56 protein-coding genes (1 of these 56 running past the window's edge) are annotated in these 57671 nt (G+C 38.4%); 26 read left to right on the forward strand and 30 right to left on the reverse strand.

Annotated elements, in window-relative coordinates; all coding sequences use genetic code 11:
• Positions 1-215: 215 nt before the first annotated feature.
• The gene (locus HNP38_RS16745; RefSeq protein ID WP_184191675.1) at positions 216-1844 is read right to left on the reverse strand and encodes an acyl-CoA carboxylase subunit beta; all 1629 of its coding nucleotides are present in this window, start codon (positions 1842-1844) and stop codon (positions 216-218) included.
• A 379-nt stretch (positions 1845-2223) separates the two neighbouring features.
• Here HNP38_RS16745 and HNP38_RS16750 point away from each other — a divergent pair, with 379 nt between their 5' ends.
• Genes HNP38_RS16750 through HNP38_RS16760 form a run of 3 tightly spaced genes read left to right on the forward strand, consistent with a single transcriptional unit; the run spans position 2224 to position 4989 of the window.
• Complete coding sequence (locus HNP38_RS16750) at positions 2224-3102, forward strand: DMT family transporter (RefSeq protein WP_184191678.1); 879 nt, start codon at positions 2224-2226, stop codon at positions 3100-3102.
• Between the two features lie 13 nt (positions 3103-3115).
• On the forward strand, positions 3116-4198 hold the full coding sequence (locus tag HNP38_RS16755; protein WP_184191681.1) for a PorV/PorQ family protein: 1083 nt from the start codon (positions 3116-3118) through the stop codon (positions 4196-4198).
• A 32-nt stretch (positions 4199-4230) separates the two neighbouring features.
• Complete coding sequence (locus HNP38_RS16760; protein WP_184191684.1) at positions 4231-4989, forward strand: hypothetical protein; 759 nt, start codon at positions 4231-4233, stop codon at positions 4987-4989.
• 338 nt (positions 4990-5327) lie between these two features.
• Here HNP38_RS16760 and uvrC read toward each other — a convergent pair whose 3' ends face one another.
• On the reverse strand, positions 5328-7124 hold the full coding sequence (gene uvrC, locus HNP38_RS16765; protein ID WP_184191687.1) for an excinuclease ABC subunit UvrC: 1797 nt from the start codon (positions 7122-7124) through the stop codon (positions 5328-5330).
• A 91-nt stretch (positions 7125-7215) separates the two neighbouring features.
• Positions 7216-7980 carry a hypothetical protein gene (locus HNP38_RS16770; RefSeq protein ID WP_184191690.1) on the reverse strand — a complete coding sequence of 255 codons (765 nt, stop codon included), beginning with the start codon at positions 7978-7980 and terminating at the stop codon, positions 7216-7218.
• Between the two features lie 131 nt (positions 7981-8111).
• On the opposite strand from HNP38_RS16770, the gene hutH reads away from it, so the two are divergent.
• Complete coding sequence (gene hutH / locus HNP38_RS16775; protein ID WP_184191693.1) at positions 8112-9599, forward strand: histidine ammonia-lyase; 1488 nt, start codon at positions 8112-8114, stop codon at positions 9597-9599.
• A 285-nt stretch (positions 9600-9884) separates the two neighbouring features.
• A complete protein-coding gene (locus HNP38_RS16780) occupies positions 9885-10331 on the forward strand; it encodes a GNAT family N-acetyltransferase (protein WP_184191696.1) in 447 nt (148 codons plus the stop codon).
• Here the strand turns inward: HNP38_RS16780 and HNP38_RS16785 are convergent, their stop codons facing one another.
• Positions 10332-10946, reverse strand: coding sequence for a hypothetical protein (locus tag HNP38_RS16785; protein WP_184191699.1), 615 nt, complete (start codon positions 10944-10946; stop codon positions 10332-10334).
• Entirely contained in the window at positions 10946-11500 is a 555-nt protein-coding gene (locus HNP38_RS16790) for a carboxypeptidase-like regulatory domain-containing protein (protein WP_184191702.1), read from the reverse strand. The genes HNP38_RS16785 and HNP38_RS16790 overlap by 1 nt, the downstream gene beginning before the upstream one ends.
• A gap of 136 nt (positions 11501-11636) precedes the next feature.
• Between HNP38_RS16790 and HNP38_RS16795 the strand changes: the two genes are divergently transcribed.
• Positions 11637-13142: a S8 family serine peptidase gene (locus tag HNP38_RS16795; RefSeq protein WP_184191705.1), complete on the forward strand. Its 1506-nt coding sequence runs from the start codon at positions 11637-11639 to the stop codon at positions 13140-13142.
• Positions 13143-13335: 193 nt separating this feature from the next.
• Here the strand turns inward: HNP38_RS16795 and ygiD are convergent, their stop codons facing one another.
• Positions 13336-14163, reverse strand: a complete 828-nt coding sequence (ygiD, locus tag HNP38_RS16800; RefSeq protein ID WP_184191708.1) for a 4,5-DOPA dioxygenase extradiol — start codon at positions 14161-14163, stop codon at positions 13336-13338.
• Positions 14164-14243: 80 nt separating this feature from the next.
• A complete protein-coding gene (locus HNP38_RS16805; protein ID WP_184191711.1) occupies positions 14244-14756 on the reverse strand; it encodes a YceI family protein in 513 nt (170 codons plus the stop codon).
• 276 nt (positions 14757-15032) lie between these two features.
• Here HNP38_RS16805 and HNP38_RS16810 point away from each other — a divergent pair, with 276 nt between their 5' ends.
• From HNP38_RS16810 to HNP38_RS16825, 4 genes are all read left to right on the forward strand, one after another.
• Positions 15033-17174: a S9 family peptidase gene (locus HNP38_RS16810; RefSeq protein WP_184191714.1), complete on the forward strand. Its 2142-nt coding sequence runs from the start codon at positions 15033-15035 to the stop codon at positions 17172-17174.
• A gap of 128 nt (positions 17175-17302) precedes the next feature.
• Positions 17303-17509, forward strand: coding sequence for a hypothetical protein (locus tag HNP38_RS16815; RefSeq protein WP_184191717.1), 207 nt, complete (start codon positions 17303-17305; stop codon positions 17507-17509).
• Positions 17510-17636: 127 nt separating this feature from the next.
• Positions 17637-18662: an LLM class flavin-dependent oxidoreductase gene (locus HNP38_RS16820; protein ID WP_184191720.1), complete on the forward strand. Its 1026-nt coding sequence runs from the start codon at positions 17637-17639 to the stop codon at positions 18660-18662.
• Between the two features lie 317 nt (positions 18663-18979).
• On the forward strand, positions 18980-19228 hold the full coding sequence (locus HNP38_RS16825) for a VF530 family DNA-binding protein (RefSeq protein WP_184191723.1): 249 nt from the start codon (positions 18980-18982) through the stop codon (positions 19226-19228).
• A 15-nt stretch (positions 19229-19243) separates the two neighbouring features.
• Here HNP38_RS16825 and HNP38_RS16830 read toward each other — a convergent pair whose 3' ends face one another.
• A complete protein-coding gene (locus HNP38_RS16830; RefSeq protein ID WP_184191726.1) occupies positions 19244-19621 on the reverse strand; it encodes a YchJ family protein in 378 nt (125 codons plus the stop codon).
• Positions 19622-19861: 240 nt separating this feature from the next.
• A complete protein-coding gene (locus HNP38_RS16835; RefSeq protein ID WP_184191729.1) occupies positions 19862-22003 on the reverse strand; it encodes a M3 family metallopeptidase in 2142 nt (713 codons plus the stop codon).
• A gap of 58 nt (positions 22004-22061) precedes the next feature.
• Between HNP38_RS16835 and HNP38_RS16840 the strand changes: the two genes are divergently transcribed.
• On the forward strand, positions 22062-22877 hold the full coding sequence (locus HNP38_RS16840) for a head GIN domain-containing protein (RefSeq protein WP_184191732.1): 816 nt from the start codon (positions 22062-22064) through the stop codon (positions 22875-22877).
• 3 nt (positions 22878-22880) lie between these two features.
• Here the strand turns inward: HNP38_RS16840 and HNP38_RS16845 are convergent, their stop codons facing one another.
• From HNP38_RS16845 to HNP38_RS16865, 5 genes are all read right to left on the reverse strand, one after another.
• Positions 22881-24770 carry a monovalent cation:proton antiporter-2 (CPA2) family protein gene (locus tag HNP38_RS16845; RefSeq protein WP_184191735.1) on the reverse strand — a complete coding sequence of 630 codons (1890 nt, stop codon included), beginning with the start codon at positions 24768-24770 and terminating at the stop codon, positions 22881-22883.
• Between the two features lies 1 nt (position 24771).
• Positions 24772-25293 (reverse strand): NAD(P)H-dependent oxidoreductase, encoded by a 522-nt coding sequence (locus tag HNP38_RS16850; protein ID WP_184191738.1) that lies wholly within the window; start codon positions 25291-25293, stop codon positions 24772-24774.
• 180 nt (positions 25294-25473) lie between these two features.
• Positions 25474-26292, reverse strand: a complete 819-nt coding sequence (locus HNP38_RS16855) for a TPM domain-containing protein (RefSeq protein ID WP_184191742.1) — start codon at positions 26290-26292, stop codon at positions 25474-25476.
• The gene (locus tag HNP38_RS16860; protein WP_184191744.1) at positions 26273-26701 is read right to left on the reverse strand and encodes a TPM domain-containing protein; all 429 of its coding nucleotides are present in this window, start codon (positions 26699-26701) and stop codon (positions 26273-26275) included. The genes HNP38_RS16855 and HNP38_RS16860 overlap by 20 nt, the downstream gene beginning before the upstream one ends.
• Positions 26701-27309 (reverse strand): LemA family protein, encoded by a 609-nt coding sequence (locus HNP38_RS16865; RefSeq protein ID WP_184191748.1) that lies wholly within the window; start codon positions 27307-27309, stop codon positions 26701-26703. The genes HNP38_RS16860 and HNP38_RS16865 overlap by 1 nt, the downstream gene beginning before the upstream one ends.
• A gap of 73 nt (positions 27310-27382) precedes the next feature.
• Here HNP38_RS16865 and HNP38_RS16870 point away from each other — a divergent pair, with 73 nt between their 5' ends.
• Positions 27383-27883 (forward strand): dihydrofolate reductase, encoded by a 501-nt coding sequence (locus tag HNP38_RS16870; protein WP_184191750.1) that lies wholly within the window; start codon positions 27383-27385, stop codon positions 27881-27883.
• A 113-nt stretch (positions 27884-27996) separates the two neighbouring features.
• Positions 27997-28566, forward strand: a complete 570-nt coding sequence (locus HNP38_RS16875; RefSeq protein ID WP_184191752.1) for a DUF2892 domain-containing protein — start codon at positions 27997-27999, stop codon at positions 28564-28566.
• 66 nt (positions 28567-28632) lie between these two features.
• Here HNP38_RS16875 and HNP38_RS16880 read toward each other — a convergent pair whose 3' ends face one another.
• The 4 genes from HNP38_RS16880 to HNP38_RS16895 all read right to left on the reverse strand — a co-directional run bounded on the left by HNP38_RS16880 (position 28633) and on the right by HNP38_RS16895 (position 31227).
• Entirely contained in the window at positions 28633-29265 is a 633-nt protein-coding gene (locus tag HNP38_RS16880) for a trimeric intracellular cation channel family protein (RefSeq protein WP_184191755.1), read from the reverse strand.
• 49 nt (positions 29266-29314) lie between these two features.
• A complete protein-coding gene (locus HNP38_RS16885) occupies positions 29315-29668 on the reverse strand; it encodes a four helix bundle protein (RefSeq protein WP_184191757.1) in 354 nt (117 codons plus the stop codon).
• Positions 29669-29694: 26 nt separating this feature from the next.
• A complete protein-coding gene (gene coaD, locus HNP38_RS16890; RefSeq protein WP_184191759.1) occupies positions 29695-30159 on the reverse strand; it encodes a pantetheine-phosphate adenylyltransferase in 465 nt (154 codons plus the stop codon).
• A gap of 75 nt (positions 30160-30234) precedes the next feature.
• Entirely contained in the window at positions 30235-31227 is a 993-nt protein-coding gene (locus HNP38_RS16895) for a D-alanine--D-alanine ligase (RefSeq protein ID WP_184191761.1), read from the reverse strand.
• 155 nt (positions 31228-31382) lie between these two features.
• Here HNP38_RS16895 and HNP38_RS16900 point away from each other — a divergent pair, with 155 nt between their 5' ends.
• From HNP38_RS16900 to murI, 5 genes are all read left to right on the forward strand, one after another.
• Positions 31383-32489 carry a PASTA domain-containing protein gene (locus HNP38_RS16900; protein ID WP_184191763.1) on the forward strand — a complete coding sequence of 369 codons (1107 nt, stop codon included), beginning with the start codon at positions 31383-31385 and terminating at the stop codon, positions 32487-32489.
• Positions 32490-32562: 73 nt separating this feature from the next.
• Positions 32563-33636 carry an RluA family pseudouridine synthase gene (locus HNP38_RS16905; RefSeq protein ID WP_184191765.1) on the forward strand — a complete coding sequence of 358 codons (1074 nt, stop codon included), beginning with the start codon at positions 32563-32565 and terminating at the stop codon, positions 33634-33636.
• Positions 33637-33687: 51 nt separating this feature from the next.
• The gene (locus HNP38_RS16910) at positions 33688-34638 is read left to right on the forward strand and encodes a PorP/SprF family type IX secretion system membrane protein (RefSeq protein ID WP_184191767.1); all 951 of its coding nucleotides are present in this window, start codon (positions 33688-33690) and stop codon (positions 34636-34638) included.
• 50 nt (positions 34639-34688) lie between these two features.
• Positions 34689-35813 carry a radical SAM family heme chaperone HemW gene (gene hemW / locus HNP38_RS16915; protein WP_184191769.1) on the forward strand — a complete coding sequence of 375 codons (1125 nt, stop codon included), beginning with the start codon at positions 34689-34691 and terminating at the stop codon, positions 35811-35813.
• A gap of 214 nt (positions 35814-36027) precedes the next feature.
• Entirely contained in the window at positions 36028-36858 is an 831-nt protein-coding gene (murI, locus tag HNP38_RS16920; RefSeq protein ID WP_184191772.1) for a glutamate racemase, read from the forward strand.
• Positions 36859-36982: 124 nt separating this feature from the next.
• Here murI and HNP38_RS16925 read toward each other — a convergent pair whose 3' ends face one another.
• The 5 genes from HNP38_RS16925 to HNP38_RS16945 all read right to left on the reverse strand — a co-directional run bounded on the left by HNP38_RS16925 (position 36983) and on the right by HNP38_RS16945 (position 39934).
• Positions 36983-37549 (reverse strand): RsmD family RNA methyltransferase, encoded by a 567-nt coding sequence (locus HNP38_RS16925; protein ID WP_184191774.1) that lies wholly within the window; start codon positions 37547-37549, stop codon positions 36983-36985.
• 76 nt (positions 37550-37625) lie between these two features.
• The gene (locus HNP38_RS16930) at positions 37626-38357 is read right to left on the reverse strand and encodes a DUF3822 family protein (RefSeq protein ID WP_262888936.1); all 732 of its coding nucleotides are present in this window, start codon (positions 38355-38357) and stop codon (positions 37626-37628) included.
• Between the two features lie 2 nt (positions 38358-38359).
• Positions 38360-38854, reverse strand: coding sequence for a Smr/MutS family protein (locus tag HNP38_RS16935; protein ID WP_184191778.1), 495 nt, complete (start codon positions 38852-38854; stop codon positions 38360-38362).
• Between the two features lie 67 nt (positions 38855-38921).
• The gene (locus HNP38_RS16940; RefSeq protein ID WP_184191780.1) at positions 38922-39419 is read right to left on the reverse strand and encodes a metallophosphoesterase family protein; all 498 of its coding nucleotides are present in this window, start codon (positions 39417-39419) and stop codon (positions 38922-38924) included.
• Positions 39416-39934, reverse strand: coding sequence for a HEAT repeat domain-containing protein (locus HNP38_RS16945; protein ID WP_184191783.1), 519 nt, complete (start codon positions 39932-39934; stop codon positions 39416-39418). Before HNP38_RS16945 ends, HNP38_RS16940 begins: the two co-directional genes overlap by 4 nt.
• A gap of 80 nt (positions 39935-40014) precedes the next feature.
• On the opposite strand from HNP38_RS16945, the gene HNP38_RS16950 reads away from it, so the two are divergent.
• The gene (locus tag HNP38_RS16950; RefSeq protein ID WP_184191785.1) at positions 40015-41556 is read left to right on the forward strand and encodes a serine hydrolase; all 1542 of its coding nucleotides are present in this window, start codon (positions 40015-40017) and stop codon (positions 41554-41556) included.
• A gap of 127 nt (positions 41557-41683) precedes the next feature.
• Here HNP38_RS16950 and HNP38_RS16955 read toward each other — a convergent pair whose 3' ends face one another.
• The 3 genes from HNP38_RS16955 to HNP38_RS16965 all read right to left on the reverse strand — a co-directional run bounded on the left by HNP38_RS16955 (position 41684) and on the right by HNP38_RS16965 (position 43322).
• Positions 41684-41959, reverse strand: a complete 276-nt coding sequence (locus tag HNP38_RS16955) for a hypothetical protein (protein ID WP_184191787.1) — start codon at positions 41957-41959, stop codon at positions 41684-41686.
• Positions 41960-41974: 15 nt separating this feature from the next.
• Entirely contained in the window at positions 41975-42745 is a 771-nt protein-coding gene (locus HNP38_RS16960) for an archaemetzincin (protein WP_317166744.1), read from the reverse strand.
• A 100-nt stretch (positions 42746-42845) separates the two neighbouring features.
• Positions 42846-43322 carry a SixA phosphatase family protein gene (locus HNP38_RS16965; protein ID WP_184191791.1) on the reverse strand — a complete coding sequence of 159 codons (477 nt, stop codon included), beginning with the start codon at positions 43320-43322 and terminating at the stop codon, positions 42846-42848.
• 113 nt (positions 43323-43435) lie between these two features.
• Between HNP38_RS16965 and ruvX the strand changes: the two genes are divergently transcribed.
• From ruvX to HNP38_RS16995, 6 genes are all read left to right on the forward strand, one after another.
• Entirely contained in the window at positions 43436-43852 is a 417-nt protein-coding gene (ruvX, locus tag HNP38_RS16970) for a Holliday junction resolvase RuvX (RefSeq protein ID WP_184191793.1), read from the forward strand.
• Entirely contained in the window at positions 43849-44421 is a 573-nt protein-coding gene (def, locus tag HNP38_RS16975) for a peptide deformylase (RefSeq protein WP_184191795.1), read from the forward strand. The genes ruvX and def overlap by 4 nt, the downstream gene beginning before the upstream one ends.
• A 76-nt stretch (positions 44422-44497) precedes the next feature.
• Positions 44498-45055 (forward strand): DUF5606 domain-containing protein, encoded by a 558-nt coding sequence (locus HNP38_RS16980; protein ID WP_184191797.1) that lies wholly within the window; start codon positions 44498-44500, stop codon positions 45053-45055.
• Positions 45056-45415: 360 nt separating this feature from the next.
• A complete protein-coding gene (gene mazG / locus HNP38_RS16985) occupies positions 45416-46189 on the forward strand; it encodes a nucleoside triphosphate pyrophosphohydrolase (protein WP_184191799.1) in 774 nt (257 codons plus the stop codon).
• The gene (locus tag HNP38_RS16990; RefSeq protein WP_317166745.1) at positions 46189-47073 is read left to right on the forward strand and encodes a hypothetical protein; all 885 of its coding nucleotides are present in this window, start codon (positions 46189-46191) and stop codon (positions 47071-47073) included. The genes mazG and HNP38_RS16990 overlap by 1 nt, the downstream gene beginning before the upstream one ends.
• The gene (locus HNP38_RS16995; protein WP_184191801.1) at positions 47070-47579 is read left to right on the forward strand and encodes a hypothetical protein; all 510 of its coding nucleotides are present in this window, start codon (positions 47070-47072) and stop codon (positions 47577-47579) included. Before HNP38_RS16990 ends, HNP38_RS16995 begins: the two co-directional genes overlap by 4 nt.
• A gap of 278 nt (positions 47580-47857) precedes the next feature.
• Here the strand turns inward: HNP38_RS16995 and HNP38_RS17000 are convergent, their stop codons facing one another.
• On the reverse strand, positions 47858-51514 hold the full coding sequence (locus HNP38_RS17000; protein ID WP_228461087.1) for a metallophosphoesterase: 3657 nt from the start codon (positions 51512-51514) through the stop codon (positions 47858-47860).
• An 86-nt stretch (positions 51515-51600) separates the two neighbouring features.
• On the opposite strand from HNP38_RS17000, the gene HNP38_RS17005 reads away from it, so the two are divergent.
• On the forward strand, positions 51601-52773 hold the full coding sequence (locus tag HNP38_RS17005) for a Pycsar system effector family protein (protein WP_184191805.1): 1173 nt from the start codon (positions 51601-51603) through the stop codon (positions 52771-52773).
• A gap of 207 nt (positions 52774-52980) precedes the next feature.
• Here HNP38_RS17005 and HNP38_RS17010 read toward each other — a convergent pair whose 3' ends face one another.
• From HNP38_RS17010 to HNP38_RS17020, 3 genes are all read right to left on the reverse strand, one after another.
• On the reverse strand, positions 52981-55281 hold the full coding sequence (locus HNP38_RS17010) for a GAF domain-containing protein (protein WP_184191807.1): 2301 nt from the start codon (positions 55279-55281) through the stop codon (positions 52981-52983).
• A gap of 191 nt (positions 55282-55472) precedes the next feature.
• Complete coding sequence (locus tag HNP38_RS17015) at positions 55473-56858, reverse strand: NADH-quinone oxidoreductase subunit N (protein ID WP_184191809.1); 1386 nt, start codon at positions 56856-56858, stop codon at positions 55473-55475.
• Between the two features lie 90 nt (positions 56859-56948).
• Positions 56949-57671: the final stretch of a NuoM family protein gene (locus HNP38_RS17020; protein WP_184191811.1), read on the reverse strand. It continues 771 nt past the right edge of the window; the window shows 723 of its 1494 coding nt (coding positions 772-1494); its start codon lies off the right edge, out of view; the stop codon is at positions 56949-56951.

Below are 57671 nucleotides of genomic sequence, written 5' to 3' on the forward strand. Positions count from 1 at the left end.
AGTTGATGATCGAAATTGATGAAAAGAAAATTTAAAAATTGAACAAAAATCCTAAACGCTAAATATGAGATGCTTTCTGTTTGTCATTCTGAAAGAATCCAGGCATAGACATAGTATTAAGCTGATGATGCAGTTTGCTTATTCTTAAATTGAAATAGTAAAAAAGCCTTACTGTTTCAGTAAGGCGATGTTATAGTGAAAAGAACTTTATACTATCATACCTGAATTACCCCCAGATTAAATTTTTCCGTAATTGGTGAGTGATTAGCTGCTTCAATACCCATTGAGATCCATTTTCGTGTATCAATAGGATTAATAATAGCATCTGTCCATAATCTGGCAGCAGCATAGGTAGCTTCGGTTTGTTTTTGATATCTTTTAGAGATAGTATCCAATATCTCGTTATGTTCTTCTTCAGAGATCTCTTTACCTTGTTTTTTTAATGTAGATTCTTGAATTTGTGCCAGAACCTTAGCTGCCTGTGCACCTCCCATTACCGCCAGGTCAGCCCAAGGCCAGGCTACGATTAATCTCGGATCGTAGGCTTTTCCACACATGGCATAGTTTCCGGCTCCATAAGAGTTTCCTGTAATGATCGTAAACTTTGGAACAACAGAATTGGAGACAGCATTTACCATTTTTGCACCGTCTTTAATGATCCCTCCATGTTCGGATTTTGAACCTACCATAAATCCGGTAACATCCTGTAAAAAGATCAAAGGGATCTTCCTCTGATTACAGTTCGCAATAAACCTTGTTGCTTTATCTGCAGAATCTGAGTATATTACTCCACCAAACTGCATTTCTCCTTTTCCGCTTTTCACCAGTTTTCTCTGATTGGCTACGATCCCTACAGACCATCCGTCAATTCTGGCGGTGGCACAAATAATGCTTTTACCATAATCCGGCTTATATTCATCATATTCGGAGTGATCAACCAGGCATTTTATGATCTCATACGTATCATATTGTTCTGCTCTGGAAGCAGGCATTATTCCAAATATATGATCGGGATTTTCTTTGGGCGGGAAGCTTTCAATTCTGTCAAAACCCGCTTTTTCAGTACTTCCGATAGATTTCATGATATTTTTAATTCTATCCAGAGCGTCTTTATCATCCTTGGCTTTATAATCCGTAACACCTGAAATGGAGCAATGTGTTGTTGCTCCCCCCAATGTTTCATTATCTATGCTTTCTCCTATTGCGGCTTTTACCAGATAACTTCCTGCCAGGAAAATGGAACCTGTTTTGTCTACGATCATTGCTTCATCGCTCATAATGGGCAGATAGGCACCTCCTGCCACGCAGCTTCCCATCACAGCAGAGATCTGGACAATTCCCATGGAACTCATTTTAGCATTATTCCTGAAAATTCTTCCGAAATGTTCTTTATCAGGAAAAATTTCATCCTGCATAGGAAGGTAAACACCGGCGGAATCTACTAAATAAATAATAGGAAGTTTGTTTTCCATGGCAATCTCCTGGGCTCTCAGGTTTTTCTTTCCTGTGATCGGAAACCAGGCTCCGGCTTTTACCGAAGCATCATTGGCCACTACAATACATTGTCTTCCGGAAACATAGCCTATAACTATCACAACCCCTCCGCTTGGGCAGCCACCATGTTCCTGGTACATTTCATAGCCTGCAAATGCACCAATTTCTATGGAATCTGAATCCTTGTCGAGAAGATATTCGATTCTTTCTCTTGCTGTCATCTTTCCCTCTTCACGGAGCTTCTGAAGTCTTTTTTCTCCACCTCCTTTTTTGATATCGGCAAGCAATCGATTGAGTTCGGATAGTTTTAATCTGTTTTGATCTTCTCTTTTGTTGAATTCAATGTCCATAAAATTTCAATTTTTTACGCCTAAAGATACTATTTTTAAAAGGAATTTAAATTGAAATAAAACAATTGTTTAATTTATTGGTTCTCAGAAATTTGTGAAATATTTAACAAAAAAATATTTTCAAATAATTGATATTTTTTCTAACTTTACACTAGAGTAATAGGGAACATATTCTCTATGGAAGATACTCTAAGTTCCTAGTTTATTTTTTTAATAGTTTATTATTTGAAGGCCCTGAACGTTGAATAAACTTTCAGGGTTTTTTATTTCTTTGAAAGCCTCATCATGTTGAATATTGATGACATCTTTTATATATTTTTATAAGGTTTTGTAAAAGCTATTTGTAAATTTGCGTCTTACCATTCAAAGAGTAGGGAGTATGCATAAATTGGCACTTTTCAGGCTGCATTTAATTGTTTTTTTGTGGGGATTTACTGCAATTTTGGGAAAACTGATCCATGCTAATGCCCATATCCTTGTATTTTACAGAATGCTGTTTGCTGCTGTCTTTTTATTCATATTCATCAGGATTTATAAAAAGGATAGTATAAAGGTTTCCAAAAAGCTCTTTTTTCAGTTGGCAGCGATTGGACTGGCTATGACGCTTCACTGGTTCTGTTTTTTCTACTCTATTAAAGTTTCCAATGTTTCCATAGCCTTAAGCTGTTTATCATTATCTACGCTCTTTGCTTCCATACTGGAGCCTGTTATTTTTAAAAGGAAGATAGATATTTCTGAGGTTATCATGGGAGTGGTTATTGTAGCATGCATCCTTTTGATCTTTAAAACAGAGTTTCAATATAAGGAAGGGATCTTTTACGGAATATTATGCGCTGTGTTCGGAACCTTATTTTCTGTTTTCAATGGAAAAATATATGGGAAGACCAGCTCCGGAAACATTATTTTTTATGAAATTTTCTGTGGTTGGGGTATTTTATTACTGTTTTATTTGCTGACGGGGCAAATTTTTCAGATGAATGAAATAAACTATAGGGATTTGGCGTTAATATGTGTATTGGCGAGCATTTTCACCGCTTTTCCCATGTTGGAATCCGTGAAATTAATGAAATATATTTCGCCTTTTACACTAATTTTAACAGTTAATTTAGAACCGGTTTACGGAATTATACTAGCTTTTTTTATCTTTGGGGAATCAGAACATATGAGCCCTATATTTTATATAGCATCAGCCGTTATGATATTGGCCATTATTGTCAATGGACTGATAAAAGCTAAAAAACAAAAAAACTTGAATTAAGCATCAATATGATATGATGAAAAAATATTTTTTACTTGTATTTTCCTTTCTGTTTGGATTGTCACAATCCCAGATCATCAGAAAATATTCCAATGAATTTTTAAATATAGGAGCCGGAGCCAGAGGTTTGGGTATGGGCGGTGCTGTCATTTCCAATCAGGACGATGTGTATTCTCCTATGTGGAATCCGGCGGGTTTAATGTCCATTGAAAGGGACTGGCAGGGTGCAGCCATGCACGCCGAATATTTTGAGTCTATTGCCAAATATGATTATCTGGCCTATGCCAAAACACTGGAAACAGGAGTATTCGGGATTTCTGTGGTAAGGCTGGGAGTTGATAATATTTTGAATACCACACAGATGATCGACTCTGAAGGGAATATCGATTATGATAAGATTACCAAATTTTCCCAGTCGGATTATGCCGCTATACTTTCCTATGCCTTCAATCCGGGAGGAAATCCTAAGCTGGATGTAGGGGTGAATGCAAAAATTGTTTATAGAAATGTGGGGAAATTTGCAAGCGGATATGGATTCGGTTTTGATGTGGGAGCTATTTATAAAGCAGATAACGGATGGAAATTCGGGGGAATGCTTCGTGATGCGACCACTACGGTCAACTTCTGGAGTATCAATGAGGATGAGCTTTCTACAGTGGTAAATGGTGAAGAATTTAACCCTGCCCCGAAAGACAAAATGGAGCTTACTATGCCTAAGCTGAATGTAGGTGCAAGTAAGCTATTTGAAATCAATAACAGTATGTATCTATTGCCTGAAGCGGGTTTGAATGTAGATTTTGCAAAAACAGCGGCATTGATCTCAACAGATTTTGCCAGTATTACCCCTTATGCCGGAGCTGAATTCGGATATCAGAAAATGATCTTTGTGAGATTGGGGGTTAACAGGTTCCAGTCCATTACCGATATAGAAGACCTGAAAAGAAAAGTTTCGTTTCAGCCCAGTGCGGGTATCGGGATAAGATACAGAGGACTTACTTTAGACTATGCCATTACCAATTCGGGGATAGGCGGTTCTAATTTCTATTCCAATTTCTTCTCCCTGAAACTGGATATGGGAATGTTTAGAAATGATTAATCTATATTTATAAAGGTTTAATGAATACTTCCATGAAAAAGCTACTGACCCTTATTTCTGTTATTGGCCTGGTAATGGTTTCCGGACAAAAGATCTCCGATTATAAATATGTATCGGTTCCTGATTATTTCCCGACATTTAAAGCAGATTATGATTTAAAAAATGCTCTTACAAAGCTTTTGAAAGGGAAAAAATATGCCATACTTCCTGGGGATAGGCAGCAATGGTCTTCTGAAGCAAAACAAAACCCGTGCAATGTCCTTCATGCAGATATCATCAATGACAGCGGATTTTTAAGGAATAAAGTCACATTACAGTTGAAGGATTGTAATAATAAAGTTGTACTTACTTCCAAAGGAAGTTCCAGTATTAAAGAATATATAGAAGGATACCAGGATGCTCTGAAGCAGTCTTTAGTTGCCGTTCCTGTTTCCAATCCAGTTGAGATCACTAATACGACGGTAACGCAAACAGAAACGATAGAGACGGAAACAGTGAATGAAGTGAAAGAAACATCTTCAGTTTCTTCCGTTGAGAAAAAAGCTGAAAGATATACTAACGGTAAGCTTAATCTGCAAAAAATACAGATAGATAACAGCCAGTTTATCCTTGCAGACTCTAATAGCTCTGTTCCGTATGCGACTTTTAAGGCCACTACAAAGAAAGATGTTTTCAGGGTGAAATTGGCCAATGGTGATTCAACTATCGGATATTATGAAAAAGGAAATATAGTGGTTGAGATCCCGCAATCCAATGGAGAATATGCCAAAGAAGTTTTTTCCGGAAAATAAAACTGTTTATTCAGTATAAAATATAAAATAGGCTTTCCTCGGAGAGCATATTTTGTTTAACAAAACTTTATATTTTAGGTTTCTTTTTTTTGCAAATCAAAATTATGCACTGAGTTTGTCATTCCGGCAGGAATCTAAACAGTATTGAGATCTTTGAATGTGTTGAACTTATACCATTTTATCTTTGAAATTACTTTTATGAAAAATTTGCTTGTTGAGGATTTCGGCGCGGCGGCAAAGCCGCCGCGCCGAAATCCTTTATAGTATTTTCAAAGGCAAAATGGTATTAAAAGTTTAATGGATGATTATCAATAGATAAACAAAATTTAAGAAGAATCTTAGTTGGCATTATTAAAAAAATCATGAATAATTTTTGCCCTGCTTTTCCCGATAATCTCCTCTAAGGTCTCTAAATTAGCTTCTTTTATCCTTTTTACAGACTTTAATTTAGATAAAAGCAGCTCAATGGTCTTTTCGCCTACTCCGGCAATATCATCTAATTCAGATTTTATGGTAGAATTGGTTCTTCTCGTTCTGTGATGCTTTACCCCAAAACGGTGCGCTTCATCGCGGACCCTCTGCAATACTTTTAAAGTTTCGGATTTCTTATCCAGATATAATGGGATAGAGTCTTCCGGAAAATAAATTTCTTCCAGTCTTTTGGCAATACCGATCACGGTGATCTTACCATACAGACCCAATAGTTTTAGGCTCTTAACGGCGGATGATAACTGCCCTTTTCCACCATCTATTAAGATAAGCTGCGGAAGACTTTCACCTTCATCTATCATTCTCTTATAACGGCGGAAGATCGCTTCTTCCATAGTGGCAAAATCATTAGGCCCGTCTACCGTTTTCGGGTGAAAGATCCTGTAGTCCGCTTTGCTTGGCTTTCCGTCTTTGAAGACAACACAGGCGGAAACCGGATTCGTTCCCTGGATATTGGAGTTGTCAAAACCTTCAATATGTCTTGGTTCAACGGGCATTCTCAGCAATTTCTGCATTTCGGCCATGATCCTGGTGGTGTGCCTTTCCGGATCCACGATCTGTACCTGCTTTAATTTTTCAAGACGGTATTCTTTGGCATTTTTTTCGGAAAGCTCTACAATCCTTTTTTTATCGCCTACTTTGGGAACTATAAGCTTTACATTAGGGATCTCTACGGATAAATGGAAAGGTAGTAGTACTTCTTTTGAGTCGGACCCGAACTTCTGGCGGATCTCGATAAGGGCTTCTTCCAGAATGTCTTCATCTGTTTCCTCAAGGATCTTTTTGATCTCCGTGGTGAAGCTCTGAATAATGTTTCCATTCCTGATCTTAAAGAAGTTGATATAGGCTGCTGTTTCATCACTCGTCATTCCAAAGACATCCACATCATCTATATTGGGGTTAACGACTGTATTTTTAGCCTGATAATCTTCAAGGATATCCAGCCTTTCCTTAACCGTCTGGGCATCTTCAAACTGAAGATTGGAAGCATATTTCATCATCTGCCCCACCAGGTAATCTTTTGCTTTCCGGAAGTCCCCTTTGATGATCCCGCGGATAGCATCTATCTTTTCATTATATTCCTCTTTGCTTTCAAGCCCTTCACATGGCCCGCCGCAGTTTTTAATATGATATTCCAGGCAGACTTTGTATTTTCCTTCCGCAATTTTATTGGGCGAAAGGTTTAAATTACAGGTCCTGAGCTTATAAATATGTTTGATGGTATCTAATAAGACCTTTGCAGGACGCACTTTTGCATACGGTCCGTAATATTCCGAGCCGTCTTTGATCACCGTTCTGGTAAGGAAAATCCTCGGAAACTCTTCATTTTTTATACAGATCCAGGGATACGTTTTGTCGTCCTTCAGCATAACGTTATAAAACGGCTGATGCTCTTTTATCAGGTTGTTTTCCAGTAAAAGCGCATCATATTCACTGTTGACGATAGTAGTTTCCAGCCGCTGGATCTTACCCACCATTATTCTGATCCTGTATCCGGAAAGATTTTTATTGAAATAGGACAGAACCCTTTTCTTCAGGTTTTTGGCTTTCCCGACATACAAAAGCTGCTCATTCTTATCATAATAACGATAAACGCCCGGTTCTGAAGGTAAAGTTTTAAGTTGTAATTCTAAAGAAGGATTCATATAACAAAACTACGGAATCCTGTTGTGATTTAAAAGAACAAAAAAGGCCGTAGAATTTTTCCACAGCCCTGAAAGTTTATATTTCGATATCTTATCCGTTGTTCATTATTGTGTATTCACTGATAAGAAAACTAAGGTAATCCCATTTTACAGAATTTTTAGGATATTTTTTCACGAATTCAGCATTGTCCCCGAAAAGGAAATCGTAGTTGTCTTCAAAATCATCTTTGTGAAGCCAAATGATCTTATCTCCTTTTTTTACATAATAAGATTTAATGACACCACCGCCCAGCTGGGGAGAGCCCATTACGGAAAACCCTGTCGTTTCCTTGGCAAAAGGATCATAATACACAGATATAAGATCACTGAACTCCGGGTTGATGAGCTGCATCAGGAATTCCTTATCCTCTTTCTTATTTTTTAAAGAAACCGTCTGATTAATAAAATGGATGCGGTCGCTGGTTGTATTCTTGTTCAGTTTTTTGGTTCCGAAGTTTCGGATATTTCCCATGTACTTGGCTACTTTTGCAATTTTTTCGGCATTACTCGGGAAAACGTACATTTCATTTATCTGGTCAGCATTGAAAGTCGTGCTTTTTTTGGTTATGGTATCCTTGATGGATATGGCGTAGATCTGCCCTTTCTTGGTATCGATATCACTGCAGAAACCTTTATGAGTAGTTCCGTCTTTCAAAAGGATGGTTGAAGTTTTCTTGGGTGAAGGAGTGGAAAAACCTTCATTGAAAAGATAGGTTTCCATTTTTTTGATCTCGTCTTTGGAATATTTTACCTTATCCTGTGCAAAAGAAAATGTGCCTGCAAGGCAAAAGGCAAGCAATAAAGCTTTAAGTTTCATGATTAATTGATTTTTATTTATTAGCGGATAAAAATAGTAAATTAAATAACTTACCGGGAAAATAAATTCTGCATGGAAATTTGACTTTTACAATTATGGCTAAATGTGTAATTTTAAGCAAAATTTTAGAAATGATATACGGTGTAGATGTTTTCAGCTTTCATGATGTGCTAGAAATCTGTAAAAATCCTGATAAAGCAAAACTTAATAAAGCGGCAAAAGATCAGATTTTAAAATCTCAGAAGAACGTTAAGAAAATAGTAGAGTCCGATCAGTGTGTATATGGAATCAATACGGGATTCGGTCCACTTTGTGATACTAAGATCTCTGCTGATGAAACGGCTCAGCTTCAGTATAATTTGATCATTTCCCATGCAGTAGGTGTGGGGAAGCCTATTGATAAAGAGCTTTCAAAGATTATGATGATCGCTAAAGTACATGCGTTGTCAAAAGGTTTTTCCGGGGTTTCTCTGGAAGTTATTGAAAGAATGATCCTGATGCTGGAGAAAGATATCATTCCTGTAGTTCCGGAGCAGGGCTCTGTAGGTGCTTCAGGAGATTTGGCTCCTTTGGCACATCTGGTTTTACCGTTGTTGGGATTAGGACAGGTTTGGGATGGAGATAAAGTGGTGGAAACATTAAAAGTTTTAAAGAAAAATAAATTAGAGCCTCTTACACTGGGCCCAAAAGAAGGACTTGGGCTGATCAACGGAACTCAATTCATTTTAGCCCATGCCATAAAAGGGCTGGAAAAATTTGAATACCTGCTGGACCTTGCCGATATGACAGCGGCCATGAGCCTTGAAGCCTACAGAGGTTCTGCAAGCCCGTTCAAAAAAGAGCTTCATGAGATCAGGCCATTTGAAGGAAGTAAAAAAGTGGCAGCAAGAATGGTGAAGTTTTTAAGGAACTCTGAAAACATGAAAGCCCATGAAGGCTGTGAAAGAGTTCAGGATCCTTATTCCATGAGATGTGTGCCGCAGGTTCACGGGGCGAGCAGAAATGCTTTTGAACACCTTAAAAATATGGCAATAACAGAATTGAATTCTGTGACGGATAACCCGATCGTTTTAAGTGCTGAAGAATCCATTTCTGGAGGGAACTTTCACGGGCAGCTAATGGCTCTGCCATTGGATTATGCTACTTTGGCTGCTGCTGAGCTGGGAAATATTTCAGACAGGAGAAGCTATTTGCTATTGGAAGGAAAATACGGACTGCCAAGACTGCTAACGGAAAGCTCAGGACTGAACTCAGGATTTATGATCCCGCAGTACACTTCAGCGGCATTGGTAACAGAAAACAAAACATTATGTTTCCCGGCTTCTGCAGACTCTATTCCTACAAGCTTAGGGCAGGAGGATCATGTTTCTATGGGGAGCATTTCAGGGAGAAAGTTCAATCAGGTTTTAGGAAATCTGATCAATATTTTAGCGGTTGAACTAATGTTTGCCGCACAGGGGCTGGAGTTCAGAAGACCGGCTAAATGCTCAAAAATTATAGAAGAAAACTTTGCCATTATCCGCTCTAAAGTTAAAAAACTGGAAGATGACAGGCTGATCGGACAAGATATGCTTGCCATTGCAGAGCTGATCAATGAAAGAAAGTTTATAGTGAACTGATATAAAAAGCAAACCACAAAAGGCACAAAAGCTTCCGGGACATTTAAGTTTATCTAAGCAGAAGATTTGAATGCACATTAGTTTTGAAAATCTAATATTGAGCTAAATCGAAGTATTCAGCTTATGTGAACTTTAAAACAATATCATCTTAAACTATAAATTACTAAAGTGTTTCCAAGATCTGCACATCCTAAAAAACTTTTGTGCCTTTTGTGGTTAAAATAAAAGTTTATAAATAAAGCTTCCATCGGGGAAGCTTTTTATATTTGCAGAAACAAAGAACGCATGAAGATAAAGAGAACAGACTCTTCAGATAAGGATTTTCAGGATCTTGTAAAACTGTTAGATGCCGATCTTGCCATCCGGGATGGTGAAGACCATGCCTTTTACCATCAGTTCAATAAGATCGATATGCTGAAAAATTGTGTTGTGGTTTATTTAGAAGATAATGCGATAGCCTGTGGAGCTTTCAAGCCGTTCTCTGAAGAAAGTGTAGAGATCAAACGGATGTATACAAACCCCGAAAAAAGGAAACTCGGTCTGGCTTCCGGGATTTTGTATGAACTGGAAATCTGGGCCAGAGAATCCGGATATAAAAAGTGTATCCTGGAAACCGGTTTGAAACAGCCCGAAGCCATTGCACTCTATGAGAAAAGCGGTTACCACAAGATCCCGAATTACGGGCAATATGCCGGAGTTGAGAACAGCGTCTGCTTTGAAAAAGAGATATGATCAATCACCCGGCTGATAATCCAGCGGAAGCATAAACTCGATCTTGTTTCTTGAAAAATCCCCCTGCTTGAGCAGGAGTTCAGGATCAGAAGTATTGCCGGTGTCATAAACTTCAAAGGTCTGCCCTTCAATATACAGGAATGACTGATGGCTGACAGGAATTTTATCTTTGACCAGTTTTTTGTTTTCCAGATTATAATAATATTTGCTGTAGTTGACCTGTAGTACATCCGGAAAATCCAAGATCACTTTTCCATCGGTTCTTTTAATGTAGTCAGTATCCGGGATCTTCATTTTAGTAATAGCCATGCTGTAAGGCTTTTCACTATTCTTTCTGTGAGCAATATCATTGATGTTGTCAGAGATTTTCAATGTTCCGGATGTTATAAAGTTTTTCCGAAAATCATTCAGAAGTTCCAGTTCTTCTTCCGTTGGGTATTTCGGATTGGGAATCATAGTAATATGATTGACGATAAAGCCGTCCTCAGCCGTTTTATTTTGGTAAACACTCCGGAAAAAATGCAGCATGCTACCTTCGTAGGCGTTTATTCTGTTTAGCTTTACCTTATCTGTATTTTTAGTTTCTTTAAAGAAGCTTGTCCCGGTATAGTTCACTATATTTTTTTAAGGTCAAGAGTAAAGCCGAGAAGATCGTAGACAATCTCATAACCCAGATTTTTATTCTCAATGATCAGAGGTTGTGGCGCCTTTACTGTAAGGAAATTATTCTTCCTGTCATAGGCAAATTTTAAACTCCTTTGGTTCCTGATCTTCACATTCTGCTGGTCCGATCCTATAAAATTTTTAAGAAAATTGTAAATATGGTTTTTATAAGCTTCCTCTGTAAAAGGAATAAGCTGTACTTCCTCTATGTCAGCTGCTTTAACGAGAACAATCTTTAATGTTTTGCCATAAACCTTGGAAACATCGGTCATGAAGGTCTCATAGCTTTCTTTCTGGAAAACCAGATTGCCCTTATTCTTTGAGGATAATTCAATACTGAAGCTTCCGTCTTCTCCAGAGGTTGTACTTATTTTAGTGCCGTCTAAATAAACATTTACATTCGGAATAGCATGTTCGGCATCATTGACAACGGTTCCCCTGATCGTCTGTGACAAGAAAATATAAAGCGGAAATAATATGAAATACAGTACTATTGATTTTTTCATGGTAAACAATATTACTAAATTTTTAGTGATAAAAAAATAAAGCCGAAAAAAATAATACGGAGATAAAATACTTTGTAAACTACTGTAATTCAAAATAAAGTGATATCTTGTGTTATCAAAATCAAAATTAATTACTATGAAAAAAAATGTATTCTATCTTTTAGTAATGCTTCTGGTGATGGTTTCCTGTAACAGGGAAGAAGTACAGGCTGAAGTAGAGGGGATCGAAATAAGCCAGAAAGATCCTCTGACCGAAAAACAAATTAACGACCGGATTAATGAATCCATCCGAAATACCGGTTCTTTCAGCTGGAGCAAGTCTTCCGACCATTTTGTATGGAGTGCTATTTTCCGCGGAAATAAAGTGGCTTCGATAGGATTCGGAGCTTCACAGAAGGATTTCGACCGCAGCCTTTCACCCGATAATGAAAGGATACAGAATGAAATTTTAGAAGTTATTAAAAAATATGAAGGAAAGCAGGACAGGGTTTTATTAGGTTCCGATCAGTATCTCAACCAAATGGATGTGTATATTGAAAAGCAGGAAACGGTGATTGCTTTACGCCGCCTGAAAACGATCCGTTATCTGGAGCCGGCCGATTATCGTTATTTTGAAAACGAAAAGAAGCTTAGCGGTGCTGCCAAGTCCAGCGGAAGTTCATCAGGATGCGGATTGGAGTCGACCTCTTTAAATTCTGCGGATTATACTACGATTACACCCAATGCAAAGGCCTCATGGTCCTTCTATAAGCATAATATTACAAGTGCCTGGAGCTACAGTACCGGCGCCGGGATCACTATCGGTTTAATTGACAGCGGAGTTTCGACTGAACAGGGCTTATTGAGTGGTAGCTTTAATAACGGAGCATCTTCCGGGAGAACCATCAGCAAATATGGAGTATATGTAGATTCCATCTGGCCTTGGAGTTCCGGCTATGATGGGGCAAATGATAAATGCGGGCATGGGACCAGTATGGCTTCAGCCATGGCTGCTCCCAGAAATAACCAGGGGCAGCCTGTAGGGGTAGCCTACAATGCCAATCTGATAGCATACAGAGCAGCTTCCAATGTAGTATTGGATGGTTATCATGAACAAAACGGGGTGAAAATTGCGTTTACCGAACTGGCTAACAATACAAATGTAAAAATCATCTCCATGTCAATGGGGCATATATTTTCCGTGGGTAAAATAGAAGACGGAGTAAAATATGCCTATTCCAAAGGAAAACTGATCTTCTGTGCAGGCGGAACTTCTACCAGCTTTACTACTTTTGTAGGCGTTATTTTCCCTGCATGGATGCCGGAAACACAAGCTGTAACGGGAGTAAAGGAAAATACTTCCAATCAGAAATGTGATGTATGCCATTCCGGAGCTGAAATAGATTTTACCTATCAGATGGAAAGAGCTTCATCCAATAATATCCCGGTACTGAGCTATTACAATGCCCAGACAGATTATGTAGGAGGTTCTTCGGTAGCTACTGCATCCACTGCAGGAATTGCAGCGCTGGTATGGGCTAAAAATCCATCGTGGACGAGAGATCAGGTACTGAATAAGATGAGGCAGTCGGCAACTTATTATCCAAATAAGGATGCTAATTTTGGCTACGGAAATATCAATGTTCTGCAGGCTGTTCAGTAAGCATAAATAGTAAGAAATATCTAAATAGCAATATTATTTATCATAAATAGTATTACTATTTTTTATGCTGAAAAATCTTTATACCATTTTACCTTTGAAATTACTTTTATGAAGAATTTGCTTGCTGAGGTTTCGGCGCGGCGGCAAAGCCGCCGCGCCGAAACTTTATAATATTTTCAATACAAAAATGGTATCATCCTATTCTTACGCTCGTCATACTCAGAGAACCTCCGATTAATTCATCATTGAACAAAGTCAGGTTTTCCGATCTGTCTTTTAAGCCCAAAGTATAGATCAGTGGTAAAAAATGATCGGGAGAAGGAACAGCATATTGTAAAAAAGTTCCCTGTTTCCGATAATCAATAACAGGCTGGAAATTCCCATCCAGAAGCCAGCTGTTGGTTTTCTTACGGCTTTCTATGGCCCAGTCCCATCCGGCACCGACCGTATTAATGTTTTTCCAGTCTATCAGTCTTAAATTATGGATAATATTTCCGCTTCCGATGATTAAAATGCCCTTTTCACGAAATTTATTTAATCTTGCCGCCAGATCGAAGTGATATTGTGGCGGTTTTGTATAATCGATGCTTAATTGAATGACAGGAATATCAGCATCTGGGTACATATGTCTGATAACCGACCATGCGCCGTGATCCAAACCCCAGTTATGGTCTTCCTCCACTTGTACAGGAGCAAGAAGATTTGCCGTTTCTTTGGCCAGTTCAGGATTTCCGGGAGCAGGATACTGTACCTCGAACAATTCCTTCGGAAAGCCATAAAAATCATGTATCGTTCTCGGCATACCCATCGCTGTTACGAAAGTACCCTGAGTGTACCAATGGGCTGAAATGCATAAAATAGCATTTGGCCTTGGGATCTCCCGGGCTGCCTTTCTGAATCCCTGTACAAACTGATTCTCTTCAATAGCGTTCATAGGAGAGCCATGTCCCAGAAATAATACAGGCATTCTCTCACTGCCTGTAAAATGGTCACTGATATTCTGCAGATCGTTAAGGTTCATAGAATGTTGGGAGTTTATAAAAAATAAAAGGTTCAAGGTTTTAGAAAATCCCTGAACCTTTTACCCTATATGCTAAAAAATTATGCCTGCTTTACAAACTGTAACTCTCCGGCAATCCTTACCTCGTCACTTACCATTACTCCTCCGGCTTCAAGAGCTGCATTCCAGTTTAGTCCGAAATCCTTTCTATTGATCTTTCCTTCAAAAGAAAATCCAGCTTTTGTATTTCCCCACGGATCTTTATTGATTCCTCCAAAATCCACATCCAGGCTTACCGGTTTTGTAATTCCGTTGATCGTAAGACTGCCTTCTATCTTATCATTCAGAGCTTGAGACTCAAAAGTAATCACCGGATGAGCTTCAGCATTGAAGAACTCGGCAGACTTTAAGTGATTATCCCGGTCTGTATTGTTGGTAAAAACCGAATCCGTATGAATAGTTGCAGTAGTTTTTGCATTTCTGAAACTGTCATCTTCAGCTTCAATTTCAGCAGCGAAGTCTCTGAAGCTTCCTTTTACGTTGGAAATCATCATGTGCTTTACTTTGAATGTGATCTCACTATGTGTAGGGTCTAAGGTCCATTTTGTTGCCATTGTATTTATTTTTATAAATTGTTAATAATACTGCAAATGTATAGTAAGGTACAGGTACAATTCATTGATTTAAGATAAGAAATGAAAATGTACCTTTTGCAATGAGTCGCAGTGACATTCCACATCTCTTGGTTCTGGTAGCAGAAGATTTCAAGAATCCTGACATTAAGTTAAGAAAATATTTTCTATTAATCTGCATATTTATAAACGTTTTATTTTAACGTTTCCTTAACGTATGGTTTTATTTCTTATTTTTGAAGCAATTAATTTTATACCATGAAATTATATAGATTTTCTTTATTGATGGTGGTTTTGGGTGGATCTGTCTTTGCCCAGACCCAGAAATATACTATGGCAGAAGCTGTAAACGGTCTTAGAAGCAATCTGGCGGTAAAAAATATTTCTCAATTCTCATGGACGGGAGACGGCAAATCATACATTCAGGCTGTGAAAGGAGGATATTTGATTACAGATATAAAAACTAAAAAGCAGGATACCCTGGTATCTTTGACGCAGTTGAATAGGCATTTTGCAGATAAGAAATTAAAAGCAGTGCCACCTATCAAATTCACAGGTAATTCACAGGGATATTTCAATGCCAATGATCAAATGGCTTGGGTTGAGAAGTCCGGCAGTGACTGGAAGATCAAAAATTCAGTTTCGTTGGAAGAGGATGCTACTAATGTAAAAGTGTTTAGCGATAGCCAGACCTTTGCCTATATCATAAAGAATAATTTATATGTGAATAGGAACGGTAAAGCTATTGCCGTTACAAATGATCCTAATGAGAATATTGTGAATGGAGGTTCAGCCGTTCACAGAAATGAGTTCGGAATTGATACCGGGATTTTCCCTTCTCCAAATTCGGAAAATGTAGCTTTCTACAGAATGGATCAGACAATGGTAACGGATTACCCTGTTATTGACTGGTCTGTAACCCCTGCAGAAAACCACAATATAAAATATCCGATGGCCGGAAAAACATCACATGAAGTTACATTGGGTGTTTTCAATATTAAAAATCAGTCTACAGCCTTCCTGAAAATTGAAGGAGAGAAAGATCAGTACTTAACAGCTGTTACTTGGAGCCCCGATTCCAAATATATTTTCGTGGGAGTACTGAACAGAGGGCAGAATCATTTAAAAATGAATCAGTATGATGCTGTCACCGGAGACTTTGTAAAAACTTTGTTTGAGGAAACCAATAGCAAATATGTAGAACCACAGCACCCATTGGTATTCTTCCCGAACTCCACTACAGATTTCATCTGGCAGAGCCAGAGAACGGGATATAACCATCTGTTCCATTACAGTCTTGAAAAGGGATTGGTTGCCCAGATCACAAAAGGAGACTGGTTGGTTACCGATGTTTTAGGGTTTAATGAGAAGAAAAAGGAGATCTATTTTACTTCGACCAAAGAAACTCCTTTAGAAAGACATTTATATAAAATCAATTGGGCAAGCTTTAAAATGCAGAGACTGGATGATGCAGCCGGGATGCATACCGGAATATTGAGCAATGACGGAAATTACCTGTACGATATCTACAGCAATGCGGATACCCCTAAAATAGCAAATATCATCAATACGGGCACCTTAAAATATGAGAACATTCTCACAGCTGAAAATCCATTAAAAAATTACCAAAGGCCTGAAATTAAAAATATAGAGATGAAGGCTGATGACGGAACGCCATTATATGGTAAAATAATCCTTCCGACGAATTTTGATCCCAATAAAAAATATCCCGCGATCGTATATTTATATAACGGGCCTCATTTACAATTGGTAACAAATACTTTCCCGGCTTCCGGAAACCTCTGGTATGAATATATGGCCCAGAACGGATACATTATTTTTACGATGGATGGAAGAGGTTCTTCTAATCGTGGATTGAAATTCGAGCAGGCAGTCTTCAGAAACCTGGGGACTACCGAAATGAACGATCAGATGAAAGGAGTAGAGTATTTGAAGTCACTTCCTTATGTAGACGGAGAGAAATTGGGAATCCATGGATGGAGTTTCGGCGGGTTTATGACAACCAGCTTTATGCTTCGCCATCCTGAAGTGTTCAAGGTAGGCGTTGCAGGCGGGCCTGTGATCGATTGGAGCATGTATGAGATCATGTACACAGAAAGGTATATGGACACTCCGCAGGAAAACCCTCAGGGGTATAAAACAGCAAACCTTTTGGATAAGGTGCAAAATTTAAAAGGAAAACTGCTGATGATCCACGGAGCACAGGATGATGTGGTGGTTTGGCAGCATTCGGTGAAGTTCCTGAAATCAGCGGTTGATAATGGAGTACAGTTAGACTATTTTGTCTATCCGGGACACCCTCATAATGTGACCGGGAAAGACAGGGTGCATCTGATGCAGAAAGTAACGGATTATTTTGACCAGTATCTGAAAAAATAATATTTGATCCAGCCAATCCGGCTGGATTTTTTATTTTAAACAGAATGGTTTTTAAAATCATATGTTTAATTAAAAAGAAGATGAGGTATAAAATATTAAGTATATTTGAATACAATGAAATATAAATTATGGAATTACTGGACATTATATTAGGCAAATTTATTCCAGATATTCTGGGACTTTATACCCGGTATTTTGTTTTAAAGATTTTCAATCCGGATCTGAAAAAAGAAGATCTGGACCAGGGCTTTTTTAATCTTATCATTGGACTTGTTGTTTTTATAGGCTTATTAATAGGTATATTGTATGTTCTTTCTATGATGAAAATTCTTTAATTCAGGCTTCCCGGATCCTGAAAACATTTGATCTTCTTTATTGCTTTCACGCGTTTTCATTCTTATCATTCATCAATGCTTTTGACTTTCAGGAGCTGTAATTTTGTTCTTATATAAAATCAGAAATATGGAATTAGGAATAGGAATGTTTGGTGATCTGGCATTTGACCAGACAACAGGAAAATATAGGGATGCAGTTACTAAAATCCGGGAGATCCTTGCGCAGGTAAAATTGATGGATGAGGTGGGAATAGATGTTTTCGCAATGGGAGAACATCACCGACCCGATTATGCCGTTTCATCTCCGGAGATCGTATTGGCTGCTGCTGCGGGCATTACTAAAAACATAAAACTGGCCAGTGGAGTAACGGTACTCAGCTCATCAGAACCCGTAAAAGTATATGAAGATTTTTCAACATTGGATCTGATCTCTGACGGGCGGGCGGAAATATTTGTAGGAAGGGGCAGTTTTATAGAATCTTTTCCACTATACGGATATTCGCTGGATGATTATGAGCAGCTTTTTGATGAAAAACTGGAACTGTTATTAAAAATCAATTCCGAAGAAAATGTTTCATGGTCAGGACAGCTCCGCGCACCAATGCATGACCAGACCGTTTATCCGAGAGCTAAAAATGACGGAAAACTTACCATCTGGAGAGCAGTGGGAGGAACCCCGCAATCCGTTTTGAGTGCTGCGAAGCTCGGAATGCCTTTAGTGGTAGCTATCATTGGCGGGATGCCGATCCAGTTTAAAAACCTGATTGAATTCTATAAGCAGGAATATGAAAAAGCGGGGCATGATGTATCTGAAATGCAGATTGCCATTCATTCACATACTTTTATAAGTAATGATCAGAAAGTTATAGACGGATATTTCCATAATTATAAGTCCCAAATGGATAGGATAGGTTCCAAAAGAGGATGGGCTCCTTATACAGAAATGCAGTATGAAGGCGGGAGGAGCAAGGATGGGGCATTGTTCATCGGAAGTCCTGCGGAAGTTGCTGATAAAATTGCGTATATGAAAGAAATTTTCGGGATCACTAGATTTATCGGGCATATGGATGTGGGAGATCCGGCTCATGATATCATGATGAGATCCATAGAACTGTTCGGAAAGGAAGTATTACCGGAAATTAAACCTTTATAAATAAACACTCCGTTGAAATTTTCAGCGGAGTGTTTTTATTGAGTCCGTACAGACTTTTAATAGGAGAATTAAGCTACAAAAGCTCTATTATTAAACGCTTTAGTAAAAAAAACTTATGTGCTCTTAAATATACTTTGCAGGGAGCTTTTCATTAAACTTAAGTGTTTACAATAGCTTTTGTGACTTTTGTGGTTTATTTTTTTGATAAGTTTGAATAAGCACTTTCTATACATAAATAAAGTGTCTAAAAACTTTTTGGATAAAAAGTAATCGTTCATTGGATTATTTATAGGAAACAACTATTTTTACAAAAAAACATGCAGCAGCAATCCAAAGATCCTTTACACGGAAAAAGACTAGATGCTATTCTGGAAGAATTGGTGGAATATTATGAAGGATTTGAAAAACTGGGCGAGCAGATCAACATTAAGTGTTTTACAGATAATCCCAGTATAAGCTCTTCCCTGAAATTTTTACGGAAAACGCCTTGGGCACGAACAAAAGTAGAAAGTCTTTATGTATATGTTTTAAGACAGAAAAAGAAAAAAGAGAGACCGCAAAACTAACAGTAGCTTTATATCTTAACTTAAAAACTCACCTGAAACATAATACCACCGTTCATGCATTTTCTGGAAAACAGAAAATTCATAGTGAATTTGAGGACTTCCGTCCTGATCAATATAATAAGCCTTAAATTCTACCTGATTCAATGCCGGAGTTCTGATGATCTCCAGTTTGGTCCATTCATTGATCTCTCCCCATTCTTGCAGGTCTGCCTTATTGTGGAACTTCCTTTTTCCGGGATGAGTGGTCTCCATCAGATAATCTCCGTTCGGGATTGCAAATGCCGAAAACCTTGATCGCATCAGAGCTTCCGCAGTCGGAGCATGCTTTTCTCCTATGTGGTAAGGTTTACAGCATTCTTCATAAGATCTTCCGGAGCAGCAGGGACAGTTCATTTTTATATGTTTTAATTTTTTTAACCACAAAAGTCTCAAAAAAAATTGAAACACTTAAGTTATTTCTGGTTGAAATTATTTTGCTTAGAAGTACAAATGAGAAGAAAATCTTTGATTTCCAAGAAGCTAATGTGTCCTTAAATTCTCTTTTCAGGTATCATGAAATTAACTAAAGTGTCTAAAAAAACTTTTGTGGTTAATGAAATAAAAAGAAGCACCCAATAGAATGCTTCTTTATACTTATTTTATAAATCCTCTGTTTCTCAATAAAGGTTTGATATCCGGATCATGCCCCGTAAAATCCCTGAACGCTTTATTCAGATCTACAGAATTTCCTACGGAAAGAATATATTTTCTGAAACGGTCACCATTTTCCCTTGTCAAACCGCCATTGTTTTTGATCCATTCCCAGGCATCGCTGTCCAAAGTTTCAGACCATAAATAGGCATAATACCCCGCTGAATAATCACCACCCCAGATGTGTGCAAAATAAGGGGTATGGTATCTTGGCGGAACGGTTGCCAGAGTAAATCCATGATGAGTTAAAGACTGCTTCTCGAAATCCAGAACAGGAATTAACTGCCCTTCATTGGTAACGGTATGCCAGTCCATATCCAAAGCCGCTGCGGAAACCAACTCTGAGGTCATATACCCCTGATTGAATGTTGCCGCTTTTTTTATTTTATCAACCAAAGCCTGTGGAATAGGCTGTTTCGTTTCATAATGTATGGCGTAGTTTTTCAAGATGACCGGATCCAAAGCCCAGTGTTCATTGATCTGTGAAGGGAACTCCACAAAATCCCTCGGAACACTTGTCCCGGAAATAGAAGGATAGGTTTGGCTTGCAAATATCCCGTGGATGGAATGCCCAAACTCATGGAACATGGTCGTAACATCATCATAGCTGATCAGGGAAGGTTTTCCCGGAGCAGGCTTCTGATAATTGAAACAGTTTACGATCACTGGTTTTGTTCCTAAAAGATAAGACTGTTCCACAAAATTGCTCATCCAGGCCCCGCCGCTCTTAGAATCCCTCGTGTAGAAATCCAGGTAATAGATGGCCAGGGATTTTCCGTCATGATCAAAAACTTCGTAAGCCACTACATCAGGATGAAATACCGGCAGATCCGTTCTTTTCTTAAAAGTAATGCCATAGAATTTCTCGGCAGCATAGAAAACTCCTTTTTCCAGAACAGTCGTCACTTCGAAATAGGGCTTGATCTGGTTTTCATCCAGGTCATATTTGGCTTTTCTTACCTGTTCGGCATAGAAATTCCAGTCCCAAGGTTCTACTTTAAAACCTCCGTTTTGCTGATCGATCAGATCCTGGATATCTTTAGCTTCACGTCTGGCTGTTTCTACAGCCGGAGTAGCAAGCTGATTCATGAGCTTAACGGCAGCTTCAGGGGTTTTTGCCATCTGATCCTGAAGTTTCCATTCTGCAAAATTTTTCTTCCCTAAGATCTGTGCCTTTTTTAGCCTGAGTTTAGCCAACTTTTCAACAGTTTCCCGGGTATCATTGGCATCTCCTTTTTCAGCCCTTAGCCAGGAAGCTTTGAAAAGTTTTTCCCTGCTTGTCCTGTTTTTAAGATTTTGTAAAAGAGGTTGCTGAGTGGTATTTTGTAAAGCCAGAAGATATTTTCCGTTCTGTCCTGCATTTTTTGCATCTGTTGCCGCGGCTTCTATTTCATCACTGGAAAGCCCTTCCAGTTCCGTTGCATCAGAAAAGAAAACACCGCCCTGCTTTCTAGCCTCAAGAAGCTTGATGGAAAACTGGGTGGATAATGAGGCGAGTTCCTGATTCACCTGCTTTAGTTTCTCCTTATCTGCAGCAGAAAGATTGGCCCCTGCTATTTCAAAGTTCTGTTTGTAGAATTGCAGCAACCTTTTACTTTCGTCATCCAAACCGTTTTCCTTAATAGATTGGATCCTTTGATAAAGCCGGTCATTCAGATACATTTTATCCGAATGGGCCGCAAATATTGGAGCATATTCTTCATCCAAAGCCTGAAGGGTAGGATTGGTATCCGCACTGGTCAGGTTTGAAAAGATGATCCGCGCTCTTTTCAGTACCTCGCCGCTTTTTTCCAATGCAACGACCGTGTTTTCAAAAGTAGGTGCATCAGGATTGTTTGCAATCTTTAAGATCTCAGCATCATGCTGTCTCAATCCGAAATCGAAAGCAGGTTTAAAATGTTCATTTTTAATTGTATTGAATTCCGGAGCTTCATACTGAAGTTTACTTTTCTTCATGAATGGGTTGGAAGACAGTGAAGAATCGGGGGCAGGGATTTCCTGCTGAGTATCGGTTTTTTTCATTGTAGTACAGGAGTAATTGAATGCCAGAGCAGAAATTAACAATACTGATGAAATATTTTTCATAAATTAGTTGTTATTAAAATATAAAGATATTAAAACTTAATTTATAAAAGCAGTAAACATGAAATCAACAACTCTTTTTATTTTTTCGGCCTTTGTGCTGTTGTCTTCCTGTAATGAAAAGCATGATAAAAATGATAATGAAAAAAAAGACTGGGTAGATCGGGTGACCAATAAAGATCATGGCCCTGTAAGAGATAAGGAATTCGCAGGCAGTTTTGATGAGATTGAAGTGTCACAAGCTATTGAAGCAGAAATCATAAAAGCAGAAACTGAAAAAGTAGTCATTTCAGCTCCTCAAAATATCCTTAATGAAATTCTGGTGGATATAGAAGGAGGAAAGCTGCACATTCATTATAAACGAGGGATCAGGGTAATGAATACCAACAAGGTTACAGCCAAAATATATACTAAAGATTTTACAAAACTGGTAGCTAATTCGGCGGCCACAATACATGTAAAAGATAAATTTACCCAGGAGAAAACAGATATCGAGGTGTCCAGCGCATCAACGATCTCCGGAGATCTGGAAGCCAATGATTTTGATATTACTGCAGATAGCAGTGGTAGCTTCAGTGGAAAGGTCTGGGCAGTTGATCTAAATGCTGATGCTTCCTCTGCGGCCAGTATTGATCTGTCCGGAAAGGCTAAAAATACAGATCTTAATTCTTCTTCGGCCGGGAGCATCTCTGCAAAGGATTTTATTGCAGATCATGTAAAAGCTGAGGCTTCAAGCGGAGCAAGTGTTGATGTGAGCGCTTCTTCAACCATAGAGGCGGATGCTTCATCAGGGGGAAGTGTAAATGTATATAGAAAAGGAAACGTTACCAGCGTCAATAAGCAGGAAAGCAGTGGCGGAAGTGTAAACGTTCAGTAATAATTATGAAGAGGTTTCCTCGTCTTCTTCATCTGAGGATGAGGAGCCTTCCCAATTCCTGTTATCGAAATTAAGATTGTCGTAAGCTAATAATTCCTCCTCACGCTGGAGGATTTCTTTTGTGGTAAACAAAACAAGATCATCGTCTTCCTTTACTTTAGCCAGTTTCCTGATAGATGCTTTATCAATAGCCATAAATCTTTGTCCGAGACGCCTTGCGGCATATTTCCGCATTCCGGCTTCATGTAAGACATCTACGGCCATATCTACAGCTGTTCCCAATGTTTCACGATAGACATTATCAATACCATTATTAAGATGCCCATAAGCATCGATCCTGTTTTTTGCCCTTACAAAAATTTTTACCTGCGGATAATTTTCCCGGACCAGTTCTGCAATAAATTTGTTATCATCAGGATCATCAAGACACAATACTAAAATTTCTGCATCTTCAATTCCTGCGGCTCTTAGGATGGGGATACGGGTGGCATCACCATAATATACCTTAAAGCCGTAGCTCCTTAGCAGCTTTACCCTGTCCGAATCCCTGTCCAGGACCGTAGCAGGAATTTTATTGGCTTTTAACAAACGCCCGACAGTACTTCCAAAGTGCCCGAAGCCAACAATAATAATTTTCTTTTGACTCACATTGCTATCCAGAATATTAAAATCCTGTCCGCCTTCGGGTTCCTCTTTAATGAATCTGGGAGTTATGATTTTATCATTAATAATAAGCAGGAACGGAGTGATACACATGGTAATAGCCGTTACGGCCATCATTTGAGCATTAAGCTCAGGACTTAATAGATAAAGGCTTGAAGCATAATTGATCAGTACAAAAGCGAATTCCCCTACCTGAGAAAGAGCAAATGCGTAGAACAAACTCTGAGGAGTATCTATCCTGAAAAACTTTCCGATCGCATATAAAACGATAAACTTGATCGCCAGAACAGCAAAAACAGTACTGAATATAAATAACGGATCTTTCTGAATAATACTGAAATTCATAGTTGAGCCGACACTCACAAAGAATACGGCCAATAATAGGCCTTTAAAAGGATCTATCTGTGCTTCCAGTTCGTGGCGAAACTCACTGTTGGCCAGCATTACACCTGCCAGGAAAGCTCCTAAAGCGGGAGATAGACCGATAAGTATCATGAGTTCCGATACCCCGATGACCAGAAACAGGGAAGAAGCAGTAAGCAGTTCCGTCATCCCGGATTTTGAAACATACCGTAAAAAAGGTACAAATACATATCTTCCCAACAAGATCAGTATAATAACGCCAAGAATCACGGTGCCGGCCTGCATCCATTCCGGTAGCTTCTGGATCAGGATTTGTATATTGTTGTCAGGATCGTGATGTTTGGCTTTGTAATTGGCAATTACGGGCAGAATGGCGAGGATAGGGATCACGGCGATATCCTGGAACAGCAGGGTAGAGAAAGAGGCTTCCCCGGCCATTGTTTTCAGATAATTTTTTTCCTGAAGGGTCTGCAGGACAATAGCGGTAGAGGATAATGCAAAGCACATAGCTATAGCAATTGCCTTATCTATTCTCCAGCCTACACTGATGAAAACCAGAAAAAGCAGCGAAATGGTGAGAAGCATCTGAGTCAGGCCAAGCCCGACAATTTTCTTCCGCATTTCCCAGAATTTTCTGGGCTCTAATTCTAAACCAACCAAAAAGAGAAGCATGATCACCCCAAACTCACTGGCGTGCATGATGTCGTTCACATCCTTTCCTGTCAACCGGAGTACATAAGGCCCGATAATAATACCTCCGGCAATATAGCCGATCACAGAGCTTAACCCCAATTTCCTGGCCAGCGGAACCATAATAATGGCAACGCCCAGGAAAATTAAAGTATTCATGGCCAGAGTAGATTCCATATTATTGATTCAGGAGCTCCATAAATTGCCGTTTATGTAGAATGATGTCTTTTTTTGATAGCTTGTTGGCTTCATAAACAATTTTAATATGTTTAATGTCCGCCTTAAAAACGTTCAGGGAAACAATCAGTCCGCTGATAAGTTCCTCTATGGTATACTTATAGGTACCTGTTCTGCTGAAAGATCTTTCTTTTCCGCCTGTTGTGACCAAAATGTAAATCTCTTTGCCTTTCAGAGGATTGTGTCCTCCTTCCTTCAGCCAGTCCCTGTCAAAAACTTCATCCATCCATAGCCTTAAAAGCGGGGGCATTCCGAACCAGATGATAGGAAACTGAAAAACAAACCGTTCATAGTTTTTCAGGCGTTTTCTCTCCCTGAATGCCGCAATATGAAAATCAGGATATTCTTCATACAGGTCCCTGAGCGTATAATGCTGATGCCGAACGTAGAAATTGACAAGCTCTACATTCGAGTTGGAATGTTCCAGGTAAGGATGTGCAAAAATAACCAGTGTTTTCTTCATCAGCCCCTGTTTTCAGTAAATTTAATGAAAAAATATTGAGTAAACTATAGTTTCTATAAGGTTATATTAAATTTAATAGAATGAATAATATGATATTGCTGACAGATTTTAAAGAAAAGCTGCATTGTAGAATTATGAAATAAAAAAGCCGGCTATTCAGCCGGCTGTATTTCTTTTTGTTTACCATCCTCCTGAAGCACCACCGCCTCCGAAGCTTCCGCCACCGCCGAAGCCTCCGAATCCGCCACCTCCGCCGGAGTTTCCTCCACCGAAGCCACCGCCTCCAAAGCTGCCCGGGAACGGGAAAAATCCGCCGGGATAATTTCTGCGTCCTCGTCGTGTGATAATGACGTCATCATCATCGTTGTTTCCGCCACGGCCTCCGCCTTTATTTCCGAAGATAATGGCAAGAATGATAAAAATGACAAATGCTATGATAAGTATGGTTACCACGGTGGAAGCACCATTGTCATCATCATAATCAGGGGTCACAACAGGTTTGAATTTTCCCTGTACCGCATCCATAATGGCAGAAGTCCCTTTGTTGATGCCTTCATACCAAAGCCCTTGCTTGAAACTCGGGGTAACCAGATAATCCAGTATCTGTCCTGCCACAGATGCCGTTAAATATTGTTCAACGCCTCTTCCCTGTTGGATAGACATAGTCCTGTCTTCCGTAGCGATCAGAAAAACGATCCCGTTGTCAACATCTTTTCTGCCGATCCCCCATTTTTCACCAAACATGGTTGCAAGGAAATTTACATCTTCTCCTTTTGTAGAAGGAATGATCACAACTTCAATTTCCGTTGAGGTAGAATCCGCAAATTTGATCAGCTTATTGTTAAGATCGTTTCTTTCCTGCGGTGTGAGTAAATTGGCTTCGTCATAAACAGGAAACAGTACTGACGGTTTTTGAGGAATAGTGTATTGTGCTGATACAATACTGTAAAAGCATATAAATAAGAATGAAAATACTATTTTAAGAGAATGTAATTTCATTAGAAAGTTCGTTGGGGTTTTCTCCTTCTACAGGAAAATATTTTTTCAGTTCGATGCCTGTTTCCAGAATGGCACTTTTGAGTGCTTTATAGTGATTTCCTTTACCAAATTCAGAAGTAACATAATCATGCAGGTGGTCCCAGAAAGACTGATGCACCTTTTCATGAATACCTGTATCCCCAATAATGGTCAGGTACTTTTGTTCAAAATTGACATGAAAAAGCACAGCGTTCCTATCGGCAGTTTTATTCATGCATAGCTCTTTGAAAACCTCAAAGGCAATTTCTGCGTTATGGCTTTCCGTATTAGAGTCTATGTGCACTCTGATCTCGCCGGTAGAATGTTCTTCTGCTGACTGAATAGCTTCCACAAGGGAAGCTATCTGTTGGTTTGTTAAGAAATCGCTCATTATTCTGAGAAAACTTCAGGGGCTTTATTAGCTCCTGCTTCTGCTTTGAAATAAGGTTTTTCTTTAAAGTTGGTAAAATTCGCCAGAATATTATTCGGGAACTTCTTGATCGATGTATTGTAATCCTGTGCTGCTTCATTATAGTACACAGTTTCTGTTCTGATGCTGTTTTCAATGGCCGTATATTCTCTTTGGAAATTGATATACTGCTGGTCAGCTTTCAGGTTAGGATATTGCTCTACCACAGCCATCAATCTGCTTAATGCACCGGATAATTCCCCTTGTGCAGCTTGGAATTTAGCAATATCAGCTTCCGTCATATTGGTAGGATCAATGTTAATGGAAGTTGCTTTTGAGCGCGCTTCAATAACTTTGGTTAAGGTTTCCTGCTCAAACTTGGAATAAGATTTTACCGTTCTTTCCAGATTCGGAATCAAATTGGCTCTTTTCTGGTACACCGTTTCCACATTAGACCACTTTGTATTTACATTTTGTTCTTTAGTCACGAAATTGTTATATCCGTTCTTGCCCCAGAAGAATAAAACAGCAACAATAATAAGGAGAGCGATACCTATAGTTCCTGCGCTCAGACAGCCTTTGTTTCTCATAGTTTATTTTTTTAAATTTTTTGTGCTAACCAAATATACAAATTATGTGCTAATTTTGTAAAAAATTATTTTAATGACGACAATAGTGGTAGCGATGGGAGAAAAAAATGAGATTGGTTCTGATAATCAGCTCCTTTGGCATCTCCCAAAAGATCTGAAACATTTTAAGGATCTTACCTCGGGACATCCTGTGATCATGGGAAGAAAAACCTATGAGAGCATCGGCAAGCCACTTCCCAACCGTACCAATATTGTTATTTCAAGAAAAAAGGACTGGTTTGAAGAAGGAATTCTGATCGTGGGAAGCATTAAAGAGGCCATAAAGTTTGCTAAAAAGATCGATGAAGATATTTTTATCATTGGTGGCGGAAATATTTATGAGCAGACTATGGATATTGCTGACAGGCTTGAAGTCACTTTAGTTAAGGCAGATCTGGAAGCGGATACTTTTTTCCCGAAGATAGATACTGACTTCTGGGTCAAAACAGAGGAAGTATGCCATGAAAAAGATGAAAAAAATCCGTATGATTTTTGTTTTCAGACGTTTGAAAAAATTAAAAATGATGAACGATAAGCAATAAATTGAGATTATTCTTTAAATGGGAACCGGGAACCCTAAACTTTAAACCCGGAACCTTCAAATTTACACCTTCAAATTTCTTATCTTTGCACTTCTAAATTTTAATAATGAACAAGTATATAAAAATTGTAATTGCGGCGCTTCTTATACTTACCGGGATTTACATGATGTTTTTTACAAGAAACTTAGGCTGGGGGATTGTGATTTTTCTTCTGGCAGCATTGCCGATTTTTCTTTTCTTTAAAAATGAGAACATCCTTTTGGCGTTCTGGCAATTGAGAAAACAGAATATGGAGAAAGCTTCGAAATTCTTAAACAATATTACGAACTATAAGGCTGAACTTCATAAATCCCAGTATGGTTATTTTCATTATCTGCAGGGACTCACTTTAGCCCAGGAACACCCTACAAAAGTAGAGCCTTTAATGAAAAAAGCATTAGAATACGGTTTAAATATGAAGCACGACAGGGCAATGGCTACTTTAAATCTTGCAGCAGCAGCTATTTCCAAAGGAAGAAAGCAGGAGGGGCAGAAATTACTGGAAGAAGCGAAAAAATTAGACAGTGCGGGAATGATGACAGACCAGATCAAAATGATGAAAGACCAGCTGAAAATGCCTTCCATGCAAAAGCATATGCATAACCCGAATATGAGGCAACGAGGAAAATTCTTTTAAGACATCAAACTGAATAAAAATAAAGCACCCGGAAAGGTGCTTTTTATGTTTAGAGACTTTTTTATTTTACATTTCCGAGCTATGGTCATGCCCATAAAATTTAGGGATCTGCCACTGATATTTCACCGCAAAAGTTCTTATCGCAACGATCAGTAAAATGGTGAAGATCTGAACAAAGGTATATGAAAGGGTAGTATAGTTTACCAGTAATAAAAATATGGCACCGCCTACAATACAGGCTGTTGCATAAATTTCCTTTCTGAAAATCAAAGGAATTCTGTTGAGCAGGATATCCCGGATGATCCCTCCGAAACAGCCCGTTATGGTTCCCAGTCCAATGCAGATCAAAGGGTGGATGTCTGCATGCAGCCCTTTCTGAATACCAATAATGGTAAACAATCCCAATCCGAAACTGTCAAAAATAAATAAAGTAACCTTAATATTTTTCTCCAGGGATTTGAAGATCATTGAAAAAATACTGGTGATAATGATTACTGCACAGGTCAGCAGGTCATGCATCCAGAACACCGGAATATCCAGCAGCAGGTCTCTCACCGTTCCGCCGCCTACTGCCGTAACGAATGCTATAATAAGTACTCCAAAAGGATCAAGCCGCTTCTGCATGGCCGCGAAGCTTCCGGACATGGCAAAGGAAAAGGTTCCCAGTACTTCTATGGCAAAGTTGAACTGTTCGTGCATATTTTATGAGTGATGAATAATGAGCAATAAGCAATAAAAAGTATGCCGTTTAGCTCTGAGCCAGTTTAAACTTATATTTGGTCATTACTTTTACCAATTCATCACATTCTGATTTCAATTGCAAAATTTTGTCTGGATTTAAATATCCCAATTCTTCAATTATCTCAAGCCAAAGTTGAGTCTCATCAATCTCCTCGACAACAATACAGATTTTAGCAAACCTTTCCTTTTCAGACCTTGCTCGTGAAACAGCTCTATAATTGGCTGCCACAGAAGTAGCCGATCGGATAATTTGTTTTCTTATGATTGAAATATCATCCGAATAAGGTAATGAAGAAAGGGATTGAATAACAAGAATAGAAAATTTTTTAGTTCTTTCTCTAAAAATCTGATTAAAATCCATATTACTCATTACCAATTACTCATTACTTATTTTTCTATTCTCACCGAGTCCGGGACCAGCAGCTCATATTCTCCGCCATGATTGATGATCTCCCGTACAATGCTGCTGCTGATAAAGGATTTTCCTGATGAGGTCAGTAAGAATACGGTTTCCAGTTTTTTGTGTGCTAAAGTTCTGTTGGTGTGTGCAATGGCTTTCTCAAACTCAAAATCGGCAGGGTTTCTTAAGCCTCTTATGATGTACTGTGCATTTTTTTCAAAGCAGTAATCAACCGTTAAGCCTTCAAAATAATCGACTTCTACATTGGGAAATTCGGCAACGGAATTCTGGATGAATTCCATTCTTTTTTCCAGAGGAAACATATATTTCTTCTGGGAATTCTGTCCGATAGCTATAATAAGTTTATCAAAAAGAGGGGCAGCTCTTTCTATAATATCGTAATGTCCTAAAGTAATGGGATCAAAAGATCCGGGAAAAACAGCAATTTTCATATTATATAAAGTTATAAACTATGAGTTATGAGTTATAGATTTTTGGTATAAAATCTGACTTCTAATCTCTAACTTCTAATTTCTTTTTTTATTTAAAGCTTTTTCCACCTCATTTCCGCAAAGGTCCGTAATAGAAATTCCGTAATGCCTTGCCTGCTGAGGAAGAATACTTGCAGGAGAGAATCCGGGATTGGTATTCATTTCCAGCATGTAAGGAATACCATCCATCAGAATATACTCACTGCGTGAAAAACCGCTCATTCCCAGGGAGTCATAAGCTCTTTTGGCAATTTCTTCAACACGGATCCGTGTTTCATCATCAATTCTTGCGGGGGTAATTTCTTCTGATGCACCTTCATATTTGGCCTCATAATCAAAGAACTCATTTTTGGAAACGATTTCAGTGATTCCCAAAACGATGGTTTCTCCTTTAAAATCAATAACTCCTACGGAAACTTCCATTCCGTTCAGGAAACTTTCAATTAAAATCTCATCATCTTCTTTGAAAGCAAATTCTGTGGCAGCTATTAATTCTGACTTTTCTTTCACTTTTGAAATTCCCAGCGAAGAGCCGGATTGGTTTGGTTTAACGAAAAGAGGAAGTTTCAGGTTTTCTACAATTTCATCTGCATTAATATTTTCTCCTTTTTTTAAATAAACACTTTTTGCAGAAGGGATCCCATATTTAGACAAGACAGCCAATGTGTCTTTTTTATTGAATGTTAAAGCACTTTGGTAAAAGTTGCAGCCTGTGTAGGTTTGCCCGATGGCATCCCAATAGGCCTGCAGAATACCATTTTCGCCGGGTGTTCCATGAATAATGTTGAAGCAGACATCGAATTTCAGTTTTTCATTGTTGCTTAATGTTACTGAAAAATCACCTCTGTTGATTTCGTGTTTCTGATTATTTTCATCCAGAAAATACCACTCATCTTTAAGGACAACTACTTTATATACTTCATACAAATCTCTGTCTAAAGAATCATAAATCAACTGTCCGCTCTTTAAAGAAACCACATATTCGTCAGAATAGCCACCCATTACCACGGCAACACTTTTTTTGCTCATAACCATATCGTATCAATTAAGGCAAATTTAATGAAATTATGTATTGTAATACGGCAATTTCAGAAATTTTGAAGCGAAAAATGAAATGTGTTAAATAAAAACCACATTCTAAAATTATTAATTATATTTGCCGTTATAATTAAAGTATTTTTAATATGCTTAAGTCGCTTTTCAATTGGAAAGTTTTATTGAACTTATTAGTAGCCATAGGGGTTTTTGTGGGGTTGGTCTGGCTTACGTTTCGCTGGTTGGAATATCATACCAATCATGGCCAGGAAATACCGGTTCCCAATGTAATTAATAAATCCGTACATGATGCTGTTACAGTATTGGAAGATACAGGTTTGGAGTATGAAGTAGACAGTTCTAAATATAATCCCAAATACAGGCCGTTTCAGGTGCTTCAGGTGCATCCGGTGCCGGGCTCCAGAGTAAAGGACGGGAGAACAGTCCGTCTGGTTGTTAATCCTAGAAGCTGGGCGCCTGTTGCTGTTCCGGATGTGATCAATAAATATTCGGGTCTTGCTTTCCAGAGATTAGATAGGGTAGGCCTAAAAGTAGGAGATACTATTTTTGAACCGAGTATTCAAAAGGATGCCCTTCTAAGGATATTATATAAAGGAAATGCTGTTAAGCCGGGATCATTATTGCCAAGATTCTCTATAGTGGATGTGGTAATAGGCTCCGGGCCGATGAGAAATATTTCAATTCCTAACGTTGTAGGATTAACGGTGAAAGAAGCAAGAGCGGTTATTACAAGAAGCCTGTTTGAAGTAGGCCTGGTAGAACATGAAGATGGTGGGAAAGATGAATCAGATATTGTTTACTATCAGGATCCCGCTTCAGGAGATGTAAGAGATCAGGGAATGCAGATGGACCTTTGGGCAAGTAAGAAAACCCCGGCTGAATTAAGAAGTAAAATAGAGCAGCTGAATGCAACCTATCGTATGAAAATTGATACTTCTCTGCCTCCGATACGCTATGAAGAAGTTCCAACTCATCCGGCACCTGATTACGAGCAGACTCCGGCACCTGCTGTTCCTAAAACTGAACCTGCAAAAGCAGAGGTTCCAAAAACTACAAACAGTAGTACAAAACCGGCAGGATCAACCACTTCTACAACTCCGAAAACGGATAATAAACCTAAAACAACTACCGGGAACACTTCCGGAAATAATACGAATACAGGAAGTGCAAAACCAGCGGCTTCTACTGCACAGCCGGCTCAAAAGCCAAAAGTCAAAACAATAGTCGTGGAATAGACCCTATTCAAAGATAAAGAGCAACGGGCTTCAACTTCATTATGTTGGAGCCTTTTGTATAAAAACAAGAGCAATGACGGAAGATAACGAAGATTTTTTAGATGAAGAATTAGAAGAATTGTCAGATCCCGGCAGTATAGATATTGATGAGGAGAATAAAGGGCTGTATGAGCATCTTAATATCACTGTTGATGGTAAACAGGAACCTCTAAGGATAGATAAATTCTTATTGATTTACCGCCAGAATTCCTCAAGGAATAAAATTTCACAGACCTGCAGGGCCGGAAATGTAGTAGTGAACGGCAGCCCTGTGAAGCAAAACTACCGCGTGAAGCCGGGAGACCAGATATCCGTATTGCTTGCACACCCTCCGCGGGAAAATGTCATTATTCCTCAGGATATTCCAATTAATATCATATACGAAGATGATGATCTCGTCGTTATAGATAAAGAAGCGGGAATGGTGGTGCATCCCGGATTCGGGAATTGGGATGGTACCCTCGTCAATGCACTTGCCTATCATTTTGAGAAGAACGGAGAAAAGTCTGATCTTGACAGGGTGGGGCTGGTACACAGGATAGATAAGGATACTTCAGGATTATTAGTGATCGCTAAAAATGAATATGCACTGAGCTTCCTGGCCAAACAGTTTTTTAACAGGACGACAAAAAGACTGTACTGGGCCTTTGTATGGGGGAATATGCAGGAAGACGAAGGAACCATCAGAGGGCATATCGGGCGGCATCCGAAAAACAGGATGCAGATGTCCGTTTATGAAGACGGAAGCCAGGGAAAACATGCCGTTACACATTATAGGGTTTTAGAAAGGTTTAAATATATGACATGGGTAGAATGCAAACTGGAAACAGGAAGGACCCATCAGATCAGGGCACACTTCAGGCACATCGGGCACACCTTATTTAATGATGAAAGGTACGAAGGACATACACCTTTGAGAGGAGTGAATCTTCCTAAGTATAAGCAATTTATAAAAAATGTCTTTGAAATTCTGCCAAGACATGCGCTCCATGCTCATACTTTAGGATTTATACATCCCACTACCAAAAAGGAATTATACTTCGAGAGTCCCATGCCGGAAGATATGGCGGATGCTGTAAAAAAATGGAGAAAATATTTAGAAAACTAAAAATATATTGAGAATTTTTTTATATTTGTTGAATTGAAATCAAGATTTGTTATGAGAAAACTATATGCTATCGTATGTTTAGCTCTTTTGTCAAATGCATACAAAGCACAAGAATCACTACCATACTATCAGCAATATCTTTTGGATGGTGAGTTCCTGTTCAACCCAGCACAATACGGAAAAACAGATTACGTACAGCTCAACGCCAATTATCAACAACAATTTTCAAAGTTTAGCGAGTCACCAAACGTTCAGTCTATAGGGATGAACGCTAACATTTTCGATAGAGTAGGAGCCGGTATCTCTGTGTTCAGAGACAGCAACGGACCTATCTCTGCAGGAGGTATCACAGCGGGAGCTTCTTATTTTATCCCTCTGAGCAGTGAAGGAGAAAGAAAAGATCAGTTCTCTTTCGGTACCAGTGTTAATTTTTATAATATGAATTTTGATTATTCAAAAATTAATACGGAAGACGGATACGATCCTTTGTTACAAGGACAGGAAAGCAATATCTTTATGGTGTATGCAAACTTCGGTTTAGCAGCTACCTATAGAAATTGGTTTGGTGGAGTTTCTGTTAACGATATTGCATTAAGCAACGATGAGTCAATTGTGAACAATTATGAGCCTTCTCCTATCAAATTTTTCTTAAACTTTGGTAAGAATATTCGTTTTGGAGATAATATTGCCTTAACTCCTTCAGTATTAATCAATCTGAATACAAATTCAACAAGAATGATGGATTTGAACCTTATGGCAACATTCTCTAACGAGATCAATTCATTCTCTGCGGGTTTAAGCTATAGATCTGTTCAGAACAGATTTGATAACCAGCAGCTTCAGATTGCACCGGTTGTAAAAGTTAAATTCAATAAATTCATGATTGGAGCTACTTACAATATCGGTCTTTCCGATATTCAGCAATATGGTGGAGACAGCTTCATGATCGGGATAGGATATGAATTTGATAACTTCATTAACCATAGAGGATTTAGATATTAATCAATTTAATTTAAATAAATTTGAGCTCTGAATTTTTCAGGGCTTTTTTTATGATCTACATTCACATTCCATTCTGCAAACAGAAATGCAGCTATTGCAATTTCCACTTTTCAACATCTTTACAATTTAAAGATGAAATGCTCTCTGCCATGAAGAAAGAGATCATGCTGCGAAAAGATGAGCTGCATAATAAAACCCTGCAATCCCTTTATTTCGGAGGTGGAACCCCATCCATTCTTTCCGCCGGAGAGATCAGTACCTTAATTGATGAGGTTCTGAAATATTTCAGCTTCCAAAATGATATAGAAATTACACTGGAAGCCAATCCGGATGATCTGGATAGAAAATTCCTGAAAGAGCTATCTGGCTCACCGGTCAATCGTTTGTCCATAGGTACGCAGAGCTTTTTTGATAAAGACCTGAAACTGATGAATCGTGCCCATAATGCCTCCGAAGCTGAAGGTTCCATTAAAAGAGCTCAGGATTTTGGCTTTGAAAATTTAAGCATTGATCTTATTTATGGTTCACCTACTTCCGGTTTTGAGATCTGGAAAGAGAACCTGAATAAAACGGTCGCATTGGAAGTGCCCCATGTTTCCTCATATGCTCTGACCGTTGAGCCTAAAACCGCATTGAACGACTGGATTGCAAAAGGTAAGGTTTCAACACCCAAAGAAGATGAGCAGAATAAGGAATTTTACTACCTGTCAGAGTTTCTGAAGGATAATGGCTTTGAGCATTACGAGATCTCCAATTTTGCAAAACCGGGTTTCTACTCAAGACACAATTCTGCTTACTGGAAGTATAAGGAGTATTTAGGGATCGGCCCATCTGCACATTCTTACAACGGTAACGACATCAGAAACTGGAATATAGCTAATAATCAGCAATATGTTAAAAAGCTGAATTCAAATACATTAGCTAAAGAAACAGAATTTCTTTCACAGGAAGACCAGTTCAATGAAATGATTATGATAGGTTTGAGAACGATCTGGGGAGTAGACCTGAACTCTGTAAAAGATAAATTCTCTGACAGGGTTTTTGAACATTTTCACAATGAAATTGAATATAAGATCAAAGAAGGGATTTTAATTATTGAAAACAGCCATCTTAAAATTCCTGAAAAGCATTGGTTTATGGCAGATGGAATTGCTTCTGATCTATTTATTGTGTGACTTCTAATCAAACAGAGATCCTTCGACTTCGCTCAGTATGACAATGTTGATAGCAATTATGTTTAAATATAAGCAGTTAATATAGCGATGTCCAATGTCATGCTGAGCGAAGTCGAAGCATCTTAAAAACACATTAAAGTATCTTAAATCATCCAAAAGATAAAGTGTAAATCAATACTAAAATTCATTATTTTTGTATAAAATTTCAGCTCATTTGAAAACTAAAAAACAGGATTATTCGCATCTTTCGCCTAAGCAACCCATAGGAATTTTTGACAGTGGTGTCGGAGGTTTGACGGTAGCCAGAGAAATAAAAAGACTTCTTCCGAATGAAGATTTAATTTATTTCGGGGATACAAAGCACCTTCCTTATGGTGAAAAATCGAGAGAAGCAATCATCGGATATTCTACCAGGATCACCAACTTTTTGCTGGAGCAGAACTGTAAAGCCATTGTAATTGCCTGCAATACGGCAACAGCGAATGCTCTGAACGAAGTATTGGAGTCCGTAGCCTGCAAAGTTCCGGTTATAGATGTGATCAATCCGGTTGCAGAGAAAGTTGCCTATGAAATACATAATAATATCGGGGTTATTGCCACAAAAGCAACGGTAAATTCAGGACTTTACAAAAAAAGTATCCGGAAACATAATAAATTCATCAAAGTGGATGAACTGGCTACCCCTTTATTGGTTCCGGCTATTGAAGAAGGTTTCAAAAACCATCCGATCACCCATGCTATTATTTATAATTATTTAAGCAACAGTAAATTAAAAAATATTGAGACCCTGATACTGGGCTGTACCCATTATCCTCTGCTAATTGATGAGATCAAGCAATATTATGGAAACCGCGTCCGTGTGATCGATTCTCCTAATATTGTAGCCAATCATCTGAAAATTATTCTTGATAAATACGGCCTTTTAAATGATAATAACCCAAAACCGAATTATCATTTTTACCTTTCGGATCTCACCAAAAACTTCGAAAAGATCTCTAAAAAGTTCTTTGGAAAGACGATCGACCTGGAATTGAAAGTGTTATAAGGGTAAAATCGTTAATTCGCGAAATCGAGGAATCGTTAAATTGTAAAAGCTACATCCGAACTATGTAAAAAACAGTTTCCGATTTTACAGTTTTGCGAATTAACGATTTTACAATTTTGCCTTTTTACAACTCTTCCTCTTTATTCGGTTCAAAAAAGCTGAAACTTACGTTTCCGTATTTTCTTGTGTCTTTCAGGTTGGGATGATCCAACTTTAGCCTGCTTTGATGCTCCAGAATAAATATTCCGTTTTCTTTTAGGTACTTATTATTCAAAACCAATGAGATCATTTCGTAATATTTTTTCTCTTCGGTTTCAAAAGGGGCATCTGCAAAAACAATTTCAAAGGATTTTTTGTTCCTGAACTTTTTCAGCCAGTCAAAAGCATCACCTCTCTGAACATTGATTTGTAGTGCCATATCAAGCTCAGAAGCTGTGGAATTGATGAAAGCAGTATGCTTCGGATTCATTTCCACGGAAGTTACATCCTGGCATCCCCGCGAAGCAAACTCCAGTGAAATGGAGCCAATTCCGGCAAAAAGATCCAGCACAGCACTGGACTGCATATCGTATTTATTTTCCAGAATACTGAACAATGCCTCCTTTGCAAAATCTGTAGTAGGTCTTACGTCAAAATTCTTCGGGGCGGCGATTTTTTTGGCTTTCCATCTGCCGGATATTATTCTGTACATGTTGTTTAGGTATTAGATAGTAGGTAATGTGGGTAGCAGGGTTGAAAACTAAGTCCTGTCACCTGCGACCTGTACCCTAATTTAAGATGAAATTCTTTTTCGGAACGTTATCATATACGATCTTTAAATTCTTCACGAATTTTTGCAGCTCGGAAATAAATGTTTCATTCTCCGTAGTTTCTCCATAAACATAAAAATGTGTTTCATTGATGCCGAAACCGATCTTGCTTAGCGTAAACATAATGAAATAGAGAAAATCCACTTCCGAATTTACATCCAGATTATTGTATAGGATCACTTTCTTATGATCAATAGCAAAAAATTCACACTGGTTATGGTAAAGATTGATGTGAATTTCTTTATTATTTTTAGTATGGATTGTATTTAAAAATTTTTCTCCGGAAAAATTGAAACGAACGGGGATTGCAAGATCTTTTATTTTCCTGTAGAAATTCCTTGGAAAAGTATAATAAAACTGCACCCTGAATTTCTTATTGACGGAAAGCATCAGTTCCTCATTTTCCTTTTCTACGGGAGCATTAAAAGCGATCAGATCATATCCGGTCTCATGCTCGGAAAACCCTTCGGGCATCAGCGTGAAATGATTAAGTGCCGATATCACGGAGATCTCATCATATCTCTGCCTTATCAGAATTTCCTCCAGCTGCTCCATAATATGGTCTGCAGAAGTTTCTTCCGTAACGAAATAGGACTTTTCCTCCAGAATGTTTTTGTTTTTGGTGATCTGGCAGATTAATCCGTCTTTGGTAAAAAGTAAATTAAGTACGTTCATAGTCAATTGGTGCAAATTTAATGAAATTCTACCATTACCGCACCGGATTGATGATGAAGTATTTCTTTATTGTAAAAATCAAGATGGGGCTGGCTTTCCAAAGTATCCCATACTAGCTTTTGAAGAGTGCCATCACCAATTCCATGTATGATCTCAAGCCTTTTCAGATGGTTTTTCCTGCAAAATACCAATACTTCCAGCAATTTTTCCTTCTGGATAAAAAGCCTTTCGAAGCTGTCATAATCATTGGGATTTTTGACAAGGTTATGAAAATGCAGATCCAGAACCAGCTGATTTTTCTGATGCTTTTTGGAGATTACTTTTTTAGGTTCCTGCTTTTGCTCAATTCGTATGTTTTCATATAAAGAAGTGTTCTTCGGAACCAGCTTTTCCTTTGGGTACTGATACGTAAATCCGAATTCATCCTTGAAAACCACAATATTCCCCTTTACGGTAGTTATTACTCCACTTAAATCTTCATCTACCACAGAAACCTGATCACCAATTTTCATAACTATTTTCGTTTTTTGTCATTCTAACGAAGGAAGAAGCGCTTTAACTCCATAAAACAAATTTACCTTATATTTTTGGCCCAAGCTCAATAATTTCCAGGTCTTTTATCTCCTCGCCATCAACTACAAAACGCATCATTGTTCTCACTTTATGCCATCCCTGTTTACCACAAGCACCGGGATTTAAATGGAGAAGATTATTCTTTTCATCATACATGGCTTTCAGGATATGGGAATGCCCGGAAATAAATAATTTCGGTGCTTTTTCAGTAATTTCTTTTTTGGCCAGAGGGGTATATTTTCCGGGATATCCACCGATGTGGATCATCAGAACTTCCAGATTTTCACAGAAAAACCTGCTTACTTCGGGAAATTCGGAGCGGATCTTTGCATCATCGATGTTGCCGTAAACCCCTTTTAATGGCTTTATTTTTTCAAGCCGTTCAATCACTTCCATACTCCCGAAATCTCCGCAATGCCAGACTTCATCGGCCTGTTTTGCATATTCTGAGATTCGGTCATCGATATAAGAATGGGAATCGGAGAGAAGAAGGATCCTGGTCATTTTTCCGCAATTTTTATCGCTTTTTGATATATTTTTTTGATGCTGTTTTTTTCTTCTTTTTCAGAAATGTCTTTCAGAGTATCCAGCAGCCTGTTTTTTAAGCCTTGATTGATATTCAGGATTTCACCTAAAGCAAAAGCCGCACTCCATCGTACCACAGTACCTTCATGGGCTGTATTTTCGATAAGCTTAGTAATTGCATTCTCTAAACTATCAGGAAAGAGTTTTGCCGTATTGCCTATTACCTTCGCACTTTCCCATTTTATTCTCGGTGCTTTTTCAGATAAGCTTTCGGTAACAAATTTGAATGATTCCTTATCCATAATGCCGGGATTACCTTGGGAGGCAAACTCAAGCGATTCAATACAGCTGGCCTTCACTGGGTCTTTGGACGAAGAAGCAAAAGCAATCACTTCATTGACTGAGATCTCCCCGTTGAGAACCGCATTACTGAGCAGATCAACTTTTTCCTTAACCTTTGTCGATTTGTCAGAAAATAACTCTTTAAGATTCATAAATACTTTTTGTGCAATTCATCAAATATACTGAAATAATAATTTCTGTAATTTCTTATCTTCGCAAAAACCATACAACAATGAAGCATAATCTCTCTTTATTCATTATTCTTTTCTCTATGATCACCTTTGGGCAGGTAGAAGAAAAAAAACTGGACGAGCTCATTCAAAATACCTTAAAAACCTTTGATGTTCCGGGAATGTCTGTTGGGATAGTCAAAGATGGTAAGCTGATCTATTCAAAAGGCTTTGGGCTGCGTTCATTGACCACAAAACAGCCTATGGATGAAAATACATTGGTAGGCATTGCATCCAATTCCAAAGGATTTACCTGTACTGCCTTAGCGATCCTTGCAGATGAAGGAAAACTGAACTGGGAGGATAAGGTCTCAAAATACATTCCTGAATTTCAGATGCATGATCCCTATGTGTCTCAGAATGTTACCATCAAAGATCTGGTAACACACAGAGCAGGATTGGGATTGGGACAGGGAGATCTGATGTTCTTTCCGGAAGGAGGGAACCTTACCGTGAATGATATTGTTCACAACGTAAGATATTTAAAGCCGGAAAATCCTTTCAGGACCACACTGGATTATAACAATGTGATGTTTATTGTTGCTGGCGAAGTGATCCACAGGGTATCAGGATTAAGCTGGGCGGAATTCATTGAACAGAAGATTATGAAGCCTGTCGGGATGACCTCAAGTTTCGGAAGCTATAATAGGGCCAAAGCCGTAACCAATAAAATAGATGCCCATGCTCCGGTAGATGGAAAAGCGGTGGCTGTTCCCCATGACTGGAACGAAACAGCCAATGCTGCAGGCGGAATTATGAGCAATATCCGGGATATGGCAGTCTGGGCAGAATGCCTGTTGAATAATTTTACAACAAAAGACGGTAAAAAGCTGGTGTCCGATAAGCAGATCCAGCAGCTGTGGAGTTTACAGATTCCAAGTGGAGTTGCCCTCAAAAATCCATATGATACAGGTTTTTATGGCTATGGCCTGGGCTGGTTCTTAAGCGATGTTAAAGGCCATAAGCAGATCCAGCATACGGGAGGTTTAATAGGAACAGTGACTCAATTTACCTTAATTCCGGACCTGAAGCTGGGAATTGTGGTATTGACGAATCAGCAATCGGGGCTGGCATTCAATACCATTACCAATACGGTAAAAGATTCCTATCTGGGAATTGCAGACAGGAACTGGCTGAAAACCTACGGAGACAGAATGTTAAAGATGAATGAAGAATATGATAAGCAGAAAAAAGAAGCTTTTGCGAGATCAGATGCCTTTAAAAAAGAGAAAAATCTACAGCCCAAATCAGAGCAGTTCATCGGGAAGTACAATGATGTCTGGTTCGGGGATGTTGAAATATCCCAACAGGGAAATGCTTACAGGATTTCATGCAAAAACTCTCCAAGATTGAAAGGGGAGATGCTTCCGTATTCCAACAACAGTTTCATTGTAAAATGGGATGACAGGAGCTATGATGCCGACGCCTATATTATTTTCAGTTATGATGAAAACGGGAAAGCACAGTCCGCAAAAATGAAGCCTATTTCAGATATTACAGACTTTAGCTTTGATTTTGAGGATCTTGATCTGAAAAGAAAATAGAATATTTTGTGAAATCGTAAAATTGTAAAAAGGCGAAATTGTAAAGTGAAAGTATTAATAGGAGCGGGCTTTAGCCCGTTTTTTTATGAAAATATTTACAGGAACTTTAGCCAAATGGCAGGAATATTTATTTTGCAAAAAACATGATGGCAAAAGTCACAATATTCAGGAATAAACTCACAACATTTAAAGCAGCCTGCTGAAATCTATGTTTTGCCAGATTCAGAATATTAAAAATAAATAAAGCTGCAGTAACAAGGATCACGGGAATGGTCAGGATCTCAGCAAAAAAATTGATGATATTGTTCTTTTCAGAATAGCTTGAATAATAAACTAAAAACAAAATATATAACAGGCACAATCCGCTGGATGTTAAAAGAATGTAATTCAACTTATTCTTCATACTATTCTGATTGATTTACAACAAATTTAAGTCTTTTTCAGCCCTTAAGGATTCTGCGCTCAAATGTTGTTTTTCAAAAAAACTCTTTAACTCTGTTAGGCGTTTCAAATTATCATACTTAATGCCGGAGTTCAGCTTCTGCTGGCAAAGAGAGCAGGCTCTTGCAAAATGACGTTCGGTTTCAGGAAGAGAATTGGTTCCGTTCATTACGCAATTGGCATTCAGGCAATGACTGATCCCAAACATATGCCCGATCTCGTGGGAACTGATCTTTATGAAGCTTTCAAGGCTTTGAGTGAAATTGGAGTCCGTCAGATGGCCATCCGAGAATCTGTACATTGAGGTTACTCCTACAGCATTCTGATAAGATGCCAGTCCGAAAACATAGTTCCATTCAGGCCTTGGAAACAGGTCTTTTTCGGTAATTCCCATCAATACAATGGCATCTTTAGGCTTTCTCTTCATCAAAACACTATCCAGAACATACCCTGCCAATATCTGTTCATCCCCTTCCATAGGCATTCTTCTGACAGATTTTGGAAAAATGTCATTGGATAACCGGGGAAGAACTTTGACTTCCAATTGAAAATAAATTTTCAGATATTCACGGGTAAGCTCAATTTGTTTCTTCTGCAGGTCGTTGAAATCACCGATCGGCTGTAGGTAAATAATGTTTTTACCCGATTCAGGCTTTATATTTTTTTGTTTACGGAAATCCTCAAACGTCTGGAATTTCTCTTTGCGGGAATATCTCCAATCCCCGAATCCCGGTTCAGGAAGCTTCACGTCATTAAATTGTATTGTTTGGAAATAATCTGTCTCTTTCTTCTGACATGAAAAAAAAGATAGTAATATAAAAGATATAAAGAAAATATTTAAGATATGTTCAGATCTTCCCCGGCTCATAGAAAAACAGCAATTTCTTATTAGCTCCGTCAAACTCGGACCACGAATTGCAGTCTATTTCAAATCCGGCAACACCACACGTAGGGAAGTGGAAGATATCATGAGAGATAGAATTGGCAAAATTGGAAATTCCATTGTTATGAGAGAAAAAAGCCACAGAATGATGACTGTCATTCAGATTGTAAATTACAGATTCAAAATTTCTTTCTGAGGGATTATAAAGCTTCTCATCAGTATTAAAATCAAGCTGGTAAGCCTGGTTAAAAATTTTGCAGGTATTTAATGCACGTACGGCAGGACTCGACACCAGAAAATCGATAGAAATATTATTGCTCTTCAAAAATCTGGACATATTCATGGCATCTTCCAAACCTTTATCTGCCAAAGGCCTGTCGAAGTCTTCCGTCTCTTCCGGCCAGTCGCTTTTTGCATGTCTTACAAGGATGAGTTTCTTCATAATTTCGTTTTTGGAAGACTAAAATTATAAAAAAAATAATGGAATAAAACACGATTTATAAAAAAAACTACGTTATGAATAAAATCATTAAAATTTACTAAATTTGCAAACCTATGGGACAAATCCTTGCAATAGACTATGGAAAGGCTCGTTGTGGCATTGCTGCAACAGATGATATGCAGATCATCGCAAGCGGTCTCGATACTGTTGATACCCGTTTTTTAGTGGAATTCTTAAAGAAATATTTCAATGAAAACCATGTGGATGAAGTGGTGATCGGGCTTCCTGTAGACCTGAAAGGAAATATTTCCGGGGTGGAAACCGATATTCTGAAATTCATAGAAGAATTCAAAAAAGAATTTCCGGGCGTTCCGGTTCATCGCTTTGACGAGAGGTTTACCTCCAAAATGGCTTCGTTTTTTATTTCCCAGAGTGGAAAAAATAAAAAGCAGAGACAGGAAAAAGGATTGATAGATAAAGTAAGTGCAACCATTATATTGCAGAATTTTTTAGAACAAAGAACAAGATGATTTTACCGATAAGAGCCTTTGGGGATTCCGTTTTGAGGAAGGTAGGCAAAGATATAGACAAAAATTATCCCGACCTGCAGGAGTTGATAGACAATATGTTCGAGACCATGTACAGTGCGAATGGCATAGGTTTGGCTGCACCTCAGATTGGATTGGATATCCGTCTGTTTATAGTAGACGTATCTCCTTTGGCAGAAGATGAGGATTATGAAGATATTAAGGATGAACTGGCAGAATTTAAAAAAGTTTTCATCAATGCCAGAATTCTTGAAGAATCTGGGGAAGAATGGAAGTTTAACGAAGGATGCCTTTCCATTCCGGATGTAAGGGAAGACGTAAAAAGAAAAAGCACGATCATCATAGAGTATTATGACGAAAATTTTGTGAAGCATACAGAAACTTTTTCCGATATTAGGGCCCGCGTAATCCAGCATGAGTATGACCATATCGAAGGGATCCTGTTTACAGATCATTTAAGTGCTTTGAAGAAGAAGCTAGTAAAAGGTAAATTGGTAAAGATCTCTCAGGGGGATGTAAGCATCGGTTACAAAATGAGATTTCCCAAATAATAAATAGAATAAAATAAGTAATATATATTGAAGTGCAGCGGCGCAGGCCGATTGCGGAAATTAAAAAAATAAAATTATGCTGTTAGAAAAAATAATTTCAATCTCTGGAAAACCAGGACTTTACAAATTAGTTTCACAATTAAGAAACGGGTTTATTATTGAAGATGTTACAACAAAGAAAAAAGTGAGTATTGGAAACTCCAGCCAGGTGAGTTTATTAGACAATATTGCAATGTTTACCTTTGATAAAGAAGTTCCTTTGTTTGAAGTTTTTGAAAGTATTGCCAAAAACCATGACTATAAGGAAACCATTTCTCACAAATCTTCTGATTCCGAGTTAAAAGAATTTATGGGAGTATCCCTTCCTAACTATGATACAGAAAGAGTGTATGCGTCAGACATCAAGAAACTGGCCCAATGGTATAACATCCTTCAAAAAGCAGGATACATCACTCCTGAAAGCTTTGTGAAAGCTGAGTCGGAAACTCTAGAGCCTGCTAAAGAAGAAGCAGATATCACAGAAAAAGCGGCTCCTAAAAAAGCTCCGAAAACAGAAAAAGCTGCTGCTCCAAAAGTGAAAGCCACTTCAGCAGCAAAATCAGCTCCGAAAAGTACACACAGAAAACAGGGATAATTCATTCATTTGAATTAAAAATATAAAGCCTTGTCAGGAAAAATTCCTGACAAGGCTTTTTGTTTTACTTTTGGAAAGCTACTTAAGCCATAAACAGTTTTAGTTCATAATAATCTACATCTACATCAGGCTTGTCATGCTGTAAGCATCTCTACAAAGAGAGTTCATATTCCTATTAGAATGACAAGCCTTGAGTTGAAGAATATTGTAGTACAATTTAAGCGTTACCTTTAAAATTGAACTTTTTAATAATTCTTTGATATCCTTGCTGTAAAATTTAATCTTAGAGTTTCCGGGATCAGGATAAAAGAAATCTGAAAATTACCCGTAAATTTGTGAAACTCGAATTTCTCATTGCCTATGAATACGAAACAGGAAAAGCTTGAAGCCTTCGGAAGATTGCTGGATATAATGGATGACCTACGCGAGAAGTGCCCGTGGGATCAGAAGCAGACCTTACAGTCACTCCGTCATTTAACCCTTGAGGAAACCTATGAACTTTCCGATGCTATTTTGCAGGAAGATCTTCAGGAGATTAAAAAAGAATTGGGAGATGTCCTGCTTCATCTGGTCTTTTATGCTAAAATAGGTTCGGAGAAAGAAAGTTTTGATATGGCCGATGTCATTAATTCCTTAAATGAAAAACTAATCTTCCGCCATCCTCATATTTATGGGGATATTGATGTAAAAGATGAAGAAGAAGTAAAGCAGAACTGGGAAAAGCTGAAACTGAAAGAAGGAAATACCTCTATTTTAGGAGGAGTTCCGAAAAGCTTACCGAGTATGGTAAAAGCATACAGGATCCAGGACAAGGTGAAAGGGATAGGATTTGAATTTCATGATGCGGAAGATGCATGGAAAAAGGTGGATGAGGAAATTCAGGAGTTTCATGCGGAAACCGATCTGAATAAAAAAGAACAGGAACTGGGAGATGTATTTTTCTCACTCATCAATTATGCGAGAATTTCGGGAATTAATCCGGATTCTGCTTTGGAACGAACGAATCTTAAATTTATCTCAAGATTTCAGCAGATGGAAAAGCTGGCTTTGGAAAGAAATCTGAAATTAGAAGACATGTCTCTGGAAGAAATGGATGTGCTTTGGGACGAAGCAAAAATTTTAAATAAGAACTGATGAAAATGTACACACTTTGTGCGATAACTTCGCTTTTATTGATGGGATGTAACCCTAAACCTGAGAATGAGCAGGCAAAAGCAGATACTTTAAAAACAGAGTTTTCTTTACCGGGTAAACTGAAAGAAGTATCCGGGATTACTTTGTCAAAAGATAAAAAAACAATCTGGACAATAGAAGATCAGGGAAACAAGAACATTGTTTATGGAATGAATGATAGGGGAGAATTAGTTTCAGAAGTTCTGGTAGAAAATGCTGATAACATGGATTGGGAAGATATCACATCGGATCCTCAGGGAAATATTTATATCGGGGATTTCGGAAATAATGATAATGACAGGCAGGATCTGGCTATCTTAAAAGTCGATCTTCAGAACTCACATGCGAAAACGGCACAGGTTACCCAAACCACGAAATTCCATTATGAAGGCCAGACCGAATTCCCGCCTAAAAAATCAAACTGGCTCTACGATTGTGAGGCGTTTGTAGAAATGGACGGCAATTTCTATCTTTTTACCAAGAACCGCAGCAAAGGTTTTGACGGAACATTTCTGGTTTTTCAGGTTCCTAATAAAGAAGGGGATTTTGAGGCTAAATTGGTTGGAAAGCTGAGACTGGATGGAAAGTATAGTGATGCTGCCATAACTTCTGCAACCATCAACAGCACAAAAGATAAGATTGCATTGCTGACCCATAAAAATATCCACGTCCTTTCAGGATTTGCACCCGGTGATTTTAATTCAGCCAAAATTCAGAAAATATCTTTGAATCATAATTCCCAGAAAGAAGCTGTTGTTTTTCAGGATGACAAAACATTGCTTATTGCGGACGAAAAGGATAAAAACACGGGTGGAAATGTGTATAGATTTTCTTTTGTGAAATGATGACTGCTAAAGAAAAATTCAGCTATTTAATTTATTGGATCATTATTTTTACCGTATCCGGCTCTATGATTGTATATGGAGTCGGAAAGCCCGTACAGTTTCAGGATTTCAAAAGCTCGGTAAATACTAATCTTTCGGAAGGGCATCAGTTAATGTGGACCTTTTACAGCTATACAAAGGCTTATCCTGTAATAATTGGAATTTTTGAAATAACAGGTGGCGTTTTTATCCTTTTTAACAGGACAAGAATATTGGGATGTCTATTATTATCAACAATATTAGTTAATATCATCATCCAGGATTATTTATATCAAATATCAGCTTTAAACACTGCTATATTTTATCAGATATTAATTCTGGCAATCCTGGTCTTTGATTTTGATAAGGTCAAAATTGTTATCGGGGAATTATTAAAATCCCACAGGAAGAGCCGAAATTTAATTTTGATGATTGTAGCATTTATTTTAGCAATAGTGGTCAAATATTTTGAAGCAAAGATCATTTGAAATCTAAGAGCCTGTTTAAATTTTATTTAAAAGTTCTTTTTGTCATTCTGAATGGAATTTTGCGAAGCATTATGGAATGAAGAATCTATTGAAATTCATACATTTAAGATTTTTCGACTTCACTTCGTTTCGCTCAAAATGAGAAACCTGTCAAATTGAAATTAAAAATTTAAACAGGCTCTAAGACTAAGAATAAAAATATATTAATAAGAGGGTCTCAAACTGAAAATAAATTAGGAATTTATCTGTGCAAATCTGTGCAATCCGTGGTTTCAAATCTAAAAAGTCATTCCCAGACCTCCCGAAATCCTTCCGCCATCCGAACCATAGAAATAATTCAGCCTTGCAGAGAACATTTCAAGAATGCTCATCCAGAATCCTGTACCCACAGACTGATGCCATTTATTTGAATCCTCATGGTCATTCCATACCCTTCCGATGTCATAACCAAACAAAATTCCCATATTGGCCGGAATGATATTGTTCCTTACCCTTCCGAAATCCAAGCGGATCTCAGAATTATTGGTAAAATAAGATCTTCCCGAAAAACGATCGTTACGGAAAGCCCTCATTCCGTTGTTTCCCCCGATACTTGCTGCCTGGTAAAACTCAAAATTGTTATTGTTGATCCACATCACATTGCTGGAGTTGGCAAATACAATGTTTCCCCTTTTATCGAGTCTGTGATCAATGGTTAAAGTACCGTTCAGTGTTAAAAAATTCCTTTCGGTTTGGGAAAGATTAGCCTTCCAGTCTGCATTCAATATCAATTCCAGTCCTAATGTTGGGAAAGCATTGTTGTCTAAATTTTTAAAACTAAAAGTATAGTTGGCTCCGGCAAACTGCTGATCTTTGAATACATCAGGGTTTACATCAGGTGAGATATCTACAAAGCGGTCACCTTTGCGCTGGACTTTGTTATTCTCAAAAGTAAGCTGGAACTGGTGCTGCAGATTCATCCAGCTCTTTTTAGAAACAGAAGGTGCAAAATTGAATTTTGAAATTCTTGCCCGGTTGTATTCCCTTTCGGTGGTTTCCTTATCATATTCACTTTCATTGGAAAGCCCGAAGAAATTTTTGGCAAAACGGGAAGTTGTGTAATAAGCATCTAAATTAAAATCCCATCCGGAAATGGCTTTTTTGAAGATCCCTTTATAGGCAAGATTAAACCCTCCCGTTGCAGTATACATATTAGCTTTTAAGCTGTGTTTCTGAGTATAAGGCGCACGGATGAAATTGTTCACCGTATAATTGGCCAGAAAACCAATGATCACCCCGTCATCAGGATTATAATCTGCGTTAGGATAGCCGGCAAAGAAATTGTATTTAGGGTGCTTGTAATTATAGGTATTGACGTCATAATCATCCGAAATATTCTTTGTCGCAGAATTGGCATTATAAGTATTCTTCTGGGATTTGAAATCATAGATCTTTACTTTGCTTCCGTTGGCAATGGTATATACATCGTGATTGTAACCCCCGATCAGGCGGATGTTCATTTTCGGTTTTCCGTCTCCTGAAACTTCATAAATATCGTCATCTTCCAGACCATAGATCCAGAGTTCACTGGTTTTATCATCATGATAATCCTTTTCAAATACAAGCTCAGGATTTTCTTTGTTCTTATCCAGTTTATATTGTTTTACATTCACGGAATTACCCTGCTTAGTGATCACAAATTTATCGGGATTTACAGTTCCTGCCAGCGGAACCTTCTTTTGCAGCACATCATAATATTGTGCGGCGTAATCCTGCAGTTTGGTTTTTCTCGATTTTAATTTCCTCTGAATATCCGCGATCGTTTCATCCTTCACTTCCTTAGGTAAATTGTTGAAAGCTTCCTCAATATCCTTATCCGTAAGATGTTCCTGAATATATTTTGCCTGAGCGGTCCATTCCTCGTGGGTTGAAGCTTTTAAAAAGATAAGGTCCAGCGGATAAGGCTCCATGTTCAGCCACTTAACATTTTTGATGTCTTCTTTAAATGTTTTCATGTGACGGATCGCCGGGATATTCATGATCACTTTAAAAGCGGCTCCATCATATTTGCTGAAGGCCTGGTCGTGATCCCTTGGAATAGGTTTGTAGGTTACTTTATCCCCACTTTCATACTCTGCCCATTTCCATTGATCAGAATGCCTGTCCCAGTCTCCGATCAGCATATCGAAAACACGTGCTCTGATGTAGGCTTCCCGATCTACGGAGTATTTATAGCTTTTGGTCAGGTTTTTCAGAAGATCATCCGTAGAGATAATGTCCTTTGCATTCCCCAGTGACTGCAATGTTTTGGGATCTGAAGAAAAACGCTCCTCAACCATATAAAGCTCATTTCCGTAGGTCTCATTATACACACCCAAAGCATGTTGTTTCGGGATATAATATAACCTCGGATTGCTGTGGAAAAGGTCCAGTCTATCTGCAAGATTTCCTACAGAGAAAGGAGTGAAAGGATGGCTGGTTGTATAAAAATCCAGTAAGAATTTTTCCGGGAAGGTATTATTCAGCTCATTTCCGAAAGTACTTTTCTTAAAAGCCATAGTATTGAGGAATCGGACAGCGCTTTTTTTAATACCTCTCATCACAAATTCCTGCCCGTCCCGGGACATCAGCCTTAAACTGTTCGACTGATGGCCTCCGCCTTCCCTGAAAGGAATGTAGCCCCCGTTCAACTCAGAAATATTGGCTGTAGGAGCTTCAACAGGAGTTCCGTAATACTTTCTGTAATGCTCTCCCCAAAGCCATCTGTAAACTCCGCTCTTTCGCGTTAATTTTTCAGGATAGATCGTTGAGGTAATAGTATTCGGAAAAGAATCCGGATAATGGTTGACAAATTCTTTTGGCCTTTCAAAAACAGTAATATGGGTCAGCTTTTGAAGACGGTTATCTTTAGTTGAAAAGTATTCTACATCAGCACTCTGGTCTTTTCTCATATTCAGGACGGCAAATCCGCTTCCGCCATAAGAGAAATCAGTCTTTTCGGCAATGGTGGCAGGATCGGTCTTAGAGCCGGCTCCGCTAATGATCTGTCGGATATTCCTTTGCTCATGGTACTGCAGGTTGTGATCATGTCCGGAAACAAAAATGATGTTTTCCTTATCCTGAACAATGCTTTTTAACCGATTGGCCAGATCTGCATAATGCTGGTTGTTGATATCCTCCAGGCTTGCTCCTGAAGAGCTTCTGAGAATATTGACCAGGCTTGCCACCACGGGAACGGGAACCTTTCCTTTAAGTGCAGAGAGGTGGGATTTTGCCGAAGTATATCCTGCATGGGTTCCGCTGCTGATGACAGGGTGGTGCAGGGCAACGATGATCTTTTTATCCTGGTTTTTATTGATCAGGTCTTTAAACTCTACGAAAAGGTCTTCACGGGTTTTGATGTGGCAGTTTTTATTGATCCCCGGATACTGATCCCAGTTTACCAAAGCCCATTCCGTATCAATAACGATCAGCTTAATATCTTTGGTGAGGCTTACATCATCAATAGGGCATGAGTTTTTAGGCAGAAAAGCTTTTTTATCATTCAGGTAGGTTTTCACAAATTCTTCCTGAGCTTTTAACCCTTCTAAGCCATGATACCAGTCATGATTTCCGGGAATCACAAGTGTTTTTCCTTTAAAATCTTTGGTGATGGCAAGCTGGTTCTCCATTTTTTCCCTGGCCAAAGGATATTCCTTATCAGTTTCTTTCGGCATGCCGAGGGGATAAATATTATCTCCCAGAAAAATCAGCATTGAATTTTGATCTGCGGAATCCAGTTTGCCTTTGAGGAAATTTAAAGTATGCTGAGCCTGAATTTCTTCTGCATTCCCTGCATCTCCGATCAGGAAAATTTTAAAGTCGTTTTCAGATTTTATATCAGAATTTTTTACTTCCTGTAAGTTTTTTCCTTTTTTTACGTTATAGGTAGCACAGGACACCAGAAGTCCTGCCAATAACAAGAATCTAAATGGAATAGAAATTTTTTTTAGATAAGTTATAAAGGATAAATTCATACATTTACATTAACAAAAATTCAGAAATGGATATTCTACACAAAGCTAAAGATTATGTTGAAAGCTTATTCAAAGATAAGTTATCTTCCGTATATTTTTATCATAATTTTATCCATACAACCTATACGGTGAATAAGGCCGAGGAGATCATGAAAAATACACCTGTTTCCAAGGAGGATCAGGAGAAGCTGCTGCTGGCGCTCTGGTTTCATGATACGGGCTATATTGAATGTGCACAGAATCATGAAGAAAGGGGGATCGAAATTTTGAAGAAATTTCTGCAAAATGAAAATTACCCGGAAAACTATATTAATGACGTTTCAAAGCTGATCCTAGCCACAAAAATTGATTATAAGCCTGAAAACCTTCTGGAAAAAATTGCAAAAGATGCGGACTGCAGCCATTTTGCAAGCCATGATTATAATGATATTTCAGACGGCTTAAGAAAAGAATGGGAACTTACCAATGTAAAATACTTTTCCAATGATGAATGGAATGCCGTAAACCTGGATTTCATGAAGAATAAGCATACCTACTATACAGACTATGCAAAAGAGAACTGGGAGCCCCTGAAAAAGAAAAACATCAGAAAAATCGAAAAAAAATTGGAGAAGGAAGAAGAAAAAAAGGAAGAGAAGAAAGAAAACCAGGATAATAAAAAAGACCCGAAATCTGACAGAAGTGTAGACACTCTTTTCAGGGTTACCCTAAACAATCATACGAGGCTGAGTGATATTGCAGACAGTAAGGCAAATATTCTGCTTTCGGTGAATGCGATCATCATTTCAGTTTGCCTTTCCGTTCTGGTCCCGAAACTGGATACTCCAAAAAATGCGCACCTTATCATTCCCAGCTTTCTCCTCCTGCTGTCGAGTGTTCTGACGATCATATTTGCCATATTATCTACAAAACCGAATGTAACCAAGACAAAATTTACCCGTCAGGATGTTGCTGACAGGAAGGTGAATCTTTTATTCTTCGGGAATTTTCATCAGATGCTGTTTGATGATTACAATAATGCCATGAGAGACCTGATCAAAGACAGGGATTATATCTACGATTCTATGGTAAAAGACCTGTACTATCTTGGAAAAGTGCTTGACAGAAAATACAGGCTGTTGTCACTGACGTATAAGATCTTTATGGCCGGGATCATTATTTCCGTATTGTCTTTTGGGTATGCCTTTCTGAAACTGTGATATGATACTTCCTTATCAAAAACTTTAACCACAAAAGTCACAAAAGTTTTTAATGCCTGAAGAAGTTATATTTAGGGATGTATTAGCTTTTGAAAAATTTTATATTGAGTTGAAGCCGAAATCTTCTTCTGTGAATTACCATTCTGAAAATTTTAAACCTAGGCTTAATATGATTAATATAAAATTTTTATGGTTTAAGATAAAAATTTAAACCAAAGAAACCCTCAGCGCCAGTAATCCTGTAATTCCCTGAAGGTCTTCCACCCTCAAAAATTCTATATCAGACTGGAGGATGCCTTTTTTCTGGAGTTTATAGACATATTCCAGGTATTCCTTTTGGTTTTCCATCCCGAAGTATACGATGGTGATCTTTCCGGGACATGTGATCCTTTCCGTAGAGTCTTTGATGTGGGCTTTATCCAGCCTTTTCTTGATGATCTCGTAATAAGAATTATAAGCTCCGTCCACATCAAAACGTTTTTCGTCCATCCGGAAGCGGATATCTACCTTCTCATTATAGACAAAGATCAGGGAAGCAATATCCAACGGGATCGGAAGGTCTTTTTTAAAGCTCTGAAACTCACGCTCCATATTGCAGATGGTTTTCAGCTGCCAGTATCTTAACTTATGAACCACTTTTGAGGTATAATGAATTTCAGGGGCAATGTTCTGTCCTGTGTACAGGTTATGCTCCACACCGTCAGATTTAAACCGTTCATAATAATGCGGGAATACCTGCTGTGCCTTGATCTGGCTTTCATCCAGCATATCCGCCAGTTTTCTGTTCACGAGGGTAATGGAGTCATCCAGGCTTTTTCTGTTGGTATAGAAAAGGTCACTTTGAGGAAATACCTGCGAAAAGTACTCCTTAATTTTTTCCTTTACCGGCTTTGGGGATCTCACTTCCAGTTTTCCCTGCAGGTAAGGGTGTATTTCATCACGCAGCAATCTCTGGAAGCGCTGTTCGGTATCCGCTTTTATTTCATTGTTAAGCTCGTTCTCGAAAACATCCAGAGCGAGAAGGTACTTTTCAGAATCTGAATTGATGAGGGTGAAAATATCATGCAGGCAGTCAATTTGCTGATTAAGATCTTCCATCATCAGGTTGAAGCGCTTTTCCGAAGAAGAGCGGATATCGGAAAATCCGAAAAGAGGCGTAAGGTTTTTAAAGGAGATCTGTTTTAAAGTATATATCTTCTTACCTAAGGAAGCATTGAAATATTTCTCAGCTTCATTCCTGAACTTCCAGACCACACTGTCGTGGATGGTAGTATATTCCCTTTGTATAATGGCTTCGATCTGGCTGTTCCTCTCAAAGGTGAACCTGCTGAGGGAAAAGATGATAATGTCTGCAAAGAATTCCAGTTTTTTAAGCTTTAAGCCGTTAAAGCTATTGGCTACCGGGGAAGTAAATTCCATGACGGCAAGAAGCTCATTCTCTTTCATGATGGGGATCACCATGAAGCTTCGGATATTATTATCCTTGAGAATATTGAAAGAGGGAAGCGTTCTTATCTCTTCACTCATATTGTCCACATTGGAAACAACAATGGGTTTGGAATTATAGCTGAGGTTGTCAAAAGTAGTTTTTCGGGTCTCTTCATCAAGGGTATTGATCCAGAAATCCAGAATATGATTCGTGAAAAAATTATCGTATATCGGTACTTTTTCCAGCCTGTTATCCTTGCTGTTGAAAAGCATTAATCCGAAATTCAGTTCGGCGACATCAAAATAAGATTTGAAGATCTCCTTCAGGTTTTCATCCGGGATGAGGTTTTCAGGATCAATTTTGATCATGCTGGATTTCAGGTCGGATAAAGCCACTTCAGAAGTACAGTCTACGAGTGAAATAATGGTAAATCCGCTCAATATCCATGATTTTGAGGGGAAATATTTTTTCCACAGCTTTATATCATCCAAATTCTCCAATAGCATATCCAGAACATCATCAGGCGGTATTTTGGCATTTTCAGTAGGGTAAATTTCCGTAAAATCAGAATTCACCGTGATCTTGTAATGCTTCATGATCCCCTGTTTATTGGGAATATCATAATAAAAGGGTAGAGAAGACCTGATGTCTTTTTTGAAATAGGCCTGCAGGATCAGGCAGCCGCAGAATACATAGAATTCATCATCGTCTATATTCCTCAGTTCAATTTCAAAATCTTTTCCGGCATCTTTGAGGATATTTTTGAACCTTTCGGTATAATTGAAGGTAATATTGGAAAGCGGTATGCTTGCGGCTTTTATTTCATTCAACGTTAAACCGGTCGGGAAAAGGTCTGCCAGTAAAAGCTTGATCAGGTCTTCATATTTTTCCAATAACGAAATATCCTGAAACCCGTTTTTGAGTTCCTGAAAATTCTTTATCTTGTCTATAAGCGATTCGGCATAGTTGACACGGTATTCCAGGCGGTCGTTATAACGTATGTGTTCAAGAACATCCAAATATTTTTTGAATGAGATATAGACCTGGAAGGGTGCGTCTTTTTTGTAAAGATGAGCCAAGTTTGAAATTTAAAGTAAAGTTATAAGTATTTTTATATATTCCAATAACAAAATCAAAAGAAAAAGAGAAGAGTCCCGAAGGGACGATTTAAAAAAGAATTGGATATAATCCAATTACATATGGCAATTAGTCCATATTAAAAAAGCACAACTAAAATGTTGTGCTTTTTTATTTTTATATTGATGATTTCTTACAATCCGAATTGTTTTGCAAATAAATCAGGGAAAACACCCAATGCAATAATTGAAATAATAATAAATACTGCTACAATATTATACGTAGGGGTAACTTTCTCCGAAGTTTTGAAGGTAGTTTCTTTAAAGAAGAACATGGCAATGATCAGCCTTAAATAATAAGCAATGGAGATTGCCGAACCTAAAACGGCGATCAGCACCAAAAATGCAGCTCCGTTCATGGCTTGGGAAAATAAAGCAAATTTACCCATAAATCCGGCTGTTAGCGGAACCCCTGCCATAGAAAGCATAGAGATTGCTGCCACGGTTGCCAAAAGAGGCTCAGATTTGGCCAATCCCTTAAATGCCCCGAAAGAGGTCTCTCTTTTTAATTTTTCTACCCAGATCAGGCACATAAATACACCTACTGTAGATAAAGAGTAAGCAAATAAATAGAATGCCAAGCTATCAGAAGAAAGTTCCAGACTTTTTATCCCGAAGAAAACCAATCCCATATAACCGGCATGGGATACTGATGAATACGCCAGCATCCTCTTGGCATTCGTCTGTGCAAGTCCCATTGCATTGGCAAGGAACAGGGTGATGATAATGAATACACCCAGAACATTGATCCATTCATGGGTAACTCCTGCAAAGCCAATGGTCATTAATCTGAAGAATGCAAAAAACCCGGAGATCTTTACCACACTGGCCATAAAAGCAGTAATTAATGACGGGGAACCGGAGTAAACATCCGGGCTCCACATATGGAAAGGAGCCAGAGCCACTTTGAAGGCCATAGCACAAAGCATAAGAATAACTCCTAAAATGAACATGACATTTTTAGGGTTTTCCATTCCAAAATTCAATATTGTATATAAATCGAAACTTCCGGTACTTCCATAGATAAATGCAATGCCAAACAGCAGGAATCCCGTTGCAAATGCACCCATTAAGAAATATTTAATAGAAGCTTCGTTAGATCTCAGATCGGTTTTATTGGTTCCGGCCATTACATATAAAGGAATGGAAAGGATCTCAATACCCAGGAATAAGGTAACTAAATTCTGGAATCCGAAAAGGATAATACCCCCGCATAATGCAAACAGCATCAGTGCATACAATTCAGACTGATGGCTTCTGTGATTGCTGAAGGCAAAACCTCCCAGAAAAAACAACAATAGGGTGGTTACAATTGAAATTTTTGTGAACAGGGCTGTATCTGCACCATACTCATACATTTTTTTGTACTGTTCAAAGAATGAACATTCCGGTAAAAAACTTACGTATAATGCAACGATCAATCCCAAAATCCCAATGTATCTTGCGAATTTTCCCTGTTCAAAAACTCCTGAAAATAACGCAATAACTGCCGTTAGGAAAACAATAATTAAAACACTCATAATATAGATTTGAGATGCGAGACACGAGACATGAGACAAAAATTCTGATTTCTCATTTCCTGATCTGCTAATTTTTTAAATTTTAATTTTTTAACTGGCCATCGCTGTATAGATAAACTTCAGCGAACTGCTCACCATATCGATTACCGGCTGTGGGAAAATACCCAGCAGGATCACAAAAACCGCTAAACTTGCCAATACGGAGAATTCTGCCCCTGATAAATCTTTGGCTGTGCTCAATATGGTTTCATCCCCTTCCCCGAACATTACTTTTCCGTAAAATCTCAACAGGTAAACCGCACAAAGTATGACCGTAAGACCGGCAATTACAGCTGCCAGTCCGTTATAGGCAAAAACTGATTTGATCAGGATAAATTCCCCAATGAAACCGTTGGTCAACGGAACTCCCATTGAACCTAATATAATGATCAGGAACAACACGGCAAACTTAGGGGCTACTTTGGCTAAGCCGCCCATTTGTCTGATGTCCCTTGATTTAAATCTTTTATATAATATGTCGCAACAATAGAACAAGCCCACTACGTTGATACCGTGAGCAAATGTCTGTACCAAAGCTCCTTCAGCTCCTTCAATGGTAAAGGTTCCTCTTAAGGTAACTGCGGCTGAAGCGAAGATTCCTGCAACCATCAATCCAACGTGAGAGAAAGATGAATAAGCTATGATTCTCTTCATATCGGTCTGAATGATAGCGATAAGTGCTCCGTGAAGAATTCCTACAATCGCAAGAATGATCACGATCTGTCCTGAAATTCCTGCAATCGGAATCGGAGTGATCGGCAGTAGATAACGCAT

Origin of the sequence: Chryseobacterium defluvii (assembly GCF_014204415.1) — a bacterium.
In the GTDB taxonomy this organism is placed as follows: Bacteria; Bacteroidota; Bacteroidia; order Flavobacteriales; family Weeksellaceae; genus Chryseobacterium; species Chryseobacterium defluvii_A.

Coding starts and splice junctions, on each gene's coding strand:
- HNP38_RS16745 (WP_184191675.1), bottom strand. CDS start 1,844: ATGGACATTGAATTCAACAAAAGAGAAGATCAAAACAGATTAAAACTA.
- HNP38_RS16750 (WP_184191678.1), top strand. CDS start 2,224: ATGCATAAATTGGCACTTTTCAGGCTGCATTTAATTGTTTTTTTGTGG.
- HNP38_RS16755 (WP_184191681.1), top strand. CDS start 3,116: ATGATGAAAAAATATTTTTTACTTGTATTTTCCTTTCTGTTTGGATTG.
- HNP38_RS16760 (WP_184191684.1), top strand. CDS start 4,231: ATGAAAAAGCTACTGACCCTTATTTCTGTTATTGGCCTGGTAATGGTT.
- uvrC (WP_184191687.1), bottom strand. CDS start 7,124: ATGAATCCTTCTTTAGAATTACAACTTAAAACTTTACCTTCAGAACCG.
- HNP38_RS16770 (WP_184191690.1), bottom strand. CDS start 7,980: ATGAAACTTAAAGCTTTATTGCTTGCCTTTTGCCTTGCAGGCACATTT.
- hutH (WP_184191693.1), top strand. CDS start 8,112: ATGATATACGGTGTAGATGTTTTCAGCTTTCATGATGTGCTAGAAATC.
- HNP38_RS16780 (WP_184191696.1), top strand. CDS start 9,885: ATGAAGATAAAGAGAACAGACTCTTCAGATAAGGATTTTCAGGATCTT.
- HNP38_RS16790 (WP_184191702.1), bottom strand. CDS start 11,500: ATGAAAAAATCAATAGTACTGTATTTCATATTATTTCCGCTTTATATT.
- HNP38_RS16795 (WP_184191705.1), top strand. CDS start 11,637: ATGAAAAAAAATGTATTCTATCTTTTAGTAATGCTTCTGGTGATGGTT.
- ygiD (WP_184191708.1), bottom strand. CDS start 14,163: ATGAACCTTAACGATCTGCAGAATATCAGTGACCATTTTACAGGCAGT.
- HNP38_RS16805 (WP_184191711.1), bottom strand. CDS start 14,756: ATGGCAACAAAATGGACCTTAGACCCTACACATAGTGAGATCACATTC.
- HNP38_RS16810 (WP_184191714.1), top strand. CDS start 15,033: ATGAAATTATATAGATTTTCTTTATTGATGGTGGTTTTGGGTGGATCT.
- HNP38_RS16815 (WP_184191717.1), top strand. CDS start 17,303: ATGGAATTACTGGACATTATATTAGGCAAATTTATTCCAGATATTCTG.
- HNP38_RS16820 (WP_184191720.1), top strand. CDS start 17,637: ATGGAATTAGGAATAGGAATGTTTGGTGATCTGGCATTTGACCAGACA.
- HNP38_RS16825 (WP_184191723.1), top strand. CDS start 18,980: ATGCAGCAGCAATCCAAAGATCCTTTACACGGAAAAAGACTAGATGCT.
- HNP38_RS16830 (WP_184191726.1), bottom strand. CDS start 19,621: ATGAACTGTCCCTGCTGCTCCGGAAGATCTTATGAAGAATGCTGTAAA.
- HNP38_RS16835 (WP_184191729.1), bottom strand. CDS start 22,003: ATGAAAAATATTTCATCAGTATTGTTAATTTCTGCTCTGGCATTCAAT.
- HNP38_RS16840 (WP_184191732.1), top strand. CDS start 22,062: ATGAAATCAACAACTCTTTTTATTTTTTCGGCCTTTGTGCTGTTGTCT.
- HNP38_RS16845 (WP_184191735.1), bottom strand. CDS start 24,770: ATGGAATCTACTCTGGCCATGAATACTTTAATTTTCCTGGGCGTTGCC.
- HNP38_RS16850 (WP_184191738.1), bottom strand. CDS start 25,293: ATGAAGAAAACACTGGTTATTTTTGCACATCCTTACCTGGAACATTCC.
- HNP38_RS16855 (WP_184191742.1), bottom strand. CDS start 26,292: ATGAAATTACATTCTCTTAAAATAGTATTTTCATTCTTATTTATATGC.
- HNP38_RS16860 (WP_184191744.1), bottom strand. CDS start 26,701: ATGAGCGATTTCTTAACAAACCAACAGATAGCTTCCCTTGTGGAAGCT.
- HNP38_RS16865 (WP_184191748.1), bottom strand. CDS start 27,309: ATGAGAAACAAAGGCTGTCTGAGCGCAGGAACTATAGGTATCGCTCTC.
- HNP38_RS16870 (WP_184191750.1), top strand. CDS start 27,383: ATGACGACAATAGTGGTAGCGATGGGAGAAAAAAATGAGATTGGTTCT.
- HNP38_RS16875 (WP_184191752.1), top strand. CDS start 27,997: ATGAACAAGTATATAAAAATTGTAATTGCGGCGCTTCTTATACTTACC.
- HNP38_RS16880 (WP_184191755.1), bottom strand. CDS start 29,265: ATGCACGAACAGTTCAACTTTGCCATAGAAGTACTGGGAACCTTTTCC.
- HNP38_RS16885 (WP_184191757.1), bottom strand. CDS start 29,668: ATGGATTTTAATCAGATTTTTAGAGAAAGAACTAAAAAATTTTCTATT.
- coaD (WP_184191759.1), bottom strand. CDS start 30,159: ATGAAAATTGCTGTTTTTCCCGGATCTTTTGATCCCATTACTTTAGGA.
- HNP38_RS16895 (WP_184191761.1), bottom strand. CDS start 31,227: ATGAGCAAAAAAAGTGTTGCCGTGGTAATGGGTGGCTATTCTGACGAA.
- HNP38_RS16900 (WP_184191763.1), top strand. CDS start 31,383: ATGCTTAAGTCGCTTTTCAATTGGAAAGTTTTATTGAACTTATTAGTA.
- HNP38_RS16905 (WP_184191765.1), top strand. CDS start 32,563: ATGACGGAAGATAACGAAGATTTTTTAGATGAAGAATTAGAAGAATTG.
- HNP38_RS16910 (WP_184191767.1), top strand. CDS start 33,688: ATGAGAAAACTATATGCTATCGTATGTTTAGCTCTTTTGTCAAATGCA.
- hemW (WP_184191769.1), top strand. CDS start 34,689: ATGATCTACATTCACATTCCATTCTGCAAACAGAAATGCAGCTATTGC.
- HNP38_RS16925 (WP_184191774.1), bottom strand. CDS start 37,549: ATGTACAGAATAATATCCGGCAGATGGAAAGCCAAAAAAATCGCCGCC.
- HNP38_RS16935 (WP_184191778.1), bottom strand. CDS start 38,854: ATGAAAATTGGTGATCAGGTTTCTGTGGTAGATGAAGATTTAAGTGGA.
- HNP38_RS16940 (WP_184191780.1), bottom strand. CDS start 39,419: ATGACCAGGATCCTTCTTCTCTCCGATTCCCATTCTTATATCGATGAC.
- HNP38_RS16945 (WP_184191783.1), bottom strand. CDS start 39,934: ATGAATCTTAAAGAGTTATTTTCTGACAAATCGACAAAGGTTAAGGAA.
- HNP38_RS16950 (WP_184191785.1), top strand. CDS start 40,015: ATGAAGCATAATCTCTCTTTATTCATTATTCTTTTCTCTATGATCACC.
- HNP38_RS16955 (WP_184191787.1), bottom strand. CDS start 41,959: ATGAAGAATAAGTTGAATTACATTCTTTTAACATCCAGCGGATTGTGC.
- HNP38_RS16965 (WP_184191791.1), bottom strand. CDS start 43,322: ATGAAGAAACTCATCCTTGTAAGACATGCAAAAAGCGACTGGCCGGAA.
- ruvX (WP_184191793.1), top strand. CDS start 43,436: ATGGGACAAATCCTTGCAATAGACTATGGAAAGGCTCGTTGTGGCATT.
- def (WP_184191795.1), top strand. CDS start 43,849: ATGATTTTACCGATAAGAGCCTTTGGGGATTCCGTTTTGAGGAAGGTA.
- HNP38_RS16980 (WP_184191797.1), top strand. CDS start 44,498: ATGCTGTTAGAAAAAATAATTTCAATCTCTGGAAAACCAGGACTTTAC.
- mazG (WP_184191799.1), top strand. CDS start 45,416: ATGAATACGAAACAGGAAAAGCTTGAAGCCTTCGGAAGATTGCTGGAT.
- HNP38_RS16990 (WP_317166745.1), top strand. CDS start 46,189: ATGAAAATGTACACACTTTGTGCGATAACTTCGCTTTTATTGATGGGA.
- HNP38_RS16995 (WP_184191801.1), top strand. CDS start 47,070: ATGATGACTGCTAAAGAAAAATTCAGCTATTTAATTTATTGGATCATT.
- HNP38_RS17005 (WP_184191805.1), top strand. CDS start 51,601: ATGGATATTCTACACAAAGCTAAAGATTATGTTGAAAGCTTATTCAAA.
- HNP38_RS17015 (WP_184191809.1), bottom strand. CDS start 56,858: ATGAGTGTTTTAATTATTGTTTTCCTAACGGCAGTTATTGCGTTATTT.